The organism is Variovorax sp. PvP013, assembly GCF_050435945.1.
GTDB lineage: Bacteria > Pseudomonadota > Gammaproteobacteria > Burkholderiales > Burkholderiaceae_C > Variovorax.
The window spans coordinates 111331-166602 of the sequence record NZ_JBNDLF010000004.1; the positions used below are offsets into that span (position 1 = coordinate 111331).

General features: G+C 70.7%; 54 protein-coding genes (2 of these 54 cut by a window edge). 21 read left to right on the forward strand and 33 right to left on the reverse strand.

Going from position 1 to position 55272, the window contains the following annotated elements; translation table 11 throughout:
- From ABID77_RS13400 to ABID77_RS13420, 5 genes are all read left to right on the forward strand, one after another.
- Positions 1-427, forward strand: the 3' portion of a protein-coding gene (locus tag ABID77_RS13400) for a nucleotidyltransferase family protein (RefSeq protein ID WP_429596460.1). 308 nt of this gene lie to the left of the window's left edge; 427 of the gene's 735 nt are visible here — the last part of the coding sequence; its start codon lies beyond the left edge, outside the window; the stop codon is at positions 425-427.
- A gap of 50 nt (positions 428-477) precedes the next feature.
- Entirely contained in the window at positions 478-1869 is a 1392-nt protein-coding gene (locus tag ABID77_RS13405; protein WP_429596463.1) for an aminopeptidase P N-terminal domain-containing protein, read from the forward strand.
- A 159-nt stretch (positions 1870-2028) separates the two neighbouring features.
- Entirely contained in the window at positions 2029-4386 is a 2358-nt protein-coding gene (locus tag ABID77_RS13410) for an NADP-dependent malic enzyme (RefSeq protein ID WP_429596466.1), read from the forward strand.
- A 291-nt stretch (positions 4387-4677) separates the two neighbouring features.
- Positions 4678-5016 carry a ribonuclease domain-containing protein gene (locus ABID77_RS13415; RefSeq protein WP_429597311.1) on the forward strand — a complete coding sequence of 113 codons (339 nt, stop codon included), beginning with the start codon at positions 4678-4680 and terminating at the stop codon, positions 5014-5016.
- A gap of 97 nt (positions 5017-5113) precedes the next feature.
- The gene (locus tag ABID77_RS13420; protein WP_429596469.1) at positions 5114-5515 is read left to right on the forward strand and encodes a barstar family protein; all 402 of its coding nucleotides are present in this window, start codon (positions 5114-5116) and stop codon (positions 5513-5515) included.
- Between the two features lie 297 nt (positions 5516-5812).
- Here ABID77_RS13420 and rsmA read toward each other — a convergent pair whose 3' ends face one another.
- The 3 genes from rsmA to ABID77_RS13435 are packed head-to-tail and all read right to left on the reverse strand — an operon-like array spanning position 5813 to position 10530.
- Positions 5813-6631 (reverse strand): 16S rRNA (adenine(1518)-N(6)/adenine(1519)-N(6))-dimethyltransferase RsmA, encoded by an 819-nt coding sequence (rsmA, locus tag ABID77_RS13425; RefSeq protein ID WP_429596472.1) that lies wholly within the window; start codon positions 6629-6631, stop codon positions 5813-5815.
- Positions 6631-8058 carry a peptidylprolyl isomerase gene (locus ABID77_RS13430; RefSeq protein ID WP_429596475.1) on the reverse strand — a complete coding sequence of 476 codons (1428 nt, stop codon included), beginning with the start codon at positions 8056-8058 and terminating at the stop codon, positions 6631-6633. The genes rsmA and ABID77_RS13430 overlap by 1 nt, the downstream gene beginning before the upstream one ends.
- A gap of 42 nt (positions 8059-8100) precedes the next feature.
- Positions 8101-10530, reverse strand: coding sequence for an LPS-assembly protein LptD (locus ABID77_RS13435; RefSeq protein WP_429596478.1), 2430 nt, complete (start codon positions 10528-10530; stop codon positions 8101-8103).
- A 111-nt stretch (positions 10531-10641) separates the two neighbouring features.
- Between ABID77_RS13435 and ABID77_RS13440 the strand changes: the two genes are divergently transcribed.
- The 4 genes from ABID77_RS13440 to ABID77_RS13455 all read left to right on the forward strand — a co-directional run bounded on the left by ABID77_RS13440 (position 10642) and on the right by ABID77_RS13455 (position 14696).
- Positions 10642-11790, forward strand: a complete 1149-nt coding sequence (locus ABID77_RS13440) for an aminoglycoside phosphotransferase family protein (protein WP_429596481.1) — start codon at positions 10642-10644, stop codon at positions 11788-11790.
- 4 nt (positions 11791-11794) lie between these two features.
- Positions 11795-12550 (forward strand): 16S rRNA (uracil(1498)-N(3))-methyltransferase, encoded by a 756-nt coding sequence (locus ABID77_RS13445; RefSeq protein ID WP_429596484.1) that lies wholly within the window; start codon positions 11795-11797, stop codon positions 12548-12550.
- On the forward strand, positions 12547-13923 hold the full coding sequence (locus ABID77_RS13450) for a M20/M25/M40 family metallo-hydrolase (protein ID WP_429596487.1): 1377 nt from the start codon (positions 12547-12549) through the stop codon (positions 13921-13923). Before ABID77_RS13445 ends, ABID77_RS13450 begins: the two co-directional genes overlap by 4 nt.
- Positions 13924-14069: 146 nt before the next feature.
- Positions 14070-14696 (forward strand): YidB family protein, encoded by a 627-nt coding sequence (locus ABID77_RS13455; RefSeq protein ID WP_429596490.1) that lies wholly within the window; start codon positions 14070-14072, stop codon positions 14694-14696.
- Positions 14697-14741: 45 nt separating this feature from the next.
- On the opposite strand, the gene ABID77_RS13460 is transcribed toward ABID77_RS13455, so the two are convergent.
- Positions 14742-16253, reverse strand: a complete 1512-nt coding sequence (locus ABID77_RS13460) for a M20 family metallopeptidase (RefSeq protein WP_429596492.1) — start codon at positions 16251-16253, stop codon at positions 14742-14744.
- 125 nt (positions 16254-16378) lie between these two features.
- Positions 16379-16900 carry a bactofilin family protein gene (locus ABID77_RS13465; protein WP_429596495.1) on the reverse strand — a complete coding sequence of 174 codons (522 nt, stop codon included), beginning with the start codon at positions 16898-16900 and terminating at the stop codon, positions 16379-16381.
- A gap of 227 nt (positions 16901-17127) precedes the next feature.
- Here ABID77_RS13465 and ABID77_RS13470 point away from each other — a divergent pair, with 227 nt between their 5' ends.
- Positions 17128-18081, forward strand: a complete 954-nt coding sequence (locus tag ABID77_RS13470; protein ID WP_429596498.1) for an ion transporter — start codon at positions 17128-17130, stop codon at positions 18079-18081.
- A 97-nt stretch (positions 18082-18178) separates the two neighbouring features.
- Here ABID77_RS13470 and ABID77_RS13475 read toward each other — a convergent pair whose 3' ends face one another.
- Genes ABID77_RS13475 through metX form a run of 3 tightly spaced genes read right to left on the reverse strand, consistent with a single transcriptional unit; the run spans position 18179 to position 20516 of the window.
- Complete coding sequence (locus ABID77_RS13475; RefSeq protein WP_429596501.1) at positions 18179-18763, reverse strand: IMPACT family protein; 585 nt, start codon at positions 18761-18763, stop codon at positions 18179-18181.
- A gap of 5 nt (positions 18764-18768) precedes the next feature.
- Positions 18769-19353 (reverse strand): methionine biosynthesis protein MetW, encoded by a 585-nt coding sequence (metW, locus tag ABID77_RS13480; RefSeq protein ID WP_429596504.1) that lies wholly within the window; start codon positions 19351-19353, stop codon positions 18769-18771.
- On the reverse strand, positions 19350-20516 hold the full coding sequence (gene metX, locus ABID77_RS13485) for a homoserine O-succinyltransferase MetX (protein ID WP_429596507.1): 1167 nt from the start codon (positions 20514-20516) through the stop codon (positions 19350-19352). Before metX ends, metW begins: the two co-directional genes overlap by 4 nt.
- A 395-nt stretch (positions 20517-20911) precedes the next feature.
- On the opposite strand from metX, the gene ABID77_RS13490 reads away from it, so the two are divergent.
- Complete coding sequence (locus ABID77_RS13490) at positions 20912-21499, forward strand: RNA recognition motif domain-containing protein (protein ID WP_429596510.1); 588 nt, start codon at positions 20912-20914, stop codon at positions 21497-21499.
- A 70-nt stretch (positions 21500-21569) separates the two neighbouring features.
- Here the strand turns inward: ABID77_RS13490 and ABID77_RS13495 are convergent, their stop codons facing one another.
- The 4 genes from ABID77_RS13495 to ABID77_RS13510 are packed head-to-tail and all read right to left on the reverse strand — an operon-like array spanning position 21570 to position 24563.
- Complete coding sequence (locus ABID77_RS13495) at positions 21570-22358, reverse strand: SDR family oxidoreductase (RefSeq protein WP_429596513.1); 789 nt, start codon at positions 22356-22358, stop codon at positions 21570-21572.
- Positions 22358-23011, reverse strand: a complete 654-nt coding sequence (gene lptC, locus ABID77_RS13500; protein WP_429596515.1) for an LPS export ABC transporter periplasmic protein LptC — start codon at positions 23009-23011, stop codon at positions 22358-22360. The genes ABID77_RS13495 and lptC overlap by 1 nt, the downstream gene beginning before the upstream one ends.
- Complete coding sequence (locus ABID77_RS13505) at positions 23008-23559, reverse strand: KdsC family phosphatase (protein WP_429596518.1); 552 nt, start codon at positions 23557-23559, stop codon at positions 23008-23010. The genes lptC and ABID77_RS13505 overlap by 4 nt, the downstream gene beginning before the upstream one ends.
- Positions 23559-24563 (reverse strand): KpsF/GutQ family sugar-phosphate isomerase, encoded by a 1005-nt coding sequence (locus ABID77_RS13510; protein WP_429596521.1) that lies wholly within the window; start codon positions 24561-24563, stop codon positions 23559-23561. Before ABID77_RS13510 ends, ABID77_RS13505 begins: the two co-directional genes overlap by 1 nt.
- Positions 24564-24603: 40 nt before the next feature.
- Between ABID77_RS13510 and ABID77_RS13515 the strand changes: the two genes are divergently transcribed.
- On the forward strand, positions 24604-26589 hold the full coding sequence (locus tag ABID77_RS13515) for a cation:proton antiporter (RefSeq protein ID WP_429596524.1): 1986 nt from the start codon (positions 24604-24606) through the stop codon (positions 26587-26589).
- Positions 26590-26675: 86 nt separating this feature from the next.
- Here the strand turns inward: ABID77_RS13515 and mnmE are convergent, their stop codons facing one another.
- The 5 genes from mnmE to rpmH all read right to left on the reverse strand — a co-directional run bounded on the left by mnmE (position 26676) and on the right by rpmH (position 30941).
- A complete protein-coding gene (gene mnmE, locus ABID77_RS13520; protein ID WP_429596527.1) occupies positions 26676-28151 on the reverse strand; it encodes a tRNA uridine-5-carboxymethylaminomethyl(34) synthesis GTPase MnmE in 1476 nt (491 codons plus the stop codon).
- 121 nt (positions 28152-28272) lie between these two features.
- Entirely contained in the window at positions 28273-30027 is a 1755-nt protein-coding gene (yidC, locus tag ABID77_RS13525) for a membrane protein insertase YidC (protein ID WP_429596530.1), read from the reverse strand.
- Positions 30024-30329 carry a membrane protein insertion efficiency factor YidD gene (yidD, locus tag ABID77_RS13530; RefSeq protein WP_429596533.1) on the reverse strand — a complete coding sequence of 102 codons (306 nt, stop codon included), beginning with the start codon at positions 30327-30329 and terminating at the stop codon, positions 30024-30026. Before yidD ends, yidC begins: the two co-directional genes overlap by 4 nt.
- Positions 30326-30715, reverse strand: a complete 390-nt coding sequence (locus ABID77_RS13535) for a ribonuclease P protein component (protein ID WP_429597314.1) — start codon at positions 30713-30715, stop codon at positions 30326-30328. Before ABID77_RS13535 ends, yidD begins: the two co-directional genes overlap by 4 nt.
- A 91-nt stretch (positions 30716-30806) precedes the next feature.
- A complete protein-coding gene (gene rpmH / locus ABID77_RS13540) occupies positions 30807-30941 on the reverse strand; it encodes a 50S ribosomal protein L34 (protein ID WP_007834827.1) in 135 nt (44 codons plus the stop codon).
- A gap of 248 nt (positions 30942-31189) precedes the next feature.
- Between rpmH and dnaA the strand changes: the two genes are divergently transcribed.
- The 3 genes from dnaA (at position 31190) to gyrB (ending at position 36678) form a co-directional block, all read left to right on the forward strand.
- On the forward strand, positions 31190-32569 hold the full coding sequence (gene dnaA / locus ABID77_RS13545; protein ID WP_429596536.1) for a chromosomal replication initiator protein DnaA: 1380 nt from the start codon (positions 31190-31192) through the stop codon (positions 32567-32569).
- A 145-nt stretch (positions 32570-32714) separates the two neighbouring features.
- On the forward strand, positions 32715-33821 hold the full coding sequence (gene dnaN / locus ABID77_RS13550) for a DNA polymerase III subunit beta (protein ID WP_429596538.1): 1107 nt from the start codon (positions 32715-32717) through the stop codon (positions 33819-33821).
- Between the two features lie 229 nt (positions 33822-34050).
- Complete coding sequence (gene gyrB / locus ABID77_RS13555; protein WP_429596541.1) at positions 34051-36678, forward strand: DNA topoisomerase (ATP-hydrolyzing) subunit B; 2628 nt, start codon at positions 34051-34053, stop codon at positions 36676-36678.
- Between the two features lie 51 nt (positions 36679-36729).
- Here the strand turns inward: gyrB and ABID77_RS13560 are convergent, their stop codons facing one another.
- Positions 36730-37620 (reverse strand): LysR family transcriptional regulator, encoded by an 891-nt coding sequence (locus ABID77_RS13560; protein WP_429596544.1) that lies wholly within the window; start codon positions 37618-37620, stop codon positions 36730-36732.
- 87 nt (positions 37621-37707) lie between these two features.
- Here ABID77_RS13560 and ABID77_RS13565 point away from each other — a divergent pair, with 87 nt between their 5' ends.
- Positions 37708-37950 carry a DUF1127 domain-containing protein gene (locus ABID77_RS13565; protein ID WP_429596547.1) on the forward strand — a complete coding sequence of 81 codons (243 nt, stop codon included), beginning with the start codon at positions 37708-37710 and terminating at the stop codon, positions 37948-37950.
- Here ABID77_RS13565 and ABID77_RS13570 read toward each other — a convergent pair.
- Positions 37936-38220 carry a hypothetical protein gene (locus ABID77_RS13570; RefSeq protein WP_429596550.1) on the reverse strand — a complete coding sequence of 95 codons (285 nt, stop codon included), beginning with the start codon at positions 38218-38220 and terminating at the stop codon, positions 37936-37938. The two genes, ABID77_RS13565 and ABID77_RS13570, sit on opposite strands and share 15 nt — an antisense overlap.
- A 22-nt stretch (positions 38221-38242) precedes the next feature.
- Complete coding sequence (locus tag ABID77_RS13575) at positions 38243-38641, reverse strand: translation initiation factor IF-2 (RefSeq protein ID WP_429596553.1); 399 nt, start codon at positions 38639-38641, stop codon at positions 38243-38245.
- 314 nt (positions 38642-38955) lie between these two features.
- On the opposite strand from ABID77_RS13575, the gene ABID77_RS13580 reads away from it, so the two are divergent.
- The 3 genes from ABID77_RS13580 to ABID77_RS13590 all read left to right on the forward strand — a co-directional run bounded on the left by ABID77_RS13580 (position 38956) and on the right by ABID77_RS13590 (position 41200).
- A complete protein-coding gene (locus tag ABID77_RS13580; RefSeq protein ID WP_429596556.1) occupies positions 38956-39243 on the forward strand; it encodes a hypothetical protein in 288 nt (95 codons plus the stop codon).
- An 81-nt stretch (positions 39244-39324) separates the two neighbouring features.
- Positions 39325-39816 (forward strand): surface-adhesin E family protein, encoded by a 492-nt coding sequence (locus ABID77_RS13585; protein WP_429596559.1) that lies wholly within the window; start codon positions 39325-39327, stop codon positions 39814-39816.
- Positions 39817-40000: 184 nt separating this feature from the next.
- Complete coding sequence (locus ABID77_RS13590) at positions 40001-41200, forward strand: metallophosphoesterase (protein ID WP_429596562.1); 1200 nt, start codon at positions 40001-40003, stop codon at positions 41198-41200.
- A 23-nt stretch (positions 41201-41223) separates the two neighbouring features.
- Here ABID77_RS13590 and ABID77_RS13595 read toward each other — a convergent pair whose 3' ends face one another.
- The 6 genes from ABID77_RS13595 to ABID77_RS13620 form a co-directional block, all read right to left on the reverse strand.
- Positions 41224-41721: a polyhydroxyalkanoate granule-associated phasin gene (locus ABID77_RS13595; RefSeq protein ID WP_429596565.1), complete on the reverse strand. Its 498-nt coding sequence runs from the start codon at positions 41719-41721 to the stop codon at positions 41224-41226.
- 96 nt (positions 41722-41817) lie between these two features.
- Complete coding sequence (locus ABID77_RS13600) at positions 41818-43413, reverse strand: UdgX family uracil-DNA binding protein (RefSeq protein WP_429596568.1); 1596 nt, start codon at positions 43411-43413, stop codon at positions 41818-41820.
- A gap of 42 nt (positions 43414-43455) precedes the next feature.
- The gene (locus ABID77_RS13605; RefSeq protein ID WP_429596571.1) at positions 43456-44751 is read right to left on the reverse strand and encodes a putative DNA modification/repair radical SAM protein; all 1296 of its coding nucleotides are present in this window, start codon (positions 44749-44751) and stop codon (positions 43456-43458) included.
- 66 nt (positions 44752-44817) lie between these two features.
- Entirely contained in the window at positions 44818-45801 is a 984-nt protein-coding gene (locus ABID77_RS13610; protein WP_429596574.1) for a lysylphosphatidylglycerol synthase domain-containing protein, read from the reverse strand.
- Between the two features lie 3 nt (positions 45802-45804).
- Positions 45805-47034: a cardiolipin synthase ClsB gene (gene clsB, locus ABID77_RS13615; protein ID WP_429596577.1), complete on the reverse strand. Its 1230-nt coding sequence runs from the start codon at positions 47032-47034 to the stop codon at positions 45805-45807.
- Positions 47031-47810 carry an endonuclease/exonuclease/phosphatase family protein gene (locus tag ABID77_RS13620; protein WP_429597317.1) on the reverse strand — a complete coding sequence of 260 codons (780 nt, stop codon included), beginning with the start codon at positions 47808-47810 and terminating at the stop codon, positions 47031-47033. The genes clsB and ABID77_RS13620 overlap by 4 nt, the downstream gene beginning before the upstream one ends.
- 338 nt (positions 47811-48148) lie before the next feature.
- On the opposite strand from ABID77_RS13620, the gene ABID77_RS13625 reads away from it, so the two are divergent.
- A complete protein-coding gene (locus ABID77_RS13625; RefSeq protein WP_429596580.1) occupies positions 48149-48559 on the forward strand; it encodes a hypothetical protein in 411 nt (136 codons plus the stop codon).
- A 169-nt stretch (positions 48560-48728) separates the two neighbouring features.
- Here the strand turns inward: ABID77_RS13625 and ABID77_RS13630 are convergent, their stop codons facing one another.
- The gene (locus ABID77_RS13630) at positions 48729-49268 is read right to left on the reverse strand and encodes a Spy/CpxP family protein refolding chaperone (protein ID WP_429596583.1); all 540 of its coding nucleotides are present in this window, start codon (positions 49266-49268) and stop codon (positions 48729-48731) included.
- A gap of 240 nt (positions 49269-49508) precedes the next feature.
- Positions 49509-49853, reverse strand: coding sequence for a thioredoxin family protein (locus tag ABID77_RS13635; protein ID WP_429596586.1), 345 nt, complete (start codon positions 49851-49853; stop codon positions 49509-49511).
- A gap of 673 nt (positions 49854-50526) precedes the next feature.
- Between ABID77_RS13635 and ABID77_RS13640 the strand changes: the two genes are divergently transcribed.
- Complete coding sequence (locus tag ABID77_RS13640; RefSeq protein ID WP_429596589.1) at positions 50527-51549, forward strand: YcjF family protein; 1023 nt, start codon at positions 50527-50529, stop codon at positions 51547-51549.
- An 81-nt stretch (positions 51550-51630) separates the two neighbouring features.
- Here the strand turns inward: ABID77_RS13640 and ABID77_RS13645 are convergent, their stop codons facing one another.
- The 5 genes from ABID77_RS13645 to ABID77_RS13665 all read right to left on the reverse strand — a co-directional run.
- On the reverse strand, positions 51631-51828 hold the full coding sequence (locus ABID77_RS13645; RefSeq protein WP_429596592.1) for a heavy-metal-associated domain-containing protein: 198 nt from the start codon (positions 51826-51828) through the stop codon (positions 51631-51633).
- A 154-nt stretch (positions 51829-51982) separates the two neighbouring features.
- Positions 51983-53305 (reverse strand): beta-ketoacyl-[acyl-carrier-protein] synthase family protein, encoded by a 1323-nt coding sequence (locus tag ABID77_RS13650; RefSeq protein ID WP_429596595.1) that lies wholly within the window; start codon positions 53303-53305, stop codon positions 51983-51985.
- Positions 53302-53592 carry a phosphopantetheine-binding protein gene (locus tag ABID77_RS13655; protein ID WP_429596598.1) on the reverse strand — a complete coding sequence of 97 codons (291 nt, stop codon included), beginning with the start codon at positions 53590-53592 and terminating at the stop codon, positions 53302-53304. The genes ABID77_RS13650 and ABID77_RS13655 overlap by 4 nt, the downstream gene beginning before the upstream one ends.
- 69 nt (positions 53593-53661) lie before the next feature.
- The gene (locus tag ABID77_RS13660) at positions 53662-54501 is read right to left on the reverse strand and encodes an alpha/beta hydrolase (protein WP_429596601.1); all 840 of its coding nucleotides are present in this window, start codon (positions 54499-54501) and stop codon (positions 53662-53664) included.
- A gap of 10 nt (positions 54502-54511) precedes the next feature.
- Positions 54512-55272, reverse strand: the 3' portion of a protein-coding gene (locus ABID77_RS13665) for an efflux RND transporter permease subunit (protein ID WP_429596604.1). Its footprint extends 2374 nt past the window's final position; the window shows 761 of its 3135 coding nt (coding positions 2375-3135); the start codon falls outside the window, past its right edge; the stop codon is at positions 54512-54514.

Consider the following 55272-nt stretch of genomic DNA (forward strand, 5'->3'; position numbering starts at 1 on the left):
CGAGGTCTTCTGGGTCGTGGCCGGCGACGTGCACGCGCCGGACTTCGTCTTCACCCGGTCCGCGTTCGACCGTTTCGCCGCCAGCGACCGGCTCGCGCACCTGTGGCTGGTGCCCAATCCGGCGCACCACCCGCGCGGCGACTTCGGCCTGGCCGGGCCGCGCGACGGCGTCGCGCTGGCGCTGAACGAGGCACCGCCGGGCGGCGAGCGCTTCACCTTCTCCACCATCGCGCTCTACCGGCGCTCCTTCTTCGAGGCGCCGAACGGCGCCATCCCGCCGGGCAATCCGGAGGGCATCGCCACGCCGCTGGCGCCGCTGCTGCGCGCGGCCATCGCCGCCGGACGGGTGAGCGCCGAGGTCCACGCGGGCGCCTGGACCGACGTCGGCACGCCCGAGCGCCTGGCCGCGCTCCACGTCGCCGGCTGAAACCGCCCCCGCGCGCCGCGCCGGCGCGCGAGCTGTGGCATCGTGGCGGCATGACCTCCAGCACCTCCCTCCATGCGCAGCGCCGCGCGCGACTCGCGGCGCAACTCGGCTCCGACGGCATCGCCCTCGTCCCCACCGCGCCGGAGCGTCCGCGCAACCGCGACAGCGACTTCCCCTACCGCCACGACAGCTATTTCTTCTACCTGACCGGCTTCAGCGAACCCAACGCCTGGCTGGCGATCACGGGCGACGGCCGCTCGACGCTGTTCTGCGCGCCCAAGGACCTGGAGCGCGAGATCTGGGACGGCTACCGCCTGGGCCCGGAGGCCGCGCCCGAGGCCCTCGGCGTCGATGCCGCGCACTCGGTCGACGAGCTCGACCAGCGCCTGCCGCGCCTGCTGGAGAACCGCGACGCCGTCTGGTACCCGTTCGCCACGCACAAGGGGCTGGAGACGCGCGTCGACGGCTGGCTTGCGACCGTGCGCGCCCGCGTCCGCATGGGCGCGCTGTGCCCCGAGCAGCAGCGCGACCTGTGCGGTCCGCTCGACGAGATGCGCCTGTTCAAGGACGCGCACGAGCAGGACACGATGCGCCGCGCCGCGAAGATCAGCGCCGCCGCCCACGTGCGCGCCATGCGCACCAGCGCCCGCATGCTGCGCGAGGGCCGGGACGTGCGGGAATACCACCTCGAGGCCGAGTTGCTGCACGAGTTCCGCCACGGCGGCTCGCAGTTCCCGGCCTACGGCTCGATCGTCGCGGCCGGCGCCAACGCCTGCGTGCTGCACTACCGCGCCGACGTCGCCCCGGTGCGCGCCGGCGAGCTGGTGCTGATCGACGCCGGCTGCGAGCTCGACGGCTATGCGAGCGACATCACGCGCACCTTCCCGGCCGACGGCAGGTTCACCGGGCCGCAGCGCGCGCTCTACGACCTGGTGCTCGCGAGCCAGGCGGCCGCCGTCGCGGCGACGCGTCCCGGCGCCCGCTTCAGCGACCCGCACGACGCCACCGTGCGCGTGCTCTCGCAGGGCCTGCTCGACCTCGGCCTGCTCGACGCCGCCCGGGTCGGCGGCGTCGACGACGTGATCGAGCAGCGCGCGTACTTCCCGTTCTACATGCACCGCACCGGCCACTGGCTGGGCATGGACGTGCACGACTGCGGCAGCTATGTCGAGCCGACGCAGCGCGACGACGTCACCGAGCGCCGCGACCCGCTCTCGGGCGAGACCGTCCGCAACCGCCCGAGCCGCATCCTGCGGCCCGGCATGGCGCTGACCATCGAGCCCGGCCTCTACGTGCGCCCGGGCGAGGGCGTGCCGGAGGCCTTCCACCACATCGGCATCCGCATCGAGGACGACGCGATCGTCGACGACGCGGGCTGCGAGCTGATCACGCGCGACGTGCCGGTGGACGGCGACGCGATCGAGGCGCTGATGCGCGATTGAGCGTCCCGTGCGGCGGGTTTTCCCCGAGGCGGGAAGGCCGGACGGCGAGGCGGCGAAGGCCCTTCCGGCGCAGGTGCGAGGTCTACAATCGCGCCCCCTACAACACCGTCGCACAGGCGCCGCTCCCAGTGCGCCAGCGACGGCAGGAGCCCGCCGCCCATGTCCGATTCCGCCTCCCTGAGTACCTCCACGCTGGCCACGCCGAGCGCCGAAGACAAGCGCGCCGAACTGCGCCGCGCCGCACTCGCCTATCACGAGTTCCCGACCCCCGGCAAGATCGCCATCGCGGCCACCAAGCAGATGATCAACCAGCGCGACCTGGCGCTGGCCTACTCGCCGGGCGTCGCCGCGCCGTGCGAGGAGATCGTCAAGGACCCGGTCAACGCCTTCAAGTACACCGCGCGCGGCAACCTGGTGGGCGTCATCTCCAACGGCACCGCCGTGCTCGGCTTGGGCGACATCGGCCCGCTGGCGTCCAAGCCGGTGATGGAGGGCAAGGGCGTGCTGTTCAAGAAGTTCGCCGGCGTCGACGTCTTCGACATCGAGATCGACGAGAAGGACCCGGTCAAGCTCGTCGAGGTCATCGCCGCGCTGGAGCCGACCTTCGGCGCCATCAACCTCGAGGACATCAAGGCGCCCGACTGCTTCTACGTCGAGCGCGAGCTGCGCAAGCGCATGAAGATCCCGGTCTTCCACGACGACCAGCACGGCACGGCCATCACGGTCGCGGCGGCACTGCTCAACGGCCTGAAGGTCGCGGGCAAGGACATCGGCAAGGTCAAGCTCGTCACCTCCGGCGCGGGCGCCGCGGCGCTGGCCTGCCTGAACCTGCTGCTCAAGGTCGGCCTGCAGCGCGAGAACGTGTTCGTGACCGACCTCGCCGGCGTGGTCTACGAGGGCCGCACCGAGCTGATGGACGACGACAAGCGCCAGTACATGCAGAACACCGAGGCCCGCACGCTCACCGACGTCATCGACGGCGCCGACGTGTTCCTCGGCCTGTCGGCCGGCGGCGTGCTCAAGCCGGCGATGGTCGCCAAGATGGCCGCGCGCCCGGTGATCTTCGCCCTGGCCAACCCCAATCCCGAGATCGCTCCCGAGGACGCCCACGCGGTGCGCGGCGACGTGATCATGGCCACGGGCCGCACCGACTACCCGAACCAGGTCAACAACGTCCTGTGCTTCCCCTACATCTTCCGCGGCGCGCTCGACTGCGGCGCCACCACCATCACCGACGAGATGGAAGTCGCCGCGGTGCACGCCATCGCCGAACTCGCGCAGGCCGAGCAGAGCGAGCGCGTGGCCGCCGCCTACGTGGGCGAGAAGCTCAGCTTCGGTCCGGAATACCTCATCCCCAAGCCCTTCGACCCGCGCCTGATGATGAAGATCGCGCCGGCCGTGGCCCAGGCGGCGGTCGAGAGCGGCGTCGCGATGCGCCCCATCGCCGACCTCGACGCCTACCGCGACCAGCTCCAGAGCTTCGTCTACGCCTCCGGCACGATCATGAAGCCCATCTTCGACGCCGCCAAGCGCGCGACCAAGAAGCGCGTGGCCTATGCCGAGGGCGAGGAGGAGCGCGTGCTGCGCGCCGCTCAGATCGTGGTCGACGAAGGCCTCGCGCGCCCGACGCTGATCGGCCGTCCGGCCATCATCGCCCAGCGCATCGAGAAGTTCGGCCTGCGCCTGAAGGAGGAACTCGACTACGACATCGTCAACGTCGAGCAGGACCACCGCTACCGCGACTTCTGGCAGACCTACCACCGCATGACCGAGCGCAAGGGCACGACGGTGCAGACCGCCAAGATCGAGATGCGCCGGCGCCTGACGCTCATCGGCTCGATGCTGCTGCACAAGGGCGAGGTCGACGGCCTGATCTGCGGCACCTGGGGCACCACCGCCATCCACCTGCACCACATCGACCAGGTGATCGGCAAGCGCCCGGGCGGCTGCGCGAGCACGCCGCAGGACCTGCCCATCTACGCCTGCATGAACGGCCTGCTGCTGCCCGGGCGCCAGGTGTTCCTGGTCGACACCCACGTCAACTACGACCCGACGCCCGAGGAACTCACCGAGATCACCACCCTGGCCGCCGAGGAGATGGTGCGCTTCGGCCTGAAGCCGAAGGTGGCGCTGCTGTCGCACTCGAACTTCGGCAGCAGCAACGAGGCCAGCGCGCTCAAGATGCGCCGCACGCTCGAGCTGCTGCGCGAGCAGTCGCCGTGGCTGGAGGTCGACGGCGAGATGCACGGCGACGTCGCCCTCGACGGCAAGGAACGCGCCGCGGTCATGCCGCACAGCGCGCTCGCCGGCGACGCCAACCTGCTGGTGTTCCCCAACCTGGACTCGGCCAACATCTCCTACAACCTGCTCAAGACGGCCGCCGGCGGCAACATCGCCATCGGCCCGGTGCTCCTGGGCGCCGCCAAGCCGGTCCACATCCTGACGGCCAGTGCCACCGTGCGGCGCATCGTCAACATGACGGCGCTGACGGTCGCCGACGCCAACGCCGATCGCTGAAGCCGAAGACGCGCGCGGATCCACGCGTCCGCGAGCGTTTTTACAGGTCTCTTCAAGACCTTGCGCGCCTGCCCAAAATTTGGGCAGGCGCTTGCTATTTGAGCGCCCCTGATGCAAACTGCCGGGCTCGAATTCGAGGGTTAACCCTCCAGCCCAGCCCGATTCGAGCCCCCGCGTCCTTCCTTCTGGTGCCTCATGGCGGCTTACGCCTTTATCACGTCTTTCTCGTCCCGACTCGTCATGGCCGGCCTCGTGCTGGCAGGCTTGGGGATTGGAACGGCAGGTCCGAGCATGGCGCAGTTCCGCGATGCCGAGCGTCCGTCACACGATGCGACGACCACGCCTTCGATTCCGTTGGCCGAACTGCCGGTGCAGGGCCAGCGCACCTACCAGGCCATTTTCCAGGGCGGTCCCTTCAGGCACGACAAGGACAGTGCGGTGTTCGGGAACCGGGAGCGCCTGTTGCCATCCCAGAGAAGGGGCTACTACCGCGAATACACGGTCGACACGCCGGGCGCATCCAATCGCGGGGCGCGGCGCATCGTCTGCGGCGGTGAACCCAGGACGGCACCGACCCTGTGCTGGTACACGGCGGATCACTACGCGAGTTTCAGGCGGATCGTGCCGTGAACGGATCACACAGCGACGCCTTCCGGATCGAGACAGCACGCTCCCGTGCCCCGATCGAATGACGACAAAGACAACAACCATGGAAAGACCAGCGGAGATGACCTTATCCCTTCGTGCCGTGCGCCCCAACATCGTGCAGTCGATCCGCGCTTTCCGCGTGAACGATCTGCAGGAAGCGGCGCAAGAGGCAGGACAGCACTTCCTGTACGCGAACCTGGCCCAGGCGCAGAGCAAGCAGGACGTGCTCGACCTCATCGCACAGCAATTCACCTTCCCGGCTCATTTCGGCAAGAACTTCGACGCGCTCTACGACTGCATGACCGACCCGCTGCACAAGTCGGGACCGCAGCCCGGCTTCATCGTCGTGCTCGAGCAGATCCCGGCCAACGGCAAGTTCGACAAGGAAGCGCGCGAGCAGCTGCTCGACATCTTCCGCGACGCCTCCGACTACTGGGGCGACCGGAAGATACCGTTCAGGTGCTTCTATTCTTTTCTGTAGCCCGTTCTGCAAACACCAGCCAAGCAGAACGGGCGAACGAGGCTCAGCAGGGCAACGGCCCTGCGGCGACGACCCCCACCACCCCGGCCGGCATCGAGATCGCGTCGGCCGACCCGGCCGCCGAGAAGATGCCCACGGACAAGCTCCTGGACGTGTCGCCCCTGGCGCTGCGCATGAGCAGCCCCTTCAACGCGGAGTACTGGCTGGCCACGGCCTGACCCCCCGTTCGACCGGGCTGGACGCCCCGGCCGCCGGCCCGAGAAAAGCCCGTTCCTTCCCGGACGGGCTTTTCTCTTTTCAGGCGGTTCGTGGTTCCGGGTCGCCCGGCGCGGGCGCGACGGCCTGCGCCAGTGCCACGTACTCGGCCACCGGCACTTCCTCGGCGCGGCGCTGGATGTCGAAGGTGCCTTCGAACCCATGCTCGCCGAGCCAGCGGCCCAGGGTGTGGCGCAGGATCTTGCGCCGCTGGCTGAAGGCGACCTGGACGATCTCCCCGAGCCGGGCGGCATCGACCCGCGGCGGCTCGGCCAACGGCACCATCCGCACGACCGCGCTGTCCACGCGGGGCGGCGGGGCGAAGCTCTCCGGCGGCACGAACAGGATGTTCTCCATCTCGTAGCGCCACTGCAGCATCACGCTCAGGCGGCTGTAGTCCGACGTGGCCGGCCGCGCCACCATGCGGTCGATCACCTCCTTCTGCAGCATGAAGTGCTGGTCGATCACCCGGGGCGCGAAGCCCAGCAGGTGGAAGAGGATCGGCGTCGAGATGTTGTAGGGCAGGTTGCCGACCACGCGCAGACGTTTCGTGGCGTCGTCCGCGCCCGGCATGCCGGCCAACAGTGCCGCGAAATCCACCTTCAGCACGTCCGACTCGATGACGTCGAGCTGGCCGTGGCCGCGCAGGCGCTGCGCCAGGTCGCGGTCGAGCTCGACGACGGTGAGGCGGCCGAGGCGCTCGACCAGCGGCTGCGTCAGCGCGGCGAGACCGGGGCCGATTTCGACCATCGCGTCGCCCGGCTGGGGCGCGATGGCATGGACGATCGCATCGATGATGCCGCCGTCGCACAGGAAGTGCTGGCCGAAGCGCTTGCGCGCGACGTGGTGCTGGGCCGCCATCAGAGCGGCGGCTGACGGAACTCCACGTACGCCCGGGCGCGCACTTCCTGCGCCCAGGTTTCGTAGGCCTCGTCCATGCGCTTCTCGCGCAGGGCGGCACGGGCGGCTTCGCGCTGCTCGGCCGGCGTCAGGGGGGCATCGCGCCGCCCCGTCACCTGGATCAGGTGCACGCCGAAGCGCGAGACCACCGGATCGCTGATCTGGCCCGGCTGCAGCCGGTTGACCATCTCCTCGAACTCGGGGACGAACTGGCCGGCGCGGGTCCAGCCGAGGTCGCCGCCGTCCTTGGCGCTGCCGTCCTGGGAGTTGTCGCGCGCGAGGCCGGCGAAATCGGCCGTGCCGGCCTGCAGGCGGCGCTTGAACTCGGCGAGCTGGGCCACGGCCTGGGCCGTGTTGCGCTGGGCGTCGGTGCGCAGCAGGATGTGGCGGACCTGGGTCTGCGCGGTGGTCGCGTCGGTCGCGCCGGCCTGGCTGCGGGCCAGCACCTTGAGCACGTGGAAGCCGGCGCTCGAGCGCACGGGGCCGACGATGCCGTCGACCGGCGTGGACTGCGTGGCTTCCACGAAGAGCGTGGGATAGCGCTGCGCGCTGCGCAGGCCGAGCACGCCGCCGCTCGCACGGTCGGCCGCATCGGAGTTGTCGCGCGCGAGCGCGACGAAATCCTCGCCGGCGCGAGCCCGGCGGGCGATGGCCTGCGCCTTCTGCTCCAGCGCGGCGACCTGCGCGTCGCTCGCGTTCTCCGGCACGGCCACCAGCACCTGGGCCAGGTTGATCTGCGCCGGCGCCGTGGCGGTGGCGCCGCCGCGCTGGTCGCGCAGGAACTGCTCGACCTCGACGTCGCTGATCCTCACGCGGGCGTTGACCTCGCGTTCGCGCAACCGGGTGAGCAGCAGCTGGTTGCGCAGGTCGTTGCGGAACTCGCTCCACGACATGCCCTCGGCGGTCACGCGGCGGCGCAGTTCCTCGCGACTGACCTGGTTCTGCCGGGCCACCGTCTCCTCGGCCTGGTCGACCGTCACGTCGTCGACCCGGATGCCGTTCTCCTTGGCCAGCTGCAGCTGCGCGCGCTCCAGGATGATGCGTTCGAGCACCAGGCGCGTGAGTTCGGCGGCCGGCGCGCGCCGGGCCTCGGCGTTCTCGGCCAGGATGCGGTTGACGCGCGTCTGCACCTCGGTGTTGGTGATGGGCTCGGAATTGACCAGCGCGACGATGAACTCGGCCGCGCGCTGGCCCTGCACCGGTGCGACGGCGGCCGGAGCGGGGATCGTGGGCGCGATGCCGCGTTGCGGGTTGTTCATGATGTCCGTGATGCCGCTGCGCGCGTTGCCGGGTCGCAGGCCCAGTCCCTGCGCCTGGGCGCCGCAGGAAGCGGCGCCGAGTGCGATCAGGCAGGCCAGGGTGAGGGCGGAGGGGGTGGATGTGTTCATGGCGATGGGGTGCGGGGCGGCCGCGGGGCCGGGGACCCGGGTTCAGTCGTATTGCGTGTAGCGGCTCGGTGTTTCCATCAGTCCCGGCTGGCGCAGGGGCTGGTAGCGCTGGATGTTCTGCGTCAGCGTCCGGATCGGGCTCGATCCGACGCTGGCGAAGCCGACGAATTCGAGCTGGAACATGATGCGGGTGTTGGCTGTGACCCGTCCGGTGGTCAGACGTTCCAGCACCACCCGGCCGATGTAGCAGCAGCCGTCGTACTCGAAGCCGATCACGCCGTCGGTGAGCTTGCTGTCCTGCAGGTTGTAGTTCATGCGGCCCACCGCATACCAGCGCCCCCCGCCTTCGCCACGGCCGGGACCCAGGTCGCGGCCCTTGTCGCCCCACAGGTCGTTGAGCGGCCACTGGAAGCCGACGTCGAGCGACTTGTTGCCGATCAGCGTCGGCGTGGCCGACTGGTAGCGGAACGCCGCGTTGAGGGTGTGATAGGGCGCCGGGTGATAGCGGGTGCTCAGGGCCACGCGCTCGGAGCGCTGGGTGTCGGGGTTGTACTGGACGGTGGTGTCGACGCTCAGGCGCGGCGTCCAGTTGACCTGCGCGCCCAGCAGCACGTCGCTCAGGCGGTCGGTCACGGGCAGGCCGCCGGGCAGCGTGACGTTCTGGTCGGCGAAGCGCAGGCGCTGGGCGATGCCGAAGCGCGCGGCCTCGACGCCGCTGTCGGGATCGATCAGGCGCGTGCTGACGCCCAGGGTGAGCAGGTTGCTGTCCGAGACGCGGTCGTTGCCCGAGAACGCGTTCTCGGTGTAGATGGTGGCGAAGTTGAAGTCGTTGGCCGCGCTGTCGTACACCGGCAGCTGGCTCTGGTCGCGGTAGGGCGTGCGCACGTAGAAGGCGCGCGGCTCCAGCGTCTGACGGAACGAGCGCCCGAAGAAGCTGGCGTCGCGCTCGAACACCAGGCCGCTGTCCAGGCTCAGGGTCGGCACGGCGCGGCTGGCCGAGGTCTGGCCGCCGGCCAGCGGCGCGTCGAACTGGTAGGACGTGCCGTTGAGGATCAGCTTCGGGATCACGAAGGTGCCGGGCGTGAGCCAGGGCCGGCTGACCTGCACGATGCCGAAGGCGCGCTCGCCGTTGGGCTGGACGATGCCGTTCAGGTTCGGCGCGAACTGCCGGTCGGCCCGGAAGCGCGTGTAGTCGAGCGAGGTCGAGACGTCGAAGCCGCCGACGTCGTACTTGGTGTTGTTGGCGGTGAGCTGGGGCAGGCGATCGTAGGGCGGCGTGATCGGCGACAGGTCGTACTGCAGCGTCTGGTAGGACAGCAGGCGCACCTGGCCGGTCCAGTCGCTCTTGCCCCAGTAGAGCGCCGCCTGGCTCTCCAGCAGTCGCGTGGAGAGCGTCGGCGTGCGGGAGAAGTCGCGCCAGTAGTTGTCGTCGCTCACGCGGTTGATGTTGAGCAGGCCGGACAGCGAGTCCAGGCCGAGCGGCTTGGGATCGAAGACCTGGCGGTGCGTCGTCCACAGGCCCCAGCGGTCGCGCTCGCGCAGCTGGTCGGCGGGCATGACGTCGGCGCGCACCATGCCGTTGTAGGTGTTCTCGAGATAGCGGAACTCGCTGCCCACGTTGATGCCGCGCTTGCTCATCAATGTCGGGTAGAGCGTGGCGTCCCGGTTGGGGGCGATGTTCCAGTAGTAGGGCTGGGTCAGCTCGATGCCGTTGACGCTGTCGACGCCGAAGAAGGGCGACAGCAGGCCGCTCTTCCTCTTCTCGTCGAGCGGGAAGCTGAACGACGGGAAGGCCGGCGTGCTCACGCCCATGAACTTCATGCGCGCGTTCGTCGCGATGCCCACGCCCTCCTCGGTGTCAGTGGTGAGCGTGGCCGCGCTCAGCAGCCAGGCCGGCATCCAGCCGGGGTAGTCCTCGATGCGGCAGGTGGTGTAGGTGACGCTGCGGGCGACCGAGACGTTGGCGTCGACGAAATCGATGCGCTCGGCCTCGCCGTGGCCGCCGTTGACGAGGAAGCGGTAGCGCACGTTGCGGAAGAAGCCCTCGAAGGTCTCCAGCTTGAGCTGCAGTTCCGGGCCCTCGTAGACGTTGCCCGCCTGGTTCACGCGCACGTTGCCCGTGGCGGTGGTGAGGTCGTCGGGCTGGTAGTACTCCAGCCGGTCGGCGTTGATGACGGTGTCGCCGCGGCGCACCGAGGCGTTGCCGACGATCACGGTCTCCAGGTCGGGGCGACCGGTGATGCTATCGCCGGCAACGAAGTTCGGCCGCTGCGCGCGTTCGGACTGCGGGATCACCTCCAGCAACTGGGCCGAGCGCCTGAGCACGAGCGGCTCGTCGGCCCAGGCGGCGGACGCCGCCGGTTGCTGCGCCCAGGCGCCCTGCGCCTGCAGCAGCGCCAGCGACAGCACGGCCAGGGGCAGCGGCGGACGGTTCGGCGACCTGCGGGCGCGGCGGCGGTTCGGTTCAGACATGGGCAGGAGACGTCACGGGTCGGCGGGAGGGAGACGCCGGCCACTGCGGCGGGCGGCAGGCGGCGGGCTGCGCGGCATCCGCGAGCGGCGGATTTGTAGAATCGATTATCCATGACCGCATCCCCGCCCACGCCCCCCGGCGGCGCCGCTTCCGCACGGGCCGCCGCCGTGCCCACCCCCGATGCCGTCGCTCCGGCCACCCCCGTGACCTGGGCCGACCCGGCGCGCGAAGCCGCCTTCGACGCCTGGCTGGCACGCGTCGCGCCGGCCCACGGTCTCGTTCCCGACACGGTGCGCCCGGCCTCGGCCGACGCCAGCTTCCGCCGCTACTTCCGCATCGACGGCACCGCCGGACCGACCCGCATCGTGATGGACGCCCCCCCGGCGCAGGAGGACAGCGAGCCCTTCGTGCGCGTCGCGCAGCTCCTGCACGACGCCAGCGTGCGCGCGCCGCAGGTGCTCGACTGGGACCGCGCGCACGGCTTCCTGCTGCTCGACGACCTGGGACGGCGCACGATGCTCGACGCCATCGACCCCGCCGACCCCAGGGCGGCCCTGCCGCTGTACGAGGCCGCCATCGACGAGCTGATCCGCTGGCAACTGGCCTCCAAGCCCGGCGTGCTGCCACCCTACGACCGCGCGCTGCTCGAGCGCGAGCTCGCGCTCTTTCCCGAGTGGTACATCGGACGGCACCGCGGCGTGGCGATCGAGGGCCGGCTGCAGGAGCGGCTCGAACGCAGCTTCCGGCTGATCGTGGAGAACAACCTGTCGGTGCCCGCCGTCCACGTGCATCGCGACTTCATGCCGCGCAACCTGATGCTGGCCGACGATCCCGAGGCGGCGCGCGGCCGCCTGGGCGTGCTGGACTTCCAGGACGCCGTCCACGGCCCCATCACCTACGACATCGCCAGCCTGATGCGCGACGCCTTCCTCACCTGGGAGGAGGACTTCGTGATCGACGTGACGGTGCGCTACTGGCAGGCCGCGCGCAAGGCCGGGCTGCCGGTGGACGCCGACTTCGGCGCCTTCTACCGCGACGTCGAGTGGATGGGCCTGCAGCGCCACCTGAAGGTCGCGGGCATCTTCGCGCGCCTGACCCTGCGCGACGGCAAGCCGAAGTACCTGGCCGACACGCCGCGCTTCATCGCCTACATCCGCGCCACCGCGAGCCGCTACATGGAGCTCACGCCGCTGCTGCGCGTGATCGACGAGGTCGAGGGCACGCAGGCGCTCTCCGGCTTCGCCTACGGCCGGGTCTGACCGCGTGCCGCGCTTCCACTGCGCCACCGCGCTGCATCCCGGCACCGACCTGCTGCTGCCGGCCGGCGCCGCGCGCCACGTCCAGGTGCTGCGCCTGCAGCCGGGCGACGCCATCACCCTGTTCGACGGCGCCGGCGGCGAGTACGCGGCGGTCGTCGAGCGCATGGGCCGCAGCGAGGTGGCGGTGCGCGTCGGGGCGCACGATCCGGTGGAGCGCGAGGCGCCCCGCGCCGTGCACCTGGCCGCCGGCATGCCGGCCAACGAGCGCATGGACTGGCTGGTCGAGAAGGCGACCGAGCTGGGCGTCGCCAGCATCCAGCCCCTGATGAGCGCCCACGGCGTGCTGCGGCTGGCCGGCGAGCGCGCCGAGAAGAAGCGCGCCCACTGGGAAGCCATCGCCGTCGCGGCCTGCGAGCAGTGCGGGCGCAACCGCGTGCCGGTGATCCATCCGGTGCAGGCCTTCGGCGACTGGATCGCGCGGCCCGGCGATCCGGCGGCGCGGCCCCTGGTGCTGAGCCTGGCATCGGGCACGCGCGGCATCGCCGACGTCGCGGCCGACGGCGACGCCGCGCCGGACGCGTCCGGGACGCCGGGCGTCTGGCGCGTGCTCAGCGGCCCCGAAGGCGGACTGAGCGCGGCCGAGGAGCGGCAGGCGCTGCAGGCCGGTTTCGCGCCCGCCACGCTCGGCCCGCGCGTCCTGCGCGCCGAGACCGCCGCCCTCGCGGCGCTCATGGCCCTGGCCGGGGCGCCGCCCGCATGAGGTGCCGCCGCCGCGCCCCGGCGGTGCTGGCCGGCCTCGCCGGCCTGTGCCTGGTGGGCGCGATGCGCATGGCGCAGGCGCAGGGCGCGGGCCTCGGATCGTCGCCCTGGCCGGTCAGCCCGCAGGTCGAGCGCACCTACGTGCGGCTGCTGGCGGCGCCGGCGGTGCAGGCGGTGCTCGACGCCGTCGCGGCCGACCACGCGCGTTCCATCGACGACCTGCGCCGCCTGACCGAGATCGAGGCCCCGCCCTTCGGCGAGCAGGCGCGCGCCGCGGCCTTCCTGGCGCGCCTGAAGGCGCTGGGCCTGCCCGAGGCTTACATCGACACCGAGGGCAACGTCGTCGGCCTGCGCCGGGGCCGGCCCACGGCCACGGGCCACGAGGTGCCCAAGCTGGTGGTGACGGCGCACCTGGACACGGTGTTCCCGGCCGGCACCGACGTGCGGGTCAAGGCGCGTGGCGACCGGCTCCACGCGCCGGGCATCTCCGACGACGCGCGCGGCCTGGCGGTGCTGCTGTCGTGGCTGAAGGTGCTGGAGGACCGGCGGCTGCGCACGGTGGGCGACCTGCTGTTCGTCGGCAGCGTCGGCGAGGAGGAGCTGGGCAACCTGCGCGGCATGCGGCACCTCTTCGCCACCCACCGCGACATCGACGGCCTCGTCGGGCTGGAACCCGCGCCCGACCACCACGTGATCGTCGCCGGCACCGCCAGCCGGCGCCACGAGGTCGTCTTCGAAGGCCCGGGCGGCCACAGCTTCGGCGCCTTCGGGCGGGTGCCCAGCGCGGTGCACGGCATGGGCCGCGCCATCGCGCGCATCGCCGACATCCGCACGCCGGCCTATCCGCGCACCACCTTCACCGTCGGCACGGCCTCCGGGGGCAGCGCGGTCAACGCCATCGCCGCCGAGGCCCGCATGGGGGTCGACATCCGCTCCGACGACGACGCGGTGCTCGACCAGGCCGAGCGCCGGGTGCTGGGCGCCGTCAAGGCCGCCGTCGCGGCCGAGAACCGGCGCTGGGGCGTCGACACGCTCACCGCCTCGGTGCGGCTGATCGGCGACCGGCCGGGCGGGCGCACGCCGCCCGATTCGCCGGTGGTGGAGGCGGCCGTGCGCGCCAACACCGCCTACGGCCTGCGCAGCGTGCTGCAGGCCTCCAGCACCGACGCCAACGTGCCGATGTCGCTCGGCGTCCCGGCGGTGGTGTTGGGCAGCGGCGGGCGTACCGGCGGCTTCCACACCACCGGCGAATGGATCGAACTCGACGGCGCCTGGCTCGGCGCGCAGCGCTCGCTGCTGACGGTGCTGGCGCTCGTCGGGGTCGAGGGCACCAGCGAGCCGCTGCTGCCCCGGCGCGCGCCGCGAGCGCCGTGAAGGCTCGCGCGGGTGTGCGTCCGGTTGCAAAGCCGTCGCACGGGGAGCCTGCCGGCATCGGACAATGAAACGGAACACGGCCGGGCGTCGCGCGGCCGGGCCTCCTCGATCCACGGATCGATCACCTCGAACGGAAGAAACACATCATGGGATTGCTCGACTCGGTACTCGGTCAGGTCCTCGGCGGCGGTCAAGGCGCGTCGTCCACGCCGGCGGGAGCCCCGGAAGCGGGCCATGCGGGAGGCGGCATGGGCGGCGGGCCCGGCGGACTGGGCGGCCTCGGGGGACTGGCGGGCCTGGGCGGGGCCGGCGGCCTCGGCGCCATCCTCGGCAGCCTGCTGGCCAACGACGGCGGGCAGGGCGGCCTCGGCGGCCTGGTCTCGAAGTTCGAACGCGCCGGCATGGGCGACGTGATCGGCTCGTGGATCGGCAAGGGCGAGAACCGGCCGGTCTCCGAGGGCCAGCTCGGCAACGTGCTGGGCGGCGACGTGGTGTCGGGCCTGGCGCAGAAACTGGGCATGAACGCCGGCACGCTGCTGCCGCTGCTCGCCTCGCTGCTGCCGATGCTGATCGACCGCCTCACGCCGCACGGCCAGGTGCCCGCGAACGGGCTGGGCGATCTGAGCGAACTCGGCGGCGGGGGCGGCTTCGGCACCTTCGGCCGGGGCGGCGAGGGCACGGATGCGACGCCGTCCAGCGCGTCGGCGCAGGACACGCCCGGCTCCGAGAGCGAACTGCTCGCCTCGCTCAGCGCGCTGCTGCAGAAGCGCTGAACGGCGGGACGGCGCGACGGGCGCCCGGTCGCGCCGTCCGCCCGCTCAGGCCGAGGCGGCCGCCAAATGCTCGGCCCGGTGCGCCGCCGGCAGCGCGGCGATCACCTCGGCCACGGCGGCCGTCAGCTTCTTGGCATAGGGCACGTGCAGGAACTCGTTGGGACCGTGCGCGTTGCTCTTGGGGCCCAGCACGCCGCAGACCATCATCTGCGCCTTCGGGAAGCCCTCGCTGAGCATGTTCATCAGCGGGATCGTGCCGCCCTGGCCGATGTAGCCGCAGGGCGCGCCGAAGTGCGCCAGCGACGCGGCGTCGAGCGCGCGCTCGAACCACGGCGTGATCGTCGGCGCGTTCCAGCCGGTGGCGCCGCCGCCGCCCTCGAAGGTCACCTTCGCCTGGTAGGGCGCGTTGTCCTCCAGCAGCGCCTTGAGCTCCTGCACGGCCTGGCCGGCGTCGACCAGCGGCGGCAGGCGCAGCGACAGCTTGAAGGCGGTGTAGGGACGCAGCACGTTGCCGGCGTCCTTCAGCGCGGGAAAGCCGTCGGCGCCGGTGACCGACAGCGTCGGCTTCCAGGTGCGGTTGAGCAGGCCCTCGACCGGGTCGGTGGTGGTGGGCAGGGTGAAGGCGGTGGAGCCCTCGCAGTCGTAGTGCGCCCAGGGGAAGCGCTTGTGGATCTCGTCGCCGAGGATGGCGGCCGTGACCCTGGCCTGCGCCAGGCGGTCGGGCGGCACCTCGCAGTGGAAGCTCGCGGGCAGCAGGCGGCCGGTGGCGCTGTCCTCCAGCCGGTCGAGCACCTGCCGCATGATGCGGAAGCTCGAGGGCACCAGGCCCGAGGCGTCGCCGGAGTGCACGCCCTCGGTCAGCACCTCGACCTTGAGCAGGCCGCCGGCCATGCCGCGCAGCGAGGTCGTCAGCCAGAGCTGGTCGTAGTTGCCGGCGCCCGAATCCAGGCAGATCACCAGGCCGACCTCGCCCAGGCGGCCGCGCAGGGCCTCCACGTAGGGCAGCAGGTCGTAGGAGCCGCTCTCCTCGCAGGTCTCGATCAGGCCGACGATGCGCGGATGCGCCGCGCCCTGGGCCTTGAGCGCCTGCACGGCGGCGATGCTGGCGTAGACCGCGTAGCCGTCGTCGGCGCCGCCGCGGCCGTAGAGCCGGCCGTCCTCGTACTTCGGCGTCCAGGGACCGAGGTCCGAGCGCCAGCCGGTGAACTCGGGCTGCTTGTCGAGGTGGCCGTACATCAGCACCGTGTCGGTCATCGGCGTGCCGGTGGCGGCGATCTCGAAGAACAGCACCGGCGTGCGGCCTTCGAGCCGGACGATCTCCAGCGTCAGCCCCTCGACCTTCTGCGCCTCGACCCAGGCGGCGGCGTTGCGCAGCACGGTGTCGATGTGGCCGTGGGCGGCCCAGTCCTTGTCGAAGCCGGGCGACTTGGCGGGGATGGCGATGTAGTCGGTGATCTGGCGCACGATGTCGCCGTCCCACCGGGCCGTGACGTCGGACAGGGCGCGGCCGGCGTCGAGCAGGCCGGCGGGCATTTCGCGGTGCATGGGAGCGTTCATGGGGAGGGTTCTCCGCAGGATGGAGGGATGCAGGGGGTGCATTCCATTCTGCGCCCAAAGAAAAAGCACCCGGATCGCGGGTGCTTGTTCGAAACCGGAGCCCGGAGGTCCCGTGCGGCGCCCGCTCAGGCGGCCTGCAGCGACGGCTTGCGGCCGTCGGCGGCGCCGAAGGTGATCTCGCCGGAGAGCTGGCCGCCTTCCTCGATCACGATCTTGCCGTAGCGGATCTTGCCGGTCACGCGGCCGGTGGCGTGGATCACCAGCTTGTCGCGCACGATCAGGTTGCCGTCGAACACGCCGCGGATCTCGGCGATGTCGATGTGGGCCGAACCCTTGAACTCGCCCTGCTCGGAGATCTGGATCACGCGCGAGTCCATCGTCGCCTCGACCAGGCCCTCGACCACCAGCGTGTCGCAATCGGTGATCTCGACGCCCTTGAGCTTGATGTTCGGTCCGACCGTGAGCTTGCTGCCTTCCTTGGGCGCGGGCGCGGCCGCTGCGCCGCTCGCCGACAGGGGAGACGAAGCGGGCTGCACCGGCGTGCCGCCGAGGCCGCCGCCACCGCCCACCAGGGGTGCGGGACGGGAGGAGTTGAAGTTGTCGGGTTCGCGATCGCGCTTGCCGAAGAAGGGGGACTGTGAAGCCAAGAGATTGCTCCTCTCAAAAGCGCCTATCGTATGAACGCCCGAAGGCACCCCGGCCATAGACTGGAAAAAATTCGTAACCAAATCGGTCGGCCTCTTTCTCCACCACCCCTTTTCCGACGATTCGCCAGCCCTCGCGCGATGCTCGCCGGGCTCGCCGATCGGGACGGTGCCGGCGCATCCGAGAATGCGCGGCGCCACTCTCGCGGACTCGCCGTCCGAATGCCGCCATGTCCCCGTCGCCGTCCGCCGATCCCTCCCTCCGCACCCGACCCGCCGTGGAGGACGTGACCCGCGTCGAGGAACGCTTCGGCAAGCCCTCGGGCGGCTGGCGGCTCGCCCTGTACGCGGTCATCTTCGAGTCGGAGACGCGCGCCGGCCGCGCCTTCGACCTGGCGCTGATCGCGGTCATCCTGCTGAGCGTGGCGGTGGTGGTGCTCGACAGCGTGCAGGCCATCCACGTGCGCTGGGGACCGATCTTCGGCGTCATGGAATGGGGCTTCACCTGCGTCTTCACGATCGAGTACGTGGCGCGCCTGGCCTGCCTGAGCCGGCCGTGGCGCTACGCGCGCAGCTTCTACGGCGTGATCGACCTGCTGGCGCTGCTGCCGACCTACATCGCCATCCTGGTGCCGGGCCTGGCGGTGCTGATCGACGTGCGCATCCTGCGGCTGCTGCGGGTGTTCCGCATCTTCAAGATGTCGCGCTACGCCCAGGAGTACCGCACGCTGGCCACGGCCCTGGCGGCGAGCCGGCGCAAGATCATGGTCTTCGTCGGCTTCGTGCTGATGGTGGTGCTGGTGATGGGCACGCTGATGTACGTGGTCGAGGGGCCGCAGCACGGCTTCACCAGCATCCCCGTGGCGGTGTACTGGGCGGTCTCGACCATGACCACGGTCGGCTTCGGCGACCTGGTGCCCAAGACCGGCCTCGGTCGCGCCATCGCCTCGGCCATGATGCTGCTGGGCTGGGGCGTGCTGGCGGTGCCGACGGGCATCGTGTCGGCCGAGATGGTCAAGCACGGGCGCGAGGCCGCCGGCGACGCCTCGCGCGATGCGCCCGGGACGGCGGCTGCGGCGGACCCGGCCGGTCGTGCGGTCGAATGCACCGCCTGCGGCAGCGGCGCGCACGCGGCCGATGCGCGCTTCTGCCGCCGTTGCGGTGCGGCGCTGCCGCCGCGCTGACGCCGGACGATGGGAAGGCACTCGGTGCGCCGTGCCACGGTCGGCACGGTGCCGGTCGACGGCGCGCCGGCGCGTGGCCTCGGCCGGTCCGACGCCTTCAGTCGACCCAGCCGGCCCGGTCCTGCGTGGCGTCGTCGATGCGCGCGCGCAACGCCTCGGCGGCGGTGTCGTCGATCTCGAACGACAGGCGCACCAGCGCGCCGTGCTCCACCGCCCGCAGCGCCGCCCCGGCGCCGGCGAGCTCGCGCCGCAGGGCGCCTTCGAGCGCGTAGGGCACGGCGCAGGCGAGCGTGCGCCGGCGCCGCAGCGGCCGCTTGTCGGCGCCCAGCAGGGCCTGCGCGACGGCGTCGGTGTAGGCCCGCACCAGACCGCCGGCGCCCAGCTTCACGCCGCCGAAGTAGCGCACCACGGTGGCCAGCACGCCTTCGAGGTCCTGGTGGCGCAACACCTCCAGCATCGGCCGGCCGGCGGTGCCGCCGGGCTCGCCGTCGTCGTTGGCGGCCGACTGGCCCCCGGCCATCAGCGCCCAGCACACGTGCGCGGCGCCGGGATGCGCGCGGCGCAGGCCGTCGACGACCGCCAGCGCGGCCGCGCGGTCGGCCACCGGCTGCACGCAGCCGACGAAGCGGCTCTTCTTGATGACGAGCTCACTGTGGACCGCGCCGGCAAGCGTCTGCGCCACGGGCGTCAGCCCCGTTCCAGCTTGAAGACCGCCGTGCCGGCGCGCGCGTTGGGCAGCCAGCGCACCTCGCGGCCCTGCTGCACGCCGAAGGCGTCAAGCACGCGCAGCCGGTTCTTGCGCGCCAGGACCTCGAAGTCCTTGAAGGTGCCCACGCGGATGTTGGGCGTGTCGTACCACTCGTAGGGCAGGCGCCGCGTCACCGGCATGCGCCCGCGCGCGACGCTCAGGCGGTTGGGCCAGTGCGCGAAGTTGGGGAAGGCGACGATGCCCAGGCGCCCGACGCGCGCCGTCTCGCGCAGCATGACCTCGGCGTTGCGCAGGTGCTGGAGCGTGTCGATCTGCAGCACGACGTCGAACGAGGCGTCGTCGAACATCGCCAGGCCCTCGTCGAGGTTGAGCTGCAGCACGTCGACGCCGCGGCGCACGCACTGCAGCACGTTGCCGTCGGCGATCTCCACGCCGTAGCCGGTGCAGCCGCGCTCGCGCTGCAGCAGGTCGAGCAGGGCGCCGTCGCCGCAACCGAGGTCGAGCACGCGCGCGCCCTCGGGCACGAGGCGGGCGACGAGGCGCTGGAGGCCGGGATCGCTCATCGCGCGGCTCCCGCGTCGAGTTCCAGCGCCACCCGCTCGAAATAGGCGCGCACCACGCCCATGTAGCGCACGTCGTCGAGCAGGAAGGCGTCGTGGCCGTGCGGGGCGTCGATCTCGGCGTAGCTCACGCGGCGCCGGTTGTCGACCAGCGCCTTGACGATCTCGCGGCTGCGCGCGGGCGAGAAGCGCCAGTCGGTGGTGAAGCTCACCAGCAGGAACTGCGCGGTGGCGCGCGCAAAGGCGGCCGCGAGGCTGCCGCCATGGGCCAGCGCCGGGTCGAAGTAATCGAGCGCGCGGGTGATGAGCAGGTAGGTGTTGGCGTCGAAGTACTCGCTGAACTTGTCGCCCTGGTGGCGCAGGTAGCTCTCGATCTGGAACTCCACGTCCTGGGTCGAGTAGCGATAGCCCCGGCCCTGGCGCTCGCCCTCGACGGCGCCGCGCAGCTCGCGGCCGAACTTCTCGTTCATGACGTCGTCGCTCAGGTAGGTGATGTGGCCGATCATGCGGGCGATGCGCAGGCCGCGCTTGGGCACCACGCCGTGCTCGTAGAAGTGGCCGCCGTGGAAGTCGGGGTCGGTCACGATGGCGCGCCGCGCAACCTCGTTGAAGGCGATGTTCTCGGCCGTGAGGTTGGGCGCGCTGGCCACCACCACGGCGTGGCGCACGCGGTCGGGGTACTGCAGCGTCCACGACAGCGCCTGCATGCCGCCCAGGCTGCCGCCCATCACGGCGGCCAGCGTGCGGATGCCCAGCGCGTCGAGCAGGCCGGCCTGCGCGTCGACCCAGTCCTCGACAGTCACCACCGGGAAGTCGGCGCCGTAGACGCGGCCGGTCGCCGGGTCGACGTGCATCGGTCCGGTCGAGCCGAAGCACGAGCCCAGGTTGTTCACGCCGACGACGAAGAAGCGGTCGGTGTCCAGCGGCTTGCCCGGGCCGATCATGTTGTCCCACCAGCCCTCGGATTTCGGCTGGCCCGCGTAGACGCCGGCGAGGTGGTGCGAGGCGTTGAGCGCGTGGCACACCAGCACGGCGTTGCCGCCGTCGGCGTCGAGCGTGCCGTAGGTCTCGTAGGCCAGCACGTAGTCGCGCAGCACCGCGCCGCTGCGCAGGGCCAGCGGACCGGCGAAGGACATCGACTGGGAAACGACCTCGAAGGAAGACACGGGCGGCGATCGGCGGTGGTGGGTGGATCGGAGGTCGGCCGGGCACCAACGAGAAAACCCGGCCTCGCCAAAGAAACGAGCCGGGTTGAGCGGGAACGTCTTTAGCTGGATTTGTAGAGCGCCCGCAAGCTGAAGCAAATCGGCGCCGCGGCAGTATATCGCCCGACTCCCGCCGTCACCGCCGCCGGACGACCGGCCGGGTTTTTCGAATGGCGCCGCCATCCGGATGGATTTCGTTTTTGCGTGCGCATCATTTCACCCATAATGCGCGAGTCTCCCTTCAAATTTCCGGGAGTCAACTCGGTGATTGGACAGTTTCGCGCAGCCCGGCGGATCCGCCGTCATTGTGCTTTCGGGACTCCATCGCTTTTATTGATGTTTATAGGAGTCCCTCGATGGGCAACAAACTGTACGTCGGCAACCTGCCGTATTCGGTGCGCGACGGCGACCTGGAACAGGCCTTCGGTCAATTCGGTTCGGTCACCAGCGCCAAGGTCATGATGGAACGCGACACCGGCCGCTCCAAGGGCTTCGGTTTCGTCGAGATGGGCAGCGACGCCGAGGCGCAGGCCGCCATCAACGGCATGAACGGCCAGCCGCTCGGCGGCCGCAGCGTGGTGGTCAACGAAGCGCGTCCGATGGAAGCGCGTCCCCCGCGCAGCGGCGGCGGTGGTGGTTATGGCGGCGGCGGTGGCTACGGTGGCGGTGGTGGCGGCTACGGTGGTGGTGGCAGCGGCGGTGGCGGCTACGGCGGCGGCGGCAGTGGTGGTGGCGGCTACGGTGGCGGCGGTGGCCGCAGCGGCGGTGGCGGTGGTTACGGCGGCGGTGGCAGCGGCGGCGGCGGCTACGGTGGTGGCGGTGGCCGCAGCGGTGGCGGCGGTGGCGACGGCGGTTTCCGCAGCCCCTACGGCTCCGGCCCCCGCGGCGGCGGTCGCAGCGGTGGCGGCAACGGTGGTGGCTACGGCGGCAACGGCGGCTACTGATCGATCGTTCCGCGGTCGACCCGGTCCCGGGTCGATGACGAAAGGCTCCTTCGGGAGCCTTTTTCGTTGCTCATTCGCCCAGGCGGCGTTTCCGTCCCCGGCCCTGCGCCAGGCGATCGAACAGCGCGTCCGGCAGCACCCGCATCAGGCGCGCGACGATGCCCATCTGCCAGGGGATGACGCGATGGCTGGCGCCGGCCTCGATGGCGCGGAACGCCCGCTCGGCGAAGGCCTCGGGCGTCATCAGGAAGGGCATGGCGTAGCGGTTGCCGCGCGTGAGCGGCGTGTCGATGTAGCCCGGACTGATCGTCACCACGCGCACCCCCGAGCCGCGCAGTTCGCCGCGCAGGCTTTCGCAGTAGGCGATCGCCGCCGCCTTGCTGGCGCAATAGGCGCCATGGCCGGGCAGCCCGCGGATGCCCGCGACGCTGGCGATGCCGACCAGCCGCCCGCTGCCGCGCGCCGCCATGGCCGCCACGAACGGGTGGAAGGTCGCGACCAGGCCGGTGTCGTTGACGGCCAGGACGCGCGCGAAGACGTCGACGTCGCCGCGCTCGGCGGTGTCGATGCCGATGCTGATGCCGGCATTGGCGATCACCACGTCGGGCAGGCCCTGCCGCGCGATGCAGGCGGCACCGGCCGCGACGATGGCGTCGATGTCGGCCACGTCGGCGCCGTAGACGCCGCAAGCGTCGCCGCCGGTGACGATGCCCCGGGCCGTCGCCCAGGCCTCGATCTCGCCGGTGCGCCGCGCCGCCAGCGCCAGCCGCCAGCCCGCGTCGTGGAACCGCCGCGCCAGCGCCTGGCCGATGCCGCTGGAGGCGCCGGTGACGAAGACCAGCGGGGCCGTGCCAGCCATCAGCGCCGTGCCGCGCCCAGGGCGGCGGGCGAGGGCATCAGCACGCCGCGCACCCGACCCTGCAGGTTGGCGACGCCGCTGAGGTTGTCGTAGTCCATCGCGTCGGAGGTGAACTGGTCGGCACCCCGGATGAGAACGACGGGCTTGTTCGACCGCACGCGCTCGGTGTTGACGAAGACGTGCAGGAACTCGCCGCGGAACTCCAGGCGCGGCAGCGGCTGGCCGCTCGGTCCGACGGCGGCGTCGCGCACGACGATCGCGTTGCCGAAGAGCTGGATCTCGCTGCCGTCGCCGTTCGACAGGCTGCGGTCGGCCGTGGCGCGCGTGACCAGGCCGATCGGCGACACCGAGCGCATGCGCATCTGGTCGACCTCCAGGGTGTCGTTGTCGGGATAGTGGCGACCCTCCTTGCCGAACAGCTCGCTGCGCAATTCGCCGGTCGGCAGGAAGTTCTTCACGACGAAGTCGCGCATGAAGTAGTCGGGCTCGTGGGTGACGGGACGCGCGACGGTGGGTTCGAGCAACTTGGGCGCGTTGCGCGCCAGCCAGTAGGTGCCCAGCGCCAGCAGCGCGGTCAGGATGACGGGCAGGTAGAGCGTGGTGCGATCGAGCGCGTCGCGCACCATCCTGCCCAACGGCCGGCGCTGCCTCATGCGACTGGGCCGCGCGCCGCGTCGAGCAGGCGCCGGTAGTGGCCGCCGGCGGTCAGCAGCAGGTCGCAGAACTCGCGCGCCGCGCCCTCGCCGCCGCGCGCGGTGGTGACGTGGTGGGCGATGGCGCGCACCTCGGCGTGCGCGTTGGCCGGCGCCGCGGCGAAGGCGGCGCGGCCGAGCACCGGCAGGTCGGGCCAGTCGTCGCCGATGGCGGCGGCCCGGGTCCAGTCGAGGCCCAGCTGGGCGAGCATGGCCTCGGCGGCGGGCAGCTTGTCCTCGGTGCCGTAGCGCACGTGCTCGATGCCCAGGGCCGCGAGGCGCACGCGCAATGGCTTGGAATCGCGCCCGGTGATGACCGCCGGCACGATGCCGGCCGTGCGCAGCAGCTTCAGGCCGTAGCCATCGAGGATGCTGAAGCGCTTGAGCGTCTCGCCGTGCTCGCTGAAGAACACGCCGCCGTCGGTGAGCACGCCGTCGATGTCGAAGAAGGCGATGCGGATGTCCTGCGCCGCCAGCAGGGTCTCGGGGGGGAAGGCGATCGCGGGCATCAGATGACTTTCGCGCGCATGAGGTCGTTGATGGTCAGCGCGCCGGTCAGCCGGCCGTCGGCGTCGACCACCAGCAGGCTGTTGACGCGGTGCTGCTCCATGAGCTCGGCCGCCTCGACGCCCAGCGCGTCGGCGCGCACGGTGCGCGGGTCGCGGTGCATGACCTCGGCGGCGGTCAGGGCGCGCAGGTCGGCGCCGGTCTCGACCAGCCGGCGCAGGTCGCCGTCGGTGAAGATGCCCAATGCCCGGCCTTCGTCCGAGACGACGGCCGCCGCGCCCAGGCCCTTGGCGCTCATCTCGCGCATCAGCGCGCTGAAGGTGGCCGAGGGCGCGATGCGGGGCACCTCGTCGCCGGTGCGCATGAGGTCGCCCACCAGCGTGAGCAGCTTGCGCCCCAGGGCGCCGCCGGGATGCGAGCGCGCGAAGTCCTCGGCGCCGAAGCCGCGCGCGTCGAGCAGCGCGACGGCCAGCGCGTCGCCCATCGCCATCTGCGCCGTGGTGCTGGCGGTGGGGGCGAGATTGAGCGGGCAGGCCTCCTTCTCGACGCCGCTGTCGAGCACGATGTCGGCATGGCGCGCGAGCATGGAATCGGGACCGCCGGTGATGGCGATCAGCGGCACGCCCTGGCGCTTGACCACCGGCAGGATGGCGGCGAGTTCGTTGCTCTCGCCGCTGTTGGAGATGGCGATCACCAGGTCGACCGCCTGGATCATCCCAAGGTCGCCGTGGCTGGCCTCGGCGGGGTGGACGAACATCGCCGGCGTGCCGGTCGAGGCCAGCGTGGCGGCGATCTTGCGTCCGACGTGGCCGCTCTTGCCCATGCCCATCACGACCACCCGGCCGCGCACATCGAGGATGCGGCGCACCGCCTCGACGAAGCCCGCGCCGATGCGCGATTTCAGGCCGCGCACGGCATCGGCCTCGATGTCGAAGGTCGCCCGCGCGCGATCCAGCACGGTCTCGGAATCGGGCGGCGCGACGGCCGGGGCGGGGCGGGAAGTCATCGAAAGATTCTAGGTGCGCCCAGGCCGTAGCATCGGGCGCATGTCCTCCCTCGATCTCACGCTGCTCTATCTGCTCGCCGCGGTGATCGGCGTGGTGGCGTGCCGTTTCCTGCGCCTGCCGCCGATGCTGGGCTACCTGTCGGCGGGCATCCTGATCGGGCCGCACGCGCTGGCGCTGGCGCAGAACACCGAGGGCATCCGGCACCTGGGCGAGTTCGGCGTGGTGTTCCTGATGTTCGTGATCGGGCTCGAGTTCAGCCTGCCCAAATTGCGCGCCATGCGCCGCCACGTCTTCGGGCTGGGATTGCTGCAGGTGCTGCTGACGATGGGCCTGGCGACGGCCGGGGCGCTGCTGGTCGCCGCCCACCTGCCGCCGGCCTGGAACCTCGGCTGGCAGACCGCGCTGGCGCTCTCGGGCGCGCTCACCATGAGCAGCACCGCCATCGTCGTCAAGCTGATGGCCGAGCGGCTGGAGCTGGAGAGCGAGCACGGCCGCCGCGTGATGGGCGTGCTGCTGTTCCAGGACCTGGCGGTGGTGCCGCTGCTGGTGCTGATCCCGGCGCTGGGAGCGCCTCCGGAGGCGCTGTTCAAGGCACTGTCGATCGCGCTCGTCAAGGCCGCCTTCCTGGTCGGCGTGCTGCTCTACGGCGGCCCGCGCGTGATGCGCTGGTGGCTCACGCTGGTGGCGCGGCGGCGCAGCGAGGAGCTGTTCATGCTCAACCTGCTGCTGGTCACGCTGGGCCTGGCCTGGCTGACCGAGCTCGCCGGCCTGAGCCTGGCGCTGGGCGCCTTCATCGCCGGCATGCTGGTGTCGGAGACCGAATACAAGCACCAGGTGGAGACCGACATCCGGCCCTTCCACGACGTGCTGCTGGGCCTGTTCTTCATCACCATCGGCATGTCGCTCGACTGGCACATCGTCGTCGAGCGCTGGCTGCTGGTGGCGGTGCTGCTGGTGCTGCCGCTGGCCTTCAAGCTGCTGCTGGTGACATTGCTCGCGCGCGGGCTGGGCGCGACGGCGGGGGTGTCGCTGCGCACCGGACTCTACCTGGCGCAGGCGGGCGAGTTCGGCTTCGTGCTGCTGGCGCTGGCGCAGGACCGCAGCCTGCTGCCGCCGTGGCTGGCCAATCCGGTGCTGGCGTCGATGGTGCTGTCGATGCTGGCGACGCCCTTCATCGTCATGTACAGCAACGCCATCGTGCGCAAGCTGGTGGCGAGCGACTGGATGCAGCAGTCGCTGCAGATGACGAGCATCGCGCGCAAGACCATCAACACCTCGCAGCACGTGATCATCTGCGGCTACGGGCGCTGCGGCCAGAACCTCGCGCGCATCCTGGAGCGCGAGGGCATCCCGTACCTGGCGCTCGACCTCGACCCCGACCGCGTGCGGCAGGCCGCCGCCGCCGGCGACTCGGTGGTCTTCGGCGACGCCGCGCGGCTGCAGGCGCTGATGGCCGCCGGCCTGGCGCGCGCCAGCGCGGTGGTGGTGACCTACCTCGACGTGCCCGGCGCGCTCAAGGTGCTGGCCCACACGCGCTCGCACGCGCCGCAGGTGCCGGTGATCGTGCGCACGCAGGACGACCGCGACCTGGAGCAGCTGCAGGCCGCGGGCGCCACCGAGGTCGTGCCCGAGGCCATCGAGGGCTCGCTGATGCTGGCCAGCCACGCCCTGGCGCTGGTGGGCGTGCCGATGCGGCGCGTGATCCGCGTCGTGCAGGACCAGCGCGACGCGCGCTACAACCTGCTGCGCGGCTATTTCCACGGCGCCGACGACGACACGGCCGACGAGCTCGAGAACCAGCGCCTGAACAGCTTCACGCTCGCCGCCGGCGCGCGCGCCATCGGCCAGACGCTCGGCGCCCTGGCGCTGCCGGAGCTGGACGTGCGGGTGGCGGGCCTGCGCCGCCGCGACGGCACGGCCACGCCGCCAGACGACGCGGCGACGCTGGACGACGGCGACACGCTGGTCCTGTCGGGCCGCCCGGAGGCGCTGGCCGTGGCGATCGAGCGGCTGCAGAAGGGCTGAGACGGGCCGCGCCCGGCATCCGGCACGGCATGTTCAGAAGCGCATGCCCGGCGTCTGCCACGGCCGTGCCGGTCCGGCGGACCCGCCTACTTGCCGATGCAGAAGCGCGAGAAGATGACGCCCAGCAGTTCGTCGGCGCCGAACTCGCCCGTGATCTCGTTGAGCGCGTTCTGCGCCAGACGCAGTTCCTCGGCCAGCAGGTCGAGCGCCGGCTGGCGCGCCGCCAGCACGCCGGTGGCGATGTCGAGGTGCGTCGCCACGCGGCCGAGCGCATGCACGTGGCGCTCGCGCGCGAGGTAGAGGCCCTCGGGCATGGCCTGCCAACCGGCGAGTTCGAGCAGCCGCCGACGCAGGGTGTCGATGCCCTGGCCGGTCTTCGCCGAGATCGCGATGCCGGTGGAGGTGGCGGTCGAATCCCTGGCCGGGGCCGCGACGGCATCGGCGTTCGCCGCCGGGTCCGCGAGGCTCGCGGCGAAGGCCGTGGCGTCCGGCGCGGCGTCGAGCTTGTTCCAGACGTCGAGCACCGGCACGCCCCCCGGCAGCCTGGCGGCGATGTCGGCGTCGGCGGCGCGCCAGGCCGGCTCGGCGGCGCGCGTGAGGTCGTGCAGGAACAGCACCGCGTCGGCGTCGCCGATCTGGCGCCAGGCGCGCTCGACGCCGATGCGCTCGATCTCGTCGGCGCTCTCGCGCAGGCCGGCGGTGTCGGCGACGTGCAATGGCACGCCCTGGATCTGGATGGTCTGCGACACGACGTCGCGCGTGGTGCCGGCCACCGCGCTGACGATGGCCAGCTCGGCGCCGGCGAGCGCGTTGAGCAGCGAGCTCTTGCCCGCGTTGGGCTGGCCGGCGATCACCACGCGGATGCCTTCGCGCAGCAGGGCGCCCTGGCGCGCGCGCGCGCGCACGCCGCCGAGCCGAGCGGCGAGCGTGGCGAGCTGGCCGGCGGCGTCGGCCTGCTGCAGGAAGTCGATGTCCTCCTCGGGGAAGTCGAGCGTGGCCTCGACCAGCATGCGCAGGTGGATCAGCGCCTCGCGCAGCGCGTGGATCTCCTGCGAGAAGGCACCGGCGAGCGAGCGGCTGGCGCTGCGCGCGGCGGCCTCGGTGCTGGCGTCGATCAGGTCGGCGATGGCCTCGGCCTGGGCGAGGTCGATCTTGCCGTTGAGGAAGGCGCGCCGGCTGAACTCGCCCGGCTCGGCCACGCGCAGGCCGGGCAAGCGATGTGCCTCGGGCGCGCGCGGGTCGATGGCCTCCCCGGCCGCTTCCAGGCAGCGCGCGACGAGCAGCTGCAGCACGACCGGGCCGCCGTGGGCCTGGAGCTCCAGCACGTCCTCGCCGGTGAAGGAATGGGGGGCGGGGAAACGGATCGCCAGGCCGTGGTCGACCGGCTCGCCCGCCGCGTCGCAGAAGGCGAGGTAGGTGGCCTCGCGCGGCCTGAGCGGCCGGCCGCACAGGGCGTCGATCAGCGGTCCCAGCGCGCGCCCGGAGACCCGCACGATGCCCACGGCACCACGTCCGGGTGCGGTGGCGATGGCGACGATGGGGTCGGCGTTGCGGGCGAGCATGACGCTATTCTTTCATTTGGAAGCGTTGCGACGGCGGCAACGAAAAGGGCCGCTTGCGCGGCCCTTGGCGGGAACAGATGAATGCGGCGCGACGACCGCATCGGCACGTCCGCGCTCGGGACTACTTGCCCAGCACCCCAAGGCGCTTGTTGATGAACCACTGCTGCGCGATCGACAGCACGTTGTTGGTGATCCAGTAGAGCACCAGCCCGGCAGGGAAGAAGATGAACATCACGCTGAAGGCCAGCGGCATGATCCACATCAGCTTGGCCTGCATCGGGTCCGGCGGCGTCGGGTTCAGCCAGGTCTGGAACAGCGAGGTGGCCGTCATGACGATCGGCAGGATGAACCACGGATCGGGCGCCGAGAGGTCGTGGATCCAGCCGATCCACGGCGCGTGGCGCATCTCGACCGACGACAGCAGCACCCAGTAGAGCGCGATGAACACGGGGATCTGGATCACGATCGGGAAGCAGCCGCCCATCGGGTTGACCTTCTCGTCCTTGTAGATGCGCATCATCTCCTGCTGCATCTCCTGCGGCTTGTCCTTCAGGCGCGCGCGCATCTCGGTGATCTTCGGGTTGATGGCCTTCATCTTGGCCATGCTGGCGTAGGCCTTGGCGTTGAGCCAGTAGAAGGCCGCCTTGAGCAGCACCACCAGCGCGACGATCGACCAGCCCCAGTTGCCCAGGATGCCGTGGAGCTGGTTGAGCAGCCAGTAGAGCGGCTTGGAGATGATCGTGAAGATGCCGTAGTCCTTGACCAGCTCCAGGCCGGGGGCGAGGGCTTCGAGCTTCTTCTCCTCCTCGGGGCCGGCGTAGAGGCTGCTGTCGACGCTCTGGCTGGCGCCCGGGGCGAGCTTGGTCAGCGGCACCACCATGGCGACGGAGAACAGGTTGTTGCCCAGGTCGGCCACGCGGAACTCACGCCGCAGCGTGTCGCTGCCCGGCACGTTGAGCAGCCAGGCCGACACGAAGTAGTGCTGGACCATGGCGACCCAGCCGTTGTTGGCGGCCGGCGGCAGTTCGGCCTTGTTCTTCGTGATGTCGGTGAAGGCGACCTTGTGGAACTTCTTCTCGTCGGTGTAGAGCGCCGGGCCGGTGAAGGTGTTGGTGCCGAACATGGTGCTGCTGGGCACCGTGCCGTGGCGCACGAACTGCAGGTAGAGCTGGGCGTCGAGCGGCTGGGCGCTGACGTTGACGACCTGGTGGCGCACGCGGATGGTGTAGTCGCCGCGGGTGAACACATAGGTCTTGACGTACTTGAGGCCGCCCACGGGCTGCGACTCGAAGCTCACCTCCAGCGTGTTCTGGCCCTCGGCCATCTCGCGCGGACCGGCCACCGGCGTCATCGGCGTCAGGTGGTTCGGGAAACGCTCGCCGCTGTCGACGACATTGATCAGGCCGGTCTGGGCGACGTAGCGCGTGGCGGGCGAGCCGTCGGCCATCAGCGTCACGGGCCTGGAACTGGGCGCCACCGGCGTCTGGCCGGTCATGTCGTGGAAGGTGTCGAGGAAACCACCGCTGTGGAACTCGTCGAGGTACTGGAGCAGTTGCAGCTCGGACAGGGTGCCGCCCTGGCTGTCGATGACGGCGGCGAACACGTCGGTCTTGACGCGCACCTTCTCGCCGGCCGGCGCGGGCGCCGTCTGGGCCGGCAGCGCCATCGGATTGCCCGGCGTCGCGGCGGCGCCCGGCAGCGTGTCGGCCGATCCGGCGCCCGCCGGCGTGGCGGGCGTGTTGGCGGCGGTCTGCACCGGCTTCGACGAGGGCAGGAAGGTCGGCTTGTTGCCGTTGTGGACCTGCCATTGGTCCCACAGCATCACCAGCGAGAAACCAAAGATCACCAGCAGGATGGTGCGGCGTATATCGTTCATGAAGAAGACTTCTTGTCTGAGGAGGCGTCGGAGGGAGAGGGAGAAAGAAGCGAGGTGAACAGCGATCCGCCCGATGCGCGCGCGCGACGCTCCGGCACGGGGTCGTGGCCGCCCCGGCACCAGGGCTGGCAGCGGACGATACGGTAGAACGTCAGACCGCTGCCGGCGATCGCCCCGTGACGCTCCAGGGCTTCGATGGCATAGGCCGAGCAGGTCGGCTCGAAGCGGCAGGACGCCCCGAGCCAGGGGCTCAGCAGCAGGCGGTAGCCCTTGACCAGGGCGATGAGGACACGCCGCATCATGGACGCCCGGCGCGCGCGCGCTGCATGAGCTGCTGCAACTCGGCCCGCACGGCGGACTTGAGCTTGTCGGACGATGCGCTCACGAACGCCTTGCGGTCGAAACCGGCGCGCAGCCGCACCACGTGCGCGGCCGATGGCAGCACGGTGTCGGCCGCGGCGCTCACGCTGTAGATCTGTCGCTTGATCGCGTTGCGCGTCACGGCGCGCCGGGCCCAGCGCTTGGGCACCATGGCACCCAGCCACACGTCGGATGCCGGGCCGAACAACGGCTCGGCACCCGCTGGCGCGTCGAGCGCGCAGCGGTGCAGGGCGAAGTGGGGGGTGCGCGCCACCGTGGTTCCGGCCAGGACGGCCTGGAATTGGGCGCGGGTCTTGAGCCGATGCAGAGGAGGCGACATCGGCGATGGCTGCGGCGTCTTGGCGATTGCGGACGGCGGCAGGTCCTGCAACGTCGCCGCCAGCGTGGATCGAGCGGTCTTAGACGGCCAGGCGCTTGCGGCCCTTGGCACGGCGCGCGTTGATGACGGCACGGCCACCACGGGTCTTCATGCGGACGAGGAAACCGTGGGTGCGGGCGCGGCGGACTTTGGAGGCTTGGTAAGTGCGTTTCATGATTCTCTGGGGTGTAGGGTCGAAGAGCGCCCCGAAACACGCAAAGAGTTTTCAGGGAAACCCGCGATTATCACAAAGTTTGCGAAAACCGCAAAATCGAAGGGAGTCTCAGGCTGCTCTCGACCTGCCTTCGAACGGTGTGGATAAGGCTTTGACAAGTTAGAATGCGGGCCGCCTTGACAAGGCAAATATCCACAACACGGCAGCCCGAAAAATGACCGAGGGACATCTCCCATCCCAGAGCGCCCATGCCGACTGACGGCGCCGGCGACAGCCTCTGGCAAGCCTGCGTCGACCAGCTCGCGCAGGAGCTTTCCGAACAGCAGTTCAACACCTGGATCAAGCCGCTGACCGCCCAGGTCGCGGACGATCTCTCGCGCATGACCGTGTTCGTCGCGAACCGCTTCAAGCTCGACTGGATCCGCGCGCAGTACGCCGGCCGGATCGCCGGCATGGCCGAGAAGATCTACGGCCAGTCGGTGATCGTCGAACTCGCCCTGGCGCCGCGCGACGCGCCCGTGCGCCCGTCCCCGCTGGCCGTCATGGCCGAGACCGACGTGCCGCGCGAGGTGGCCGGTCTCGGCGAGGACGCGTCGGCCAACGGCTTCAAGAACCGGCTCAACGCGGGCCTGACCTTCGACACCCTGGTCGAGGGCACGGCCAACCGCATGGCGCGCGCCGCGGCGATGCACGTGGCGGGCATGCCCGGCCACCTCTACAACCCGCTGTTCATCTACGGCGGCGTCGGCCTGGGCAAGACCCACCTGATGCACGCGGTGGGCAACCGCCTCATGGTCGACCGGCCCGATTCCAAGGTGCTCTACATCCACGCCGAGCAGTTCGTCTCGGACGTGGTCAAGGCCTACCAGCGCAAGACCTTCGACGAGTTCAAGGAGCGCTACCACTCGCTCGACCTGCTGCTGATCGACGACGTCCAGTTCTTCGCCAACAAGGACCGCACGCAGGAGGAGTTCTTCAACGCCTTCGAGGCGCTGCTGGCCAAGAAGAGCCACATCGTGATGACCAGCGACACCTATCCGAAGGGTCTGGCCGACATCCACGAGCGCCTCGTCTCGCGCTTCGACTCCGGGCTCACGGTGGCCATCGAGCCGCCGGAACTGGAGATGCGCGTGGCCATCCTGATCAACAAGGCGCGCGCCGAGTCGGTCGAGATGCCGGAGGAGGTCGCCTTCTTCGTCGCCAAGAACGTGCGCTCCAACGTGCGCGAGCTCGAGGGCGCGCTGCGCAAGATCCTGGCCTATTCGCGCTTCAACCAGAAGGAGATCTCGATCGCCCTGGCGCGCGAGGCGCTGCGCGATCTGCTGTCGATCCAGAACCGGCAGATCTCTGTGGAAAACATTCAGAAGACGGTGGCCGACTACTACAAGATCAAGGTCGCCGACATGTACTCCAAGAAGCGTCCGGCGAGCATCGCGCGGCCGCGCCAGATCGCGATGTACCTGGCCAAGGAGCTGACGCAGAAGAGCCTGCCCGAGATCGGCGAGCTCTTCGGCGGGCGCGACCACACGACGGTGCTGCACGCGGTGCGCAAGATCTCCGGCGAGCGCCAGCAGCTCACCGAGCTCAACCAGCAGCTCCACGTGCTCGAACAGACGCTCAAGGGCTAGATGAACAAACCCCCAGGCTTCGCGCACTGCGTGTCGCTTTCGCCTACCCCCTTGCAGGGGGTAACACCGGCGGCCCGGCGAAGCCGGTTCCGCGGTGTTCCGCGCCTGAATGCAACCCCCATGAATCAGAGGAAGAGATAGAGACATGATCGTCCTGAAGGCACCCCAAGACAAAGTCCTCGCCGCGCTGCAATCGGTCGCGGGCATCGTGGAGCGGCGCCACACGCTGCCCATCCTGGCCAACGTGCTGATCCGCAAGACCGGCGGGCAGCTGCAGCTCACCACCAGCGACCTGGAGATCCAGATCCGCACCACCGCCGAACTCGGCGGCGACGAGGGCGACTTCACGACCACCATCGGCGCGCGCAAGCTCATCGACATCCTGCGCACCATGCCCGCCGACCAGACCGTGAGCCTGGAGGCGAGCGCGAACAAGCTGGTGCTCAAGGGCGGCAAGAGCCGCTTCACGCTGCAGTCGCTGCCGGCGGAGGACTTCCCGCTGGTGCAGGAGGCCGCGACCTTCGGCCCGGTGTTCAGCGTGCCGCAGAAGACGCTCAAGAGCCTGCTGCAGCAGGTGTCCTTCGCGATGGCGGTGCACGACATCCGCTACTACCTCAACGGCATCCTGTTCGTGGCCGAGGGCAAGCAGCTGTCGCTGGTGGCCACCGACGGCCACCGGCTGGCCTTCGCCTCGGCGACGCTGGAGGTCGAGGTGCCGCGCCAGGAGGTGATCCTGCCGCGCAAGACCGTGATCGAGCTGCAGCGCCTGCTGTCGGACGCCGAGGGCGCCATCGACCTGCAGTTCGCCAGCAACCAGGCCAAGTTCGGCTTCGGCGGCATGGAGTTCGTCACCAAGCTGGTCGAGGGCAAGTTCCCCGACTACAACCGCGTCATTCCGAAGAACCACAAGAACAGCGTCACGCTGGGCCGCACGACGTTGCTGGCGAGCCTGCAGCGCACCGCCATCCTGACGTCGGACAAGTTCAAGGGCGTGCGCCTGAACATCGAGCCGGGCACGCTGCGCATCGCCTCGAGCAACGCCGAGCAGGAAGAGGCGCAGGACGAGGTCGACATCGACTACGGCGGCGACGCCATCGAGATCGGCTTCAACGTCACCTACCTGATCGACGCGCTGTCCAACATGAACCAGGACATGGTCACGCTGGAACTGGCCGATTCGAACAGCTCGGCGCTGTTCACGATCCCGGAGAACGCGTCGTTCAAGTACGTCGTGATGCCCATGAGGATCTAGAGGCTCGGCTCACCCCCAGGCTTGCTCACTTCGTGTAGCAGCGCCCACCCCCTTGCAGGGGGCAACACCGGCGGCCCGGCAAAGCCGGTTCCACGGTGTTCCCGGTGAATACGACGTGGCAGAGGCGGGGGGATGAGATGGGTTGCGAGACAGGCGGGGAGAGCGCATCGGAGCGCCGCATCGAGTCGATTCGTGTCGAGTCATCGAGAGAGATTGAGAAAGAGTACCAATGAGCGAAGCAAACAAGCCGGTCGAGCCGCAGCACACCGAGCCGGTCTACACGCCGGAGATCGAGAGCGCGATTCCGATCGAGATCACGCCGGCCGACACCTCGTACGGTGAAGGCTCGATCACGATCCTCGAAGGGCTGGAGGCGGTGCGCAAGCGCCCGGGCATGTACATCGGCGACACCTCCGACGGCACGGGTCTGCATCACCTGGTCTTCGAGGTGGTGGACAACTCGATCGACGAGGCGCTGGCGGGCCACTGCGACGACATCGTCGTCACCATCCATTCCGACAACTCGATCTCCGTCACCGACAACGGCCGCGGCATCCCGACCGGCGTGAAGATGGACGACAAGCACGAGCCCAAGCGCTCGGCCGCCGAGATCGCGCTGACCGAGCTGCACGCCGGCGGCAAGTTCAACCAGAACAGCTACAAGGTCTCGGGCGGCCTGCACGGCGTGGGCGTCTCGTGCGTGAACGCGCTGAGCGTGACGCTGCGCCTGGTGGTGCGGCGCGAGGGCAAGATCCACGAGCTCGAGTTCAGCCGCGGCTTCGTGCAGAACCGGCTGCTGGAGCAGGTCAACGGCTTCGAGGTCTCGCCCATGCGCATCGTCGGCGACACCGACAAGCGCGGCACGGAGGTCCACTTCCTGCCCGACACCGAGATCTTCAAGGAGAACAACGATTTCCACTACGAGATCCTCTCCAAGCGCCTGCGCGAGCTGAGCTTCCTGAACAACGGCGTGCGCATCCGCCTGAAGGACGAGCGCACCGGCAAGGAGGACGACTTCTCCGGTGCCGGCGGCGTCAAGGGCTTCGTCGAGTTCATCAACAAGGGCAAGAACGTCCTGCACCCCAACGTGTTCTACGCCATGGGCGAGAAGCCGGCCGAGACCTACGGCGGCATCCCCGGCACGCACATCGGCGTCGAGGTGGCGATGCAGTGGAACAGCGCCTACAGCGAGCAGGTCCTCTGCTTCACCAACAACATCCCGCAGCGCGACGGCGGCACCCATCTCACCGGACTGCGCGCGGCGATGACGCGCGTGATCAACAAGTACATCGAGGAGAACGAGCTGGCCAAGAAGGCCAAGGTCGAGGTCACCGGCGACGACATGCGCGAGGGCCTGTGCTGCGTGCTGAGCGTGAAGGTGCCCGAGCCCAAGTTCTCCAGCCAGACCAAGGACAAGCTCGTCTCCAGCGAGGTGCGCGCGCCGGTGGAGGACATCGTCGGGCGCCTGCTGGCCGACTACCTGCAGGAGCGTCCGAACGACGCCAAGACCATCTGCGGCAAGATCATCGAGGCCGCCCGCGCCCGCGAGGCCGCGCGCAAGGCGCGCGAGATGACGCGGCGCAAGGGCGTGCTCGACGGCATGGGCCTGCCCGGCAAGCTGGCCGACTGCCAGGAGAAGGACCCGGCGCTGTGCGAGGTCTACCTGGTGGAGGGCGACTCCGCCGGCGGCTCCGCCAAGCAGGGCCGCGACCGGAAGTTCCAGGCCATCCTGCCCTTGCGCGGCAAGATCCTGAACGTCGAGAAGGCGCGCTACGAGAAGCTGCTGACCAGCAACGAGATCCTGGTGATGATCACCGCCCTGGGCACCGGCATCGGCCGCGCCGGCACGGCCACCGGGGGTGCCGGCGGCGGCGCCGACGACTTCAACGTCGCCAAGCTGCGCTACCACCGCATCATCATCATGACCGACGCCGACGTCGACGGCGCCCACATCCGCACGCTGCTGCTGACCTTCTTCTACCGGCAGATGCCCGAGCTGGTCGAGCGCGGCCACATCTACATCGCCCAGCCGCCGCTCTACAAGGTCAAGTTCGGCAAGGAGGAGCAGTACCTCAAGGACGGCCCGGCGCTCGACGTCTTCCTGCTGAAGGTCGCGCTCAAGGACGCCAGCATCCACACCGGCGGCGCCAACCCGACCACGCTCGCCGGCGACACGCTGGCCGAGCTGGCGCGCAAGCACCAGCTCGCGCAGGCCGTGATCGCGCGCCTGGGCGTGTTCATGGACGCGGCCGCGCTGCGCGCCATCGCCGACGGCGTGTCGCTCGACCTCGACACGCCCGCCGCCGCCGAGGCCTCCGCCGTCGCCCTGCAGCGCAAGCTGCGCGAGCTCGACGACGCCGGCGAGCCGGCCGAGGTGGCCAGCGAGTTCGACGTGCGCACCGACAAGCCGCTGCTGCGCATCAGCCGCCGCCACCACGGCAACGTCAAGAGCAGCGTCATCACGCAGGACTTCGTCCACGGCGCCGACTACGCCGCGCTGGCGACCGCCGCCAGCACCTTCCGCGACCTGCTGGGCGAGGGCGCCGTGGTCCGTCGCGGCGAGGGCGAGCGCGCCAAGGAGGAGAAGGTCGCCGACTTCCGCGTCGCCATGAAGTGGCTGATCGGCGAGGCCGAGCGCACCACCTCGCGCCAGCGCTACAAGGGCCTGGGCGAGATGAACCCCGAGCAGCTGTGGGAGACCACCATGGACCCCGCCGTGCGACGCCTGCTGCGCGTGCAGATCGACGACGCCATCGAGGCCGACCGCGTCTTCACGATGCTCATGGGCGAGGAGGTCGAGCCGCGGCGCGAGTTCATCGAGCAGAACGCGTTGCGGGCGGGGAACATCGACGTCTGAGGCGTTGGCGGGCGAACGTGGACGGCGCCCGCCCGCTGCTACCCGCGCCCCTCATCCCTGCCGGAACCGCACCAGCGTCTCGATCACCCGCTCGGTCGAGCCGTCCAGCGAGGCCTCGTCGCGGTGCGCGATGCCCAGCCGGCGCACGAGGCGCGGCTTCAGGGGCAGCACCTTCAGGCGCGCGTCCGTCTCCGCGTCCCTCGACTCGTACACCGGCAGCAGGGCCGCGCCGTAGCCGGCGGCCACCAGACTGCGGATCGCGGCGTCGTAGTTGAGCTCGATGCGCGCCCGGGGCGCGCAGCCGCCGTCGGCGAACCAGGCCATCGTCAGCCGGTGCATGTGCGTGGTGGCGTCGTTGAAGATCAATGGCCGCTGCGCCAGCCATTCGGGCGTGACGGTCCGGGGCGATGGCCATGACGCCGGCACGAAGGCCTTCACCGTCTGGTCGCGCCAGGGCGTCACGACGGTCCCCCGCAGCGGCGGCTGGGGCAGCGCCACGAGGCCGATGTCCAGGGTGCCCAGCGCCAGCCGCTCCAGCGCCTGGGACGACCCCAGGATCGCCACCTCGACGTCGATGCCCGGATGGCTGTCCTGCAGCGCTTCGAGCACGCGCGGGAGCAGGTCGATCACGACCCCCGTCGAGGTGCCCAGGCGCACCCGGCCCAGCTTCCCGTCGGCCTGGCGGCGCACCGCCTCGACGGTCTCGTCGGCATCGCGCAGCAGCGCACGGGCGCGCTGCACGAGCACCAGCCCGGCGGCCGTCGGCGTGACCCGGCGGCTGCCGCGCACCAGCAGCTGCGTGCCCAGGCGCGACTCCAGCTCGCTCACGTGCAGGCTCACCGTCGGCTGCGCCAGGTGCAGGGCCCGCGCGGCGGCGGAGAAGGTGCCGAGGTCGACGATGGAGACCAGCGTGCGAAGCTGGTCGAGGTTGAGTTCGCGCATCAGCGTTCCTGATCGGTGACCTCAGGATTCTCGACTTTTCCGATGGATGCGGATGCCGGACGATGAACGCTCATCACGGGAGTCGTCATGTCCTCGAAGGCAGTGTCAGCGGCATCGGCCGCATTCAGGCGCAGGTTGCGTCGGTGGCTCGACCGCGTCGTGGAGCCTTCGCGCGGCCCGGGCGCGGAACTCGCCCGCATGAGCGAGCGCGAACTGAACGACCTGGGCATCGGTCGCAGCGAGGTCCGGCGATGGATCGGCCGTCGCGCAGCCGCCGATCGGCGGGAAGCGCCCGATCGCGACGGGTCCGATGCCTCACGGCGCCGATGAGGCGTCGCCCGCACGGGCCTGCGCGACCCTGGCCTCGATCCATTGGCGGAACCGCTTTTCCGCTTCCAGCCGGAGTTCGTTGCGCATCCGGTTGCAGGCCCCGTGCGCGAGCCGACGGTGCTTCTGCTGGCGCATGCCGCCCATCGTCGCGTCGAGCAGGTGCTCGATGGTGGCGGACTCGGGCCGGCCGTGCGGTTCGTCGAAATCCATTGGCAGACCGCACCAGTGGCACAGGGGGCCGAAGGTCGAACGCAGGGCGCGCACGCTCATGGATGGCGCGACACGGTCGAATTCAGCGCGAACCGCCGGAGGTCGACGGCGTCACCGGCCGGGGCGTGGCCGAACCCTTGTCGGTGCGGCTCTTGGCCGCGTCCTCGGGCGCGGTCAGGTTGCGTTGGGTCAACCCGCCGGCGGTGCCACCGCCCGGCGGCACGGTGCGATTCATGCGTGCGCTGGCCGGACCGCTCTCCGACGTCAACGCGCCCGACGACGTGGCTCCCGTGTCCGCGCCCGCGCCGGCCGGACGCCCGCCGGCGGGGGCCTTCTCGGCGGTGCCCTGGGCCGGTGGCACGCCCGTGCCCTTGGGGTTGCCCGTGGCCTGCGCCCAGGCGCCGCCGCAGGTCATCGCCACACAGGCGACCAGTCCGACCGCACGGAACCGGGCGGCGAAGGAATGAAGAGAGGTTGGCATGGCGGTCGATGCTCCGAGGTGCGAGGGGGTTGGAACGGGATGGGCTGGTTTTCGACTCTCGTGTCGTCCGGACGACGCGGTGTAGGTTCCGGTCCGCTCCGCTCGCCAGCCAAATGCAGGGCGACACACCCTGTGCGCCACGGGCGGCATGCGAAACGGTCCGGACGGTCGTGCCGGGAATCGCGCCGGGGTGACCCTCCGGGTTGCGCGCTCGCCTACGCCGATGCGGAAAGGGAGCCGTCGTACCCGGGCTCGACGTCGGGCGCAGTGTGTGTTCCGATCCGACCGCGCCACCCACATCCAAGGAGCCTTCCATGACCCGTCCATCCCCCGACCACGCCGCCACGCCCGCCACCGGCAGTTCCGACGCGTCCGGCACCGAGCACGGCGGCGACGAAGCCCGGGTGGGCGATCGCGGCGACGCCTCCGGCCGCAACCTCGCGCAGAGCCGCGCCATCGGCCAGGAAGACCCGATCGCCACGGGCAGCCGCATGGGCCGCGAACGCGACAAGGCCAGCGGCTTCCCCGGCACGCCCGACATCGGGACCGATGCGGTCCAGACCGAGGAAGCGCGGGCGATCGAGCGAGAGAAGAAAGGCTGACACGCCTCAGTTGATAGGAAAGTATTAAGTGGCATACCGGCCTCGTCGAGAAGAGGTCGAGCCACTTATGATTTTCGGATCTTGCAGTTCCCATACCGTGCGCTGATCGGTCTGTCCCTGCTGGGCGGTGCCTTGGCCGTCCAGGCCGGATGGTTCACGGTGGCCGGCGTCGCCGGCGACGACCGGGGCGATTACGTGCAGGTCGATCCCGTCTCCCTTCGTTCCGACGGTGTGCGCCGATGGCTCGACGTGCGCGTCAGCCGGGCGGCGGAACGCACCAGCACCGAAGGCGTCAGGTTCCGTTCGTTCGAGGGTGTGGCCGAGGTGGATTGCAGCGCGTCGACCGCGCGCTACGTGTCGGCCACCTTCTACGCCGAGCCGCATTTCTCGGGAACGCCGATCGCCCGGCTCGACTACGCGAGCGATCGCGTGCGACCCATGGCGTTTCGCCAGATCCCGGGCGATTTCTCGGCGCGCGTGATCCGGGCCGCCTGCACGGTCGAGCCGTCGCCGTCCGGTCCGCCGCCGCCGGGCGAGGAGCCGGCCGGCCCGGGCCGGGACGGCCCCCGCTGACCGCGCACGCACGCACGCGGCGCCGAGGTCGATCGGACGCCGGTCCGTGCGGCCGACACGAACGATGTGAAGGTAATTCGCGACCGACCTTGAATGTGATCGCGTCCGCCTCGCAGTTGAGCAGCGGTGCGGCATCGACGATCGTCACCACGCCCGATCCTTCGTCCGCCACATCCCGACGCCCATGCCGTTTCGACCCCTCGTCCTCCTGACCGTCCTGCTGCACGTCTACATCGGCCTGCGCCTGCTGCCGACGATCGATGGCGCCAGCCGCATCGCGTCGCTCGCCCTCGCCGTGGCCCTGCTGGCGTCGGCCGCGACGATGCCGCTGCCGTTCCTGGCCTTCCGGGGATACGGACGCTCGATCGGCCGGAGCTGGCAGTGGATCGGCCTGGTGGCGATGGGCTGGTTCTCGTCGATGTTCGTCGCGACCCTGCTGCGCGACGTCGTGCTGCTGGTCGCCTGGGCGGCGCAGGGCGCGGGATTCCTGGCGCCCGATCCCTCGATGCGGCTGGCGTTCTGGAGCGCCGTCGCCGTGCCCCTGGTGGCGACGGCGAGTTCGCTGATCGGCTTCCTCAACGCGCGCCGCACCGCGCGCGTGGTGCGCGTCGACGTGCCGATCGCCGGCCTGCCGAGCGCCCTGCAGGGCTTCACCATCGCGCAGCTGAGCGACCTGCACGTCGGCCCGACCATTCGGCACGGCTACATCCAGCGCATCGTCGACCGGGTGAACCGCCTGGAGGCCGATGCCGTCGCGATCACCGGCGATCTCGTGGACGGCGACGTGCCGACGTTGCAGCGCCACATCGCGCCGCTGACGGGACTGAAGGCGCGCCACGGCACCTTCGTGGTGACGGGCAATCACGAGTACTACGCCGGCGCGACGGCCTGGGTGACGGAGCTGCGCCGGATGGGCCTGCGGGTGTTGCAGAACGAGCACGTGCTGCTGGCGGCCCGAGGCCGGGGCGACATGGCGGCGCGCGGCGCGCAGACCGACGACGAGGCCGACGCCGCCACGCTGCTGCTCGCCGGCGTGAACGATTTCACCGCCGGCCACTTCGACGCGGCGCAGGCGACCGACCCGCAGGGCGCGCTGGCGGGCGCGCCGCCGGGCGTCGCCACGCGCATCCTGCTGGCGCACCAGCCGCGCAGCGCGGCCGCGGCATCGGCCGCCGGCTTCCAGCTGCAGCTGTCCGGCCACACGCACGGCGGGCAGTTCTTCCCGTGGAACTTCTTCGTGCCGCTGCAGCAACCCTACGTGGCGGGACTGCACCGGCTGGGCGGCATGTGGGTCTACGTCAGTCGGGGCACCGGCTACTGGGGACCGCCCAAGCGCATCGGAGCGCCCTCGGAGATCACGCTGGTGCGACTCGTCGCGGCCTGACGCGACCCGGAAGGGGGGAAGGGTCAGGCGTCGGCGGGTTGCGCGAGCCGGCGTGCGTTGGCCGTGGCCTTGGCGTGGATCGGCTTGAGTCCGCGTTGCGTCACGCGGGCCGCGGCGCTGGTCATCTGCGAGACCGTGGCCGCCGCTTGCGTGCTCACGCCCAGCAGGCGATCGCCTTGCGTCCATGCCTGGGCCGGCGTCGCGCTGGTGAGCAGGCCGGCGAGCGCGGCGGCACCGCTGAACCACTGGCGGATCGCGCGGTTGAGCAGGCTCATGCCGCTGGTCTGGAACTGATGGACGATGGCGTTGCCGGACTCCCCGACCGCGGCCAGCTTCTCCTGCACCATGAGCTGGAATTCGGCCATGTCGGCTTGGCTCGGTGACAGTCCCGCGAGCGCCATGCGTTCGGTACGGGCCTGCACCACGGAAGCGGAGGAGACCCACATTTCCTGCGTCGTCACGGCGACATCCGCCCACAGCATCAGCGGGTTGAAGAATCGCGAAGAAAGGGCTTGGGTCATGGAGACACCTGATGAGTGACGATGGAGGACTATAAGGGACGTCGTCCGTTTTTTGCTGCACTGCAACAAAACACCCGTCACTTTAGGGCGCGGTGCTCAGGCCGTCGCGTTCACGACCGTGCTGGCGAGTGCCAGGTCCTCCAGCCAGCGCGCGTAGGCCTCCTCGTGCTGGGCCGGATCGCCGCGCAGCAGCGCCGACGGATGCAGGGTCACCAGCACCTGCTCGCCATGCGGCCCGGTGTGCCACTGCCCACGCTCCTTCATGACCGCGACCGGTCGTCCCAGCAAGGCGCGTGCCGCCGTGGCGCCCAGGGCCACGAGCGCCCGGGGCTGCACCTGCCGCATCTCGCTCTCCAGCCAGTGGAGGCAGGTCGCGGCCTCCTGCTGCGTGGGGGTCTTGTGGATGCGCCGCTTGCCGCGCAGCTCGAACTTGAAGTGCTTGACCGCGTTGGTGACGTAGATGGCCTCGCGCGTCCAGCCGAGGTCGGCCACGGCGCGGTCGAACAGCCGCCCGGACGGCCCGACGAAAGGCCGCCCGCGCAGGTCCTCCTGGTCGCCCGGCTGCTCGCCGACCACCATCAGCGCGGAACGCACCGGTCCCTCGCCGAACACCGCCTGCGTGGCGTGCGCGCCGATCGGGCATTCGCGGCAGCGCTGCGTCGCTTCCTTGAGCTGGATCAGCGCCCGGGCCGGTTCGTCCGACAGCACCAGCGGCGACGCGGCGGCGACGAGGTCCGGCGACGCGACCTCCTGCGTGGACCGCGGTGCGCGCTCGCGCAGGTGCGGCGCCGGCGCGATGCGGCGCGCCGGGGTGCTGGCGGGTGCCTCGATCATCCGGCCGCTGCGCGCCATCGCCTCGACGGACAGAGGGGTGATCAGCTCGGCCTCGGGCAGGTTGCGCCAGTAGCGACGCGGCATCTCCTTCTGCATCATCGCGAGCTTGAGGCGCGCGGGATTGAAGATGTGGCGGTAGTAGGTGAGCCACAGCGCCTCGCCGGCATCCGCGGGCGGGGCGTCCTCGCGCCGGGCGCCCGGGCCGAAGGTCAGCGTGCCTTCCCGCCCGGCGGCGGCCGGCTCCCAGCGCAACGAGCGCTCGGGCGTCAGGATGGCCCAGCGCATCTGCGTGAAGCGGCGCACGAAGAAGGGCGCCACGGCCTCGACGATGTGGTGGAAGGGCTCGAACCACGCCACGTGCAGCGTCGCGCCGCCATCGGCCTGCTCGAGGGTGCGGAAGCGCACGAAGGCCTTCATCTTGTGCATGTCGCGCCGCACCGCCTGGGCCATGTGCTGCGCCCGCACGCGGTCGGCATCGATCGGGTCGTCGCGCAGGCCGGGCTCGTGCACCAGGCGCCACAGCAGCCGGTAGAGCAGGCCGAAGCGCGCCGGGTCCTCGTGCAGCACCACGGTCTCGCACAGGCGCACGAAGGCGGGCGGGACGACGGCGGAGGCCGAGCCGAGGTGCGGCGTGGACGAGGCACGGACCGTCGCCGTGGCGTCCCCGTCGTCGATCTCGAGCGACGCGGACGGCACGGGTTCGTCGGAGAGCGAGGCGAACAGGTCGAGCTCGGCGCTGTCCCGCGTGTGCCAGACCACGTCGTCCGGCGGCACCTGTCGTGCCAGCAGCCCCCGCGCCTCGCGGCGGAAGCCGGGCCAGTCGGTGTCGCCGTCGAGCGTGATGGTCTGGGTCGCCATCGTGTCAATCTCGTGTCGGCGCCCCGGGGACGCTGTAGGCGCTCAGGCGGAAAAGAGCGAAGCCTGCACCGGAACGGGCTTCAGTCGCGCGGCGAGGTCGGCCGCCTCCAGCGCACGGCCGGGACGGTGGTCGACCACCTCGACGAAGGCCATCACCTTCTTCACCGGGACGTGCAGGCGCCGGAGGTCGTCGCTGCGCAGGCGGCGCACGCGGCGCGCCATGAGCAGGCGCTCCACCGCCTTCACGCCCAGTCCGGGCACGCGCAGCAGCATCTCGCGCGGCGCGGTGTTGAGGTCGACCGGGAAGCGGTCGCGGTGCGCCAGCGCCCAGGCCAGCTTGGGGTCGACGTCGAGCGACAGCATGCCGCCGCCGGTCGTCTCGCCCGGCGCGGCGGGCGGCACGATCTCGTCGTGCGCGAAGCCGTAGAAGCGCATCAGCCAGTCGGCCTGGTAGAGGCGGTGCTCGCGCACCATCGGCGGCGCCGCGAGCGGCAGCGACGACGAGGCGTCGGGAATCGGGCTGAAGGCCGAGTAGTAGACGCGCCGCAGCCGGTAGGCGCCGTAGAGGTTGGCGCTGGTCGAGAGGATGGTGCGGTCGTCGGTGGCGTCGGCGCCGATGATCATCTGCGTGCTCTGGCCGGCCGGCGCGAACTTCGGCGCCGCGGCGCGCCGGGGCGTCGAGGTCGGCATGGAGACGACCGACACCGCCGCCGCGTCGCGCGCCGCGCCCTTGGCGTCGTCGATGTGCACGCGCAGGTTGGCCATCGAGCGCCGGATGGCCGCGCCGTCCTTCTCGGGCGCGAGCGTCGCGAGCCCCTGTTCGGTGGGCAGTTCGACGTTGATGCTCAGGCGGTCGGCGTAGAGGCCGGCGCGGCGCAGCAGTTCGGGCGCCGCGTCGGGAATGGTCTTGAGGTGGATGTAGCCGCGGAAGTCGTGGTCCTCGCGCAGCGTGCGCGCCACCTCCACGATCTGCTCCATCGTGTAGTCGGGGTTCTGGATGATGCCGCTGGAGAGGAACAGGCCCTCGATGCAGTTGCGGCGGTAGAAGTCGAGCGTGAGGTCGACCACCTCCTGGACCGTGAAGCGCGCGCGCGGCACGTTGCTGCTGACCCGGTTGACGCAGTAGAGGCAGTCGTACTGGCAGAAGTTGGTCAGCAGGATCTTCAGCAGCGAGATGCAGCGGCCGTCGGGCGCGTAGCTGTGGCAGATGCCCGAGCCCTCGGTCGATCCGATGCCCGCGCCGCCGACCGAGTGGCGCTTGCTGGTGCCGCTGGAGGCGCACGAGGCGTCGTACTTGGCGGCGTCGGCGAGGATGGCGAGCTTGCGTTGGAGTGTCACTGGATGAATGTACAGTGAAGGCGACGGCCCTGTCGGCGGGTCGGGTTCAGCACGACGCCGGGTGGGTCATCGTGCTTCGGCCGCCTTGCCGCCGCCGGGCGGCGACCCCGGCGCATCGCCGTTCGCCTGGCGCAGCCGGCGCGCGCTCATTTCCATCGCCAGGAACGCCAGCGCCGCGATCGCCAGCGGCGCGATGTAGTAGAGCGCCCGGTAGCCGATCAGCGCCGCCAGGATCTCTCCCTGCGGCAGGCGATGCGCCAGCAGGGCGACGAACACCGCCTCCAGCACGCCCAGGCCGGCCGGCACGTGCGTGATGACGCCGGCGACCGCGCCCACCAGCAGCACGGCCAGCACCTCGGGGTAGGGCACCTTCTGCCGCAGCAGCAGCCACAGGATGCCGGCCATCAGGGCCCAGTTGATGCACGACATGGCCAGCTGCAGGCCGGCCATGCGCAACGAGGGCGGCGTGAACGCGTGGCCGCGCACGTGCCAGGTGCGGTCGCTGGCCACGGCGCAGACGACGACGTAGGCGAGGGCGATCGCCAGCAGCGCGGCGCCCAGCAGCCGCAGTCCGCCGTTGTCGAGCTTCCAGTCCGGCGGCAGGTCCAGCGGCCAGAAGCAGAAGGCGAGGCCGCCGACGACCAGGTAGCCCAGCCAGTTGGTCAGCATGCTGAAGCCCAGCACGCGGGTGATGGTCTCGGTCTCCAGCCCCAGGCGCGAATACAGCCGGTAGCGCGAGGCCACGCCGCCCACGAGCGATCCCAGGTTGAGGTTGAAGGCGTAGCTCACGAAGGTCACGCCCATCACGGTGCCGGTGCCCAGCGGGTGACCGGTGACGCGGCGCCCGAGCAGGTCGTAGGTGCTGTAGACCGCGTAGCTCGCCGCCGCCAGGCCGCCGGCCATCCACAGCGTGGCGGCCGGCAGGCGCGAGAAGGCGGCGAGCACGTCGTCCCAGTCGATGCCCCGCGCCTGCTTCACGATCAGCCAGGCGACGAGGGCGAAGAACACCCAGGTGCCGATGCGCTTGATCCAGGGCCAGGCGGCTTTCATGGCTCAGGCCGCGTCGGTCTGCGTGGCACCGGCGTCGCGCGCCGTGGTCGCCTCCAGCGGCTTGAGCACGGGCGCGTGGCGCGGCAGCCAGGCCATCCAGGCCGGGTACCAGCGCAGCAGGTGGAAGATGAAGAAGCTGCGCACCAGGCGCCAGCCGCTCCAGTCGGTGAGGTCCGCGGCCTCGATCTGCTTGCAGCTGTGCTGCATGAGGTGGTCCAGGCGTTCGGACAGCGTGGCGTTGAACTCGCGGTCGCGCACGATCACGTTGGCCTCCAGATTGAGCGACAGGCTCAGCGGATCGAGGTTGCTCGAACCCACGGTGCTCCACCGGTCGTCCATCACCGCGACCTTGCCGTGCAGCGGCCGCTCGCAGTATTCGTAGATGCGCACGCCCGCGTGCAGCAGGTGGTGGTAGAGCATGCTCGCGGCGGTCTTGACGATCGGCATGTCGGGCTCGCCCTGCAGGATCAGCCGCACGTCGACGCCACGACGCGCGGCGCGCCGCATGGCCTTGATGAGCCGGTAGCCGGGGAAGAAGTAGGCGTTGGCGATCACCACCCGGTGGCGCGCGGTGCGCAGCGCGGCGCGGTAGTGGCGCTCGATGTCGGTCGTGTGGCGGCGGTTGTCGCGCGTGACGAACTGGATCTCGGCGCTGCCCACGGATTCGTGATGCGTCTCGTGGCGCGCTTCCTTCATGCGGCGCCGGAACCAGCTCGGGCTCTTGCCGCCGACGGCGATCGCGCGCAGCACGAAGCGATGGATGTCCGGGACGATCGGGCCCTCGATCTCCACCGCATAGTCCTGCTTGCCCTCCGGCCCGTAGTCCATCAGGTGGTCGGCCGAGTAGTTGATGCCGCCGACGAAGGCGCGTTCGCCGTCGATCACGACGATCTTGCGGTGCATGCGCCGGAACACGTTGAGACGGTGGCCCAGCACGCGCTGCCCGGGGTCGAACACGCGCACGTTGACGCCGGCGGAAACCAGCCCCGAGATGAATTCGGGCGACAGGTCCGGCGAACCGAAGCCGTCGATCATCAGGTCGACCTTCACGCCGCGCAATGCCGCCTCGCGCAGCGCCGCGTGCAGCGCCTTGCCGACCTTGTCCTCGAACAGGATGAAGGTCTCGACGATCGCCTCGCGTCGCGCACCGCGGATGGCCTCGAAGACGCGCGGAAAGAATTCCTCGCCGTTCTCCAGCAGCGCGACGCGGTTGCCCGGGAACCAGCCGCTCACAGCTCGATCTCCGCCACCAGCGGCGCATGGTCCGACAGGTGCGACCACGGCCGGCGCGGCAGCACCACCGGCGCGTGCACGGCGGCGTTGCGCACGTAGATGCGGTCGAGCTGCAGCAGGGGGAAGCGCGCCGGGAAGGTGCGCGCGGCCCTGCCGTTGGCATGCACGAAGACCTCGCGCAGGCCCGCGCCCTGCGCCAGGATCTCGTGCGCGTGGCAACGCCAGTCGTTGAAGTCGCCGGCCACCACCAGGGGCGCGTCGGCGGGCACCTCGTCGCGCACGATGTGGCAGAGCAGCTCGAGCTGCTGCTGGCGGTGCGCCTCGGCCAGGCCCAGGTGCGCGCAGATCACATGCACCTCGACCGGCCGGCCCGGCACGCGCAGCGCGCAGTGCAGCAGGCCGCGCTTCTCCGGTCCCGCGATGGAGACGTCGTGGTTGGTGTGGGTCACGATCGGGAACTTGGACAGCACCGCGTTGCCGTGATGGCCCTTCGGATACACCGCGTTGCGGCCGTAGGCGAACTGCGGCCACATCGTGTCGGCCAGGAATTCGTAGTGCGGTGCCTCCGGCCAGTTGTCGTGCTTGCGCGCGTGCTGGTCGTGCGTGCCCTGGACTTCCTGCAGGAACACCACGTCGGCACCGACGGTGCGCACCGCCTCGCGCAGTTCCGGCAGGATGAACTTGCGGTTGAGCGCCGTGAATCCCTTGTGGGTGTTGACGGTCATCACCTTGATCGAGGTCGGCGCCCGGAGCGCACCCGCCGCGGCGGACGGCATCGGCGAAGCCGGAGACGGGGAGGACAGCAGGGACGGATCAGGCGGCATGGTCTGGAACGTGAGGTCGAACGACATGGTCAAAGTGTGCCGGACGCGGTGCGGCATGCCGCTCGAATCGCATGTCCGACGCTGTTTTAGGGTGCGCCTCCGACACCGACTGTAGGACGCTCGTGCGTCTTCGCGGGCGGCGCCGCCACGTCCTACAGCGTCCGGTGCAGCCGCCTCACACCCCCCCCGGCGACGTCTCGCTAAGTTACATCCAGAGTCTCGAAAAAGGGCTCGGATGTCGCAGGCCCCAGGCCCATGGCTTCAATTACTGTCCAGACCAAGGAACCAGCATGAAACGCAATCTTTCCACCTCCCTCCTCTCTTCCGTGTTCGTGGCCGGAATGTTCGTCGCAGGCGCCGTGTCTGCACAGCAGATGACCCAGCCGCTGCCCGCGGGCAATTCGGCCACCGGCACGCCGCAGACGCAGCGTCCGTCGGGCACGATGCCCGAATCGCGCCCCGCGGTGAAGGCCGAAACCCGCGCCGCCGTGCGCACGCCCAACGGCACGCTGCCGGCCGGCAATTCGGAAACCCTGGGTGCCACCGACGGCCCTCCGAAGGTCATGAGCGGCAAGTCGCGCGAAGGCGTGAAGGCCGAGACGCGTGCCGCCGTGCGCACGCCCAACGCCACGCTGCCTGCCGGCAACTCCGAGACCATGGTTCCTGCGAACCAGCGTCCGCCGGCAGCTCCGGTCAAGTAAGTCGAAAGGGACCCGCAAGGGTCCTTTTTTCTTGGGCGTCTCCGATCGATCAGGATCCGGAACGCACTCGAAACGAAAAGCCCACGGCATGCGGATGCCGTGGGCTTTCTTTTCGTCCGGAAGACCGGATCCCCGACCCGGAGGCCGTGCGGATCCGGCCTCCGAGGGCTCAGCTCTTCGCAGGCGCGTCGGGCATGCGGCGCTGTCCGGAGCCGCCATGACCTTCGTGCGTCGGATGGCCGCCGCGACGCAGCGTCTGCGCATCGAAGACCTTCTGCTGCTCCGGCTTGAGCGCCGCGTACAGCGCGCGGGTGGCGTCGTTGCGTCGGGCGAACATGGCGGCGTGCTCGGCCTGACGCTCCTGCATGCGGTCCAGCCGCTGGGGTGTCGTCAGCTTCTCGAACTCGGCGCGGTCGGGGCGCGGACCACGCGCCGGCGGCTGGGTGGCGGCCACGAAGTTGCTCCAGGCGGCCTGCTGCGAACCGTCGAGCTTGAGCTGCGACTTCAGCTCGTCGAGGTGCTTGGCGCGCCGCTCCTGCATGCGTTCGAAGGACTTGCCGTCCGGGGCCGGACGATGACGCTGCTCCATGCTGGTCGGCGCGGGGCCGTTCGGGGCCGCGGGCGCGGGTGGCGGTGTCTGGGCGGAAGCGGCGAAGGCGGCCGAGGCCAGCAATGCGGCTGCGAGGAGGCGTTGGCGTGACGTGATCATGGCGATGACTTTCCTGATTGAACGCTCTTTGACGAAGGCGCCTGGATGCCCGGAGGCGTCCGGAGCCTTCCCGGTGCGGATCTGCATCGGGTGAGGAGAGTCTGGATCGGGTGCGTATCGCCTCCGCGAGGCGCCTGTAAGGACGCTGTGTGGGAGCGTAAAGATGCGGTGAACGAACAATTGCCCTCCGGATCTCGATGGGAGCCCCGGAGAGGCCTCCAGGAGCCGTCCCGGGCGGTTTCAGCTGCCCGGGTGGCCCGGAGCCGCATCTCGCACGCGTGCGAGCGCCTCCGCGACCTCGGTGCTGGCGCGCGGCCGCACCAGCCGCTCGATCTCCCGACCGTCGCGCAGGAACACCAGCGTCGGCCAGAGCTTGACGCGGAAGGACCGGCCGAGGGGGCGGCCACTGCCGTCCTCGACCTTCAGGTGCGCCACGTCGGCATGCGGCTCCAGAGCTCGATCGACGTGCGGTCGCGCCGCTTGGCAGAAGCCGCACCAGTTGGTGCCGAAATCCAGCACCGCGAGGCCGCGCAAGGCGTCCACGTCGGCACGGCTCAGTGATTCGGGGGTGTAGGGCGTGGTCATGCCGCCATCGTCGCCCGAATGGCGCCCGGGCTCGTCGGAAAAATGCGCCTCCATGCCGAGCCTTTGCCGATTTCTGCAAAGCGCGCACCTGTCTTCCACGCGCTTGGCGACGTTTTCCGCATCGCCTTTGCCGAACGGCCCGGCAGGGCCCGACGGCTTTTCTTCGGCCGCAGCCTTCGCTGCGCTCTTATCTCTTGTATCTCTTATTCAAATTAGTAGTAGTAGATAAGGATCGCGCTCGGCTGTGGATATGCCGTTTTTCTGCTTTCGCAGCAACGACTTGCGTCGTGTCGTGGACTGTGCGCAGCCGTGCTTTTGCGTGTTTCTGCAAAAGGGATAACTTGCGCGGACGGCGCCGGGCTGTGGACAAGTCGCCGGTTATGCCGAAAAGCTCCCCAGAGTTGTCCTTTGACAGTCCCTTCGGAATCTGGGAAAGGAGCCTGCGATTCGAAGTCATGCACTGCTCAAATTTCAGGCAGTGCGTTGTTTCTCCTTTGAAAACAAGGACTTGGCTGACCTCTACAGGGAAGTGCCCGTGTTATCCACAGAGTTGCCCCACGATCGTGGGGAGAAGCGCGGGTCGGTCGCGCGACGTGGAAGATCCGTCGCCGACCGAACTCCAAAAATTTTTTTGACGCCTGCGGCGTCGTTTTTCCCGAAAGAGAGCCCTGCCATGAATGCGTCGGAAAACCAGGCCATCGTCACGCTCGCCCTGCTGGCGGCCTTTGCAGACAACGACAAGCACGAACGCGAACGCGCCGAGATCAAGCGCATCGCCGAGGGACTGTCCCAGGCCGACGGCATCCACCTGCCGTCGCTCTACCAGAACGTGCTGATGAAGCGCGTGGGCCTGCCCGAGGTCGTCGCGGCCCTGCCGGACCGCGACGCGCGACAACTCGCCTACGAGATGGCGGTGTGCGTGTGCGATGCCGACGGCACGCTGTCGGAGCCGGAACGCCGCTTCCTCGACGGCGCCCGCGACGCGCTGGGACTGGACGCGGGTGACGCGGACCGGTTCTCGGCCCAGGCCGGCGAACTCGCCGCCGTGACACCGTCGTCGGGCCAGGCGCCGATCGACGCGGCCGGTGCCACCGCCGCGATCGCCGCCGCCGGTGCCGCCACGACGGCCGCCTCCGCCTCCGTCCCAGGCGGCCGCGTCGCCGCCGCGACCTCCAACGTGGACGCCGCCGAACTCGACCAGGCCATCCTCAACGCCGCCATCCTCAACGGCGCGCTCGAACTGCTGCCCGAGACGCTGTCGACGATGGCCATCATTCCGCTGCAGATGAAGCTGGTCTACCGGATCGGCAAGGCGCACGGCTACGAGCTCGACACCGGCCACATCAAGGACTTCATCGCCACGGTGGGCGTCGGCCTGACCTCGCAGTACCTGGAGCAGGCCGGGCGCAAGCTGCTCGGCGGCCTGCTGGGCAAGGTCGGCGGCGGACTGCTGCGCGGCGTGGGCAACCAGGCGGTGAGCTCGGGCATGAGCTTCGCCACGACCTACGCGCTGGGCCACGTCGCCAAGCGCTACTACGCCGGCGGCCGGACGCTGTCGACGCAGATGCTGAAGGACGCCTATGCCGGCGTGGTGAAGGAGGGGCAGGGCCTGCAGACCCGCTACCTGCCCGCCATCCAGGAGAAGGCGCGCACGATCAACCCGTCGCAGATCCTGTCGATGGTGCGGGGCGCCTGAAAAAAAATCGCGCGACCGGCTGCGCCGGTCGTTCGGGGACCGGGCACTTGCGCCACGGTCGCGGGGAGCCCGGCTGTCGGGTCAGGCGCGGACCGCGTAGCCCGCGTTCTCGATCGCCGCGGCGATGTCGGTGCGCGGCTGCCCGCTCACCACGTCGACGTGGCCGGTCTCGAGATCGACCGTGACCTGGGCTTCGGGATCGACCGTTCGCACCGCGCCCTGGACGACGTTGGCGCAATGGCCGCAGCTCATGCCGGTGACTTCGAATTTCTGGCTCATCGTGTGCTCCTGGGACCCGCTGGACGGGAATTGACGTTGCGGTCGAGCATCGCGCCGTGGCGCGCTTCCGCGCGCCGGACCCGGCCCCGCCCGCGCGTCGGGCGACACGGAGGATGCGGGCCCGCGACCGTCGCGACGGCCGGCTCGACCGGTTTCAATCCGCGCGCGACGCGATCAGCACGGCGTTGGTGCCGCCGAACGCGAACGAACTGGACATGGCGTGGCGCAAGCCGGTCGCCGCGCGCGCCGCGCCGCGCACGAAATCCAGCGGCCGGGCGTCGAAGGCCGGATCGGGCGCGTCCAGGTGCGCGGTCGGCGGCAGCAGGCCGCGGTCGAGCGCGCGCAGCACCGCGACCAGTTCGAGCGCGCCGCCGCCGCCGAGCAGGTGGCCGTGGATCGCCTTGGTGGAACTCACCGGCACGGCGGCGCCGAAGACCTCGTGCATCGACATCGCCTCGGCCGCGTCGCCGGCGCCGGTGGCCGTGCCGTGGGCGTTGAGGTAGCCGATGTCGGCGGGGCGCAGCCCGGCGTCCTTCAGGGCGGCGCGCATCGCGCGGGCCTGCCCGGCCGCGTCGGGGTTGGTCATGTGGACGCCGTCGCAGTTGGTCGCGTAGCCCGACAGCGTGGCCGACGGCGTCGCGCCGCGGCCGCGCGCGTGCGCTTCCGATTCGATCACCAGGGCCACGGCGCCCTCGCCGAGCGCGAAGCCGGCGCGGTCGGCCGAGAACGGGCGGCAGGCGGTCTCCGGCGCGCCGGGCGGCGGGGGCGCGGTCACGCGCATCGAATGCCAGCCCGCCAGCGTGCTGGGCACGAGCATGGCGTCGTGGCCGCCGACGATGGCGACGTCGATCCAGCCGCCGCGGATGGCGCGCATCGCCTCGCCGACGGCCACGGCCGACGAGGCGCAGGCGCAGGCGTAGCCCAGCGCAGCGCCCCGGGCGCCGAACATCAGCGCCAGCTCGGCCACGGCGGCGTTGGGCATGGTGGTGAGGACGGCGGTCGGCCGCACGCGGCGCCCCTCGCCGTAGAGCCCCTGCGTGGTGGCGTCGAAGGTGGCGGCGCCGGCCATGCCGCTGCCCCAGTAGACGCCCAGGCGCTCGGCGTCCACGGCGGCGGCGTCCAGGCCCGAGCCGGCCCAGGCGTCGCGCGCCGCGGCGACCGCCATGGCGGTGCCCCGGTCCAGCGGCAGGTTCGAGTGGCCGCGCGCGCCGTCGCTGTCGAAGGCGCAGGGCGCGACGGCCAGCCGCATCGGCTCCAGCGCGCCGATGGCCAGCACGCGTTCGACGACCGCCGAGCGGCCGGTGAACAGCGCGTCGTCGAGCGCCTCGACCGTGCGGCCCAGCGGGCTGACGAAGCCCAGGCCGGCGACGGCGACGCGCGGCGCGTGCGGGAGGGGCGCCGACACGGACGGCGCGACCCGGTCGGCCGGCCGCGCGCGCCGCCGCGCGAAGCCCGGCGTCGCGTGGACGGCCTTCATGCGAGCGCGGCGCGCGCGGCGCCGACCTGCCGTGCCGGGCCGCCGTCCATCATCTCGTCGATCACCTCGCAGAGGTGGCCCAGGGTCAGGCCGGCGGCGCGCGGATCGAGCCGGTCCTCCGGGATGCGCAGGCGGAACGCGTCCTCGACGGCGAAGACGAATTCCATCAGCGCGAGCGAATCGAGCCCGAGCTCGACCAGCGTGCGCTCGGACGCGATGCGCTCGCGCGCCAAGCGGAAATCCTTCTCCAGGATGCCGGCGATGGTGTTGAAGGTGGGGGTGTTCACGGAAGTCCTCCTGGAAGGGAGAGTGGGCGATGGGTGAAGCGGAAGGAAGGCGGAAGGGAGCGGCCGGGCTCACGCGACGCCGAGGCTGACGGTGGAGGCGAACTCGACCGTCTCGCGCACCACCTGGCGGCGGTCGTTGTCGATGGTGATCATGTGGAAGCTGTTGCCCAGCACCACCGAGCGGAACACCGCGCAGCCCAGGCCGCGCGCGAGGATGCCGAGGTTGCCGACGCCCGCGACCTCGTCCTGGCGCGCGTGCAGCGCCAGCACGTGGGGGCAGACCACGCGCGCGAGGTTGGCGCGCACGTGGCGCAGCAGCCGGTCGTGCTCGCGCATGTGGGCCACGCCGATGACCGAGCTGCCGGCGCTGGAGATGCGGCGCGTGCGCAGCTCGCGTTCGATCCAGGCGCGCACGCGCTCGTTCTTCACGCCGTAGGGCGCTCGCTCGCGGTATTTCCAGAACCGCCCGAGCGGCGTGTAGAGCACCAGCGGCAGCAGGAAGCGCCAGCGCGGCACGGCCCAGCCGTCGAAGCGCAGGGTGGTCGACATCAGCACCAGCGCATCGACACGCGCGCCGCAGCGGATCGCCGCGGCCAGCGCGAGCGAGGCGCCGGCGGAGATGCCCACCAGCATCACGCGCTCGTGCGTGGCGCGCAGGGCGTCGATCTCGCGCTCGATGGCGTCGATCCAGGTCTCGCAGCGCGTGGCCCGTTGCGCGTCGAGCGCGGCATCGAAGGAGTAGCCGGCGATCCGCATCGGCCGCACGGTGCAGCCCAGGTCGCCCAGCGAGGTCTCCACCGAGCGCAGTTCGTCGGGCGTGCTGCACAGGCCGTGCAGCAGGATCGCCGCCATGCGCCGGGGCTCGCCCTGGCGCAGGATCGACGCGTCGATGACATCGCGGTGGCTCATGGACGGGCCTTCAGGCTTCGTGCCCGGGCGCGGCGGGTTCGATGGGGGCGGGACGGGTCCGGCGCCTGGACGGCGACGGCTTGCCGCCCTCGCGCGGCGCGAACCACGAGACGTACAGCGCCGGCAGCACCACCAGCGTGAGCAGCGTGGCCGTGAACAATCCGCCGATCACCACGATGGCCAGCGGCCGCTGGGTCTCCGAGCCGATCTCGTGCGAGAGCGCCATCGGCAGCAGGCCGAGCGCGGCGAGCATGGCGGTCATGAGCACCGTGCGCAGGCGCTGCATCGAGCCCAGGCGCACCGCCTCGACCACGTCGTGGCCCTCGTTGCGCAGCTGCTGGAACACCGACAGCATCACCACCCCGTTCAACACCGCCTGCCCCGACAGCGCGATGAAGCCGATGGCCGCCGACACCGACAGCGGGATGCCGAAGGCGCCCAGCGCCACGAAGCCGCCGATGAGCGCCAGGGGCACGTTCATCAGGATCAGCGAGGCGATCTTGAGCGACTTGAAGGCGTCGAACAGCAGCACGAAGATCAGGAGCAGCGAGATCGGCACCACCACCGCCAGGCGCTTCATGGCGCGCTCCTGGTTCTCGAACTCGCCCGACCAGTTGACCTGGTAGCCCGCGGGCACCTTGACGTTCTGCTCGACGCGCGCCTTCATGTCGGCCACCACCGAGCCCATGTCGCGCCCGGAGATGAAGATGCCGATGGCGGTGGTGCGGCGGCCGGACTCGCGGGCGATGTTCATCGCGCCGGTGGTCTCGC

What these genes read in the sequence shown, in the direction of transcription:
- ABID77_RS13405 (WP_429596463.1), top strand. Translation starts at nt 478, where the DNA reads ATGACCTCCAGCACCTCCCTCCATGCGCAGCGCCGCGCGCGACTCGCG.
- ABID77_RS13410 (WP_429596466.1), top strand. Translation starts at nt 2,029, where the DNA reads ATGTCCGATTCCGCCTCCCTGAGTACCTCCACGCTGGCCACGCCGAGC.
- ABID77_RS13415 (WP_429597311.1), top strand. Translation starts at nt 4,678, where the DNA reads ATGGCGCAGTTCCGCGATGCCGAGCGTCCGTCACACGATGCGACGACC.
- ABID77_RS13420 (WP_429596469.1), top strand. Translation starts at nt 5,114, where the DNA reads ATGACCTTATCCCTTCGTGCCGTGCGCCCCAACATCGTGCAGTCGATC.
- rsmA (WP_429596472.1), bottom strand. Translation starts at nt 6,631, where the DNA reads ATGGCGGCCCAGCACCACGTCGCGCGCAAGCGCTTCGGCCAGCACTTC.
- ABID77_RS13430 (WP_429596475.1), bottom strand. Translation starts at nt 8,058, where the DNA reads ATGAACACATCCACCCCCTCCGCCCTCACCCTGGCCTGCCTGATCGCA.
- ABID77_RS13435 (WP_429596478.1), bottom strand. Translation starts at nt 10,530, where the DNA reads ATGTCTGAACCGAACCGCCGCCGCGCCCGCAGGTCGCCGAACCGTCCG.
- ABID77_RS13440 (WP_429596481.1), top strand. Translation starts at nt 10,642, where the DNA reads ATGACCGCATCCCCGCCCACGCCCCCCGGCGGCGCCGCTTCCGCACGG.
- ABID77_RS13450 (WP_429596487.1), top strand. Translation starts at nt 12,547, where the DNA reads ATGAGGTGCCGCCGCCGCGCCCCGGCGGTGCTGGCCGGCCTCGCCGGC.
- ABID77_RS13455 (WP_429596490.1), top strand. Translation starts at nt 14,070, where the DNA reads ATGGGATTGCTCGACTCGGTACTCGGTCAGGTCCTCGGCGGCGGTCAA.
- ABID77_RS13460 (WP_429596492.1), bottom strand. Translation starts at nt 16,253, where the DNA reads ATGAACGCTCCCATGCACCGCGAAATGCCCGCCGGCCTGCTCGACGCC.
- ABID77_RS13470 (WP_429596498.1), top strand. Translation starts at nt 17,128, where the DNA reads ATGTCCCCGTCGCCGTCCGCCGATCCCTCCCTCCGCACCCGACCCGCC.
- metW (WP_429596504.1), bottom strand. Translation starts at nt 19,353, where the DNA reads ATGAGCGATCCCGGCCTCCAGCGCCTCGTCGCCCGCCTCGTGCCCGAG.
- ABID77_RS13490 (WP_429596510.1), top strand. Translation starts at nt 20,912, where the DNA reads ATGGGCAACAAACTGTACGTCGGCAACCTGCCGTATTCGGTGCGCGAC.
- ABID77_RS13495 (WP_429596513.1), bottom strand. Translation starts at nt 22,358, where the DNA reads ATGGCTGGCACGGCCCCGCTGGTCTTCGTCACCGGCGCCTCCAGCGGC.
- lptC (WP_429596515.1), bottom strand. Translation starts at nt 23,011, where the DNA reads ATGAGGCAGCGCCGGCCGTTGGGCAGGATGGTGCGCGACGCGCTCGAT.
- ABID77_RS13505 (WP_429596518.1), bottom strand. Translation starts at nt 23,559, where the DNA reads ATGCCCGCGATCGCCTTCCCCCCCGAGACCCTGCTGGCGGCGCAGGAC.
- ABID77_RS13510 (WP_429596521.1), bottom strand. Translation starts at nt 24,563, where the DNA reads ATGACTTCCCGCCCCGCCCCGGCCGTCGCGCCGCCCGATTCCGAGACC.
- ABID77_RS13515 (WP_429596524.1), top strand. Translation starts at nt 24,604, where the DNA reads ATGTCCTCCCTCGATCTCACGCTGCTCTATCTGCTCGCCGCGGTGATC.
- mnmE (WP_429596527.1), bottom strand. Translation starts at nt 28,151, where the DNA reads ATGCTCGCCCGCAACGCCGACCCCATCGTCGCCATCGCCACCGCACCC.
- yidC (WP_429596530.1), bottom strand. Translation starts at nt 30,027, where the DNA reads ATGAACGATATACGCCGCACCATCCTGCTGGTGATCTTTGGTTTCTCG.
- yidD (WP_429596533.1), bottom strand. Translation starts at nt 30,329, where the DNA reads ATGATGCGGCGTGTCCTCATCGCCCTGGTCAAGGGCTACCGCCTGCTG.
- rpmH (WP_007834827.1), bottom strand. Translation starts at nt 30,941, where the DNA reads ATGAAACGCACTTACCAAGCCTCCAAAGTCCGCCGCGCCCGCACCCAC.
- dnaA (WP_429596536.1), top strand. Translation starts at nt 31,190, where the DNA reads ATGCCGACTGACGGCGCCGGCGACAGCCTCTGGCAAGCCTGCGTCGAC.
- dnaN (WP_429596538.1), top strand. Translation starts at nt 32,715, where the DNA reads ATGATCGTCCTGAAGGCACCCCAAGACAAAGTCCTCGCCGCGCTGCAA.
- gyrB (WP_429596541.1), top strand. Translation starts at nt 34,051, where the DNA reads ATGAGCGAAGCAAACAAGCCGGTCGAGCCGCAGCACACCGAGCCGGTC.
- ABID77_RS13560 (WP_429596544.1), bottom strand. Translation starts at nt 37,620, where the DNA reads ATGCGCGAACTCAACCTCGACCAGCTTCGCACGCTGGTCTCCATCGTC.
- ABID77_RS13565 (WP_429596547.1), top strand. Translation starts at nt 37,708, where the DNA reads ATGTCCTCGAAGGCAGTGTCAGCGGCATCGGCCGCATTCAGGCGCAGG.
- ABID77_RS13570 (WP_429596550.1), bottom strand. Translation starts at nt 38,220, where the DNA reads ATGAGCGTGCGCGCCCTGCGTTCGACCTTCGGCCCCCTGTGCCACTGG.
- ABID77_RS13575 (WP_429596553.1), bottom strand. Translation starts at nt 38,641, where the DNA reads ATGCCAACCTCTCTTCATTCCTTCGCCGCCCGGTTCCGTGCGGTCGGA.
- ABID77_RS13580 (WP_429596556.1), top strand. Translation starts at nt 38,956, where the DNA reads ATGACCCGTCCATCCCCCGACCACGCCGCCACGCCCGCCACCGGCAGT.
- ABID77_RS13590 (WP_429596562.1), top strand. Translation starts at nt 40,001, where the DNA reads ATGCCGTTTCGACCCCTCGTCCTCCTGACCGTCCTGCTGCACGTCTAC.
- ABID77_RS13595 (WP_429596565.1), bottom strand. Translation starts at nt 41,721, where the DNA reads ATGACCCAAGCCCTTTCTTCGCGATTCTTCAACCCGCTGATGCTGTGG.
- ABID77_RS13600 (WP_429596568.1), bottom strand. Translation starts at nt 43,413, where the DNA reads ATGGCGACCCAGACCATCACGCTCGACGGCGACACCGACTGGCCCGGC.
- ABID77_RS13610 (WP_429596574.1), bottom strand. Translation starts at nt 45,801, where the DNA reads ATGAAAGCCGCCTGGCCCTGGATCAAGCGCATCGGCACCTGGGTGTTC.
- ABID77_RS13620 (WP_429597317.1), bottom strand. Translation starts at nt 47,810, where the DNA reads ATGCCGTCCGCCGCGGCGGGTGCGCTCCGGGCGCCGACCTCGATCAAG.
- ABID77_RS13625 (WP_429596580.1), top strand. Translation starts at nt 48,149, where the DNA reads ATGAAACGCAATCTTTCCACCTCCCTCCTCTCTTCCGTGTTCGTGGCC.
- ABID77_RS13630 (WP_429596583.1), bottom strand. Translation starts at nt 49,268, where the DNA reads ATGATCACGTCACGCCAACGCCTCCTCGCAGCCGCATTGCTGGCCTCG.
- ABID77_RS13635 (WP_429596586.1), bottom strand. Translation starts at nt 49,853, where the DNA reads ATGACCACGCCCTACACCCCCGAATCACTGAGCCGTGCCGACGTGGAC.
- ABID77_RS13640 (WP_429596589.1), top strand. Translation starts at nt 50,527, where the DNA reads ATGAATGCGTCGGAAAACCAGGCCATCGTCACGCTCGCCCTGCTGGCG.
- ABID77_RS13645 (WP_429596592.1), bottom strand. Translation starts at nt 51,828, where the DNA reads ATGAGCCAGAAATTCGAAGTCACCGGCATGAGCTGCGGCCATTGCGCC.
- ABID77_RS13650 (WP_429596595.1), bottom strand. Translation starts at nt 53,305, where the DNA reads ATGAAGGCCGTCCACGCGACGCCGGGCTTCGCGCGGCGGCGCGCGCGG.
- ABID77_RS13660 (WP_429596601.1), bottom strand. Translation starts at nt 54,501, where the DNA reads ATGAGCCACCGCGATGTCATCGACGCGTCGATCCTGCGCCAGGGCGAG.